The sequence below is a fragment of the Paracoccus sp. (in: a-proteobacteria) genome, assembly GCF_030604785.1.
Taxonomy (GTDB): domain Bacteria; phylum Pseudomonadota; class Alphaproteobacteria; order Rhodobacterales; family Rhodobacteraceae; genus Paracoccus.
In genome coordinates this window covers 1-56261 of sequence record NZ_JAUVVF010000013.1, presented here as the reverse complement: position 1 = coordinate 56261, position 56261 = coordinate 1, and the positions used below count along the sequence as shown (strand labels likewise).

Here is a 56261-nt window from a genome sequence, read left to right as displayed (position 1 = left end):
GTATCAGACGCAACGCGCGATGCGAAACATGCGCCGGGCCGCCCTGCAACGCGGGGTGATCGGCATTCTGGATATCGGCACGTCCAAGATCGCCTGTCTGGTCCTGCGCTTCGACGGCACCGGCACCTTCCGCGAGACGGACGGGATCGGCCCGATGGCCGGTCAGGTGAATTTCCGCGTGATCGGCGCGGCCTCGACCCGGTCGCGCGGGATGCGCCGGGGCGAGATCGAGACCATGGCCGAGACCGAGCGCGCGATCCGCACCGTGGTGGCCACCGCGCAGAAGCTGGCGGGCGTGCGGGTCGATCACGTCATCGCCTGCCTGTCTGGGGGGCGGCCCTCGTCCTATGGGCTGGCGGGCGAGATTTCGCTGCCCTCGGGCAAGGTCGGCGATCACGAGGTCGCCTCGGTCTTGGCCGCCTGCGAGACGCCCGATTTCGGGCGCGGGCGCGAAGTGCTGCATGCCCAGCCCGTGAATTTTGCGGTCGATAACCGTTCGGGCCTTGCCGATCCGCGCGACCATGTCGGCAACAAGCTGTTCTGCGACATGCATGTGCTGACGGTCGATGGCGACATGATCGGCAATCTGGTCCATTGCATCCGCCGCTGCGATCTGGAACTGGCGGGCATCGCCTCGGCGCCCTATGCCTCGGGGCGGGCCTCGCTGGTCGAGGACGAACAGGAACTGGGCGCCGCCTGCATCGATTTCGGCGGCGGCGGCACAGGCGTCACGATCTTCATCCGCAAGCACATGATCTTTTCCGATCACGTCCCTATCGGCGGCAATCTGATCACGCAGGATATCGCGCAGGGGTTGCGCGTTCCGCTGCCCGTGGCCGAACGTCTCAAGACGCTGAATGGCGGGGTCGAGGCGACGGGCCGCGACGACCGCGAGATGATCGATGTGGGCGGCGAGACCGGCGATTGGGAAACCGACCGCCGTCAGGTCAGCCGCGCCGACGTAATCGGCATCATGCGTCCCCGCGTCGAGGAGATCCTTGAAAACGTGCGCGAGGTTCTGGACGCGGCGGGCTTCGATTACATGCCGAGTCAGCAGATTGTGCTGACCGGGGGCGGCAGCCAGATCCCCGGTCTGGACGGTCTGGCGACCCGTATCCTGGGGCCGAACATCCGCTGCGGGCGGCCCCTGCGGATCGACGGTCTGGCCCATCAGCTGACCGATCCAAGCTTTTCCAGCGCCGTCGGTCTGGCGCTGTTCGCGGCCCATCCGCAGGACGAATGGTGGGATTTCGAGATGCCCTCGGACCGCTATCCGGCGCGTTCCCTGCGCCGCGCCTATCGCTGGTTTCGAAACAACTGGTGATTGTGCAGACCCTATCGCTATGGCTGGCCGCGGGCGCGGCCACCATATTCTGCGCGCTTGGCAAGATACCGCCGAGGGTTGCAGGAAACCACGCCAGATTTTGCGGCTGAACCCTGTTTTTGGGATGACGCGGGGGCTGGCAAAGGTTACGGTTACGTTTAAATCCGGGGATTCGAGCGGGCAGACCGCGCCCGTAGGCAGCAGCGAAAAAAGGCGGAAACCATGAGCCTCAATCTGATGATGAACGACGAAGAAGAGCTGAAGCCGCGCATCACCGTCTTTGGTGTGGGCGGCGCGGGCGGCAACGCGGTCAACAACATGATCCAGAAGCAGCTCGAAGGCGTCGAATTCGTGGTGGCCAACACCGACGCGCAGGCGCTGCAGCAGTCGCGCGCCACCTCGCGCATCCAGATGGGCCCGAAAGTGACCGAAGGTCTGGGCGCAGGCGCCAAACCGACCATCGGCGCCAAGGCCGCCGAGGAAACCATCGAGGACATCGTCGATCACCTGATGGGCGCGCATATGTGCTTCATCACTGCCGGGATGGGCGGCGGCACCGGCACCGGCGCCGCCCCGATCATCGCCCAAGCCGCGCGCGAGATGGGCATCCTGACCGTCGGCGTCGTGACCAAGCCCTTCCAGTTCGAGGGCTCGAAGAGGATGCGTCAGGCCGAGGAGGGCGTCGAGGCCCTGCAGAAGGTCGTGGACACGCTGATCATCATCCCCAACCAGAACCTGTTCCGGCTGGCCAACGAAAAAACCACCTTCACCGAAGCCTTCGCGATGGCCGATGACGTCCTCTATCAGGGCGTGAAGGGTGTGACCGACCTGATGGTTCGTCCGGGTCTGATCAACCTCGACTTCGCCGACGTGCGCGCGGTGATGGACGAGATGGGCAAGGCCATGATGGGCACCGGCGAGGCCTCGGGCGAGAACCGCGCCCAGGAAGCCGCCGAGCGCGCCATCGCCAACCCGCTCTTGGACGAGATCAGCCTGAACGGCGCCAAGGGCGTGCTGATCAACATCACCGGCGGCTACGACATGACCCTGTTCGAGCTGGATGAGGCTGCCAACGTCATCCGCGACAAGGTGGATCAGGACGCCAACATCATCGTCGGCTCGACGCTGGACCCGGATATGGACGGCTCGATCCGCGTGTCGGTCGTGGCGACCGGCATCGATGCGGGCGCGGCTGTGGCCGAGGTTCCGTCGCCCCGCCGCAGCATGGCCGCGCCGCTGACGCAGAACCCGTCGCTGACGCAGAAGGACGCCGAAGAGCCGGTTCCGCCGCGCCGCACCGCTCCGGCGGCCGAGGCGCCCCGCGCCCCCGTCGCCGCGCCGCAGGCCCCCGAGGCCCGCGTCGAGGACGAGATGCCCCAACCGGCCTATCAGCCCAAGGAAGCGCCCCGCGCCAACGCCGTCCGGATCGAGGATGACGCCTCGGCCTTCGTGGCGCCGCGCGCGCCCCGTCCCGGTCAACCCGCACCCGAGGTGATGGACCGCCTGCGCCGCGCCGTCGAGAATCACGGTCAGGCGGCCCGCCCTGCCGCGCCCCAGCCCCAGCCGCAACAGCAGCCCAACAGCCGCATGAGCGGCCTTGGCCGGATGCTGGAGCGGATGGCGGGACATGGCGGCGAAGGTGCCGCGAAACCGGCCGCAGCCTCGATCGCCGAGCGCGTGAGCGAGCGCGTCGCCGTGCGCGCCCGCCAGCAAGAGGCCGATTTCGACGATCTGGCCAGCCCCGACAACGCGCAGGACAATGTCGAAATCCCGGCTTTCCTGCGTCGTCAGGCCAACTGACGGCTGCTCACAACACTGCCATCGAAAATCGAACGGGCTGCCTTTCGGGCGGCCCGTTTTCAATTTGAAATCAGGCGCTTGTCGGTTCGCGCGGTCGCGGCGCGCCGAGGCATCCGACCTATGTTACACGCCGTCACAAATCGTTAATTGAACGAGTGTGCGGGTCTGCCTAGCTGATCCCTGACGAAGGGGCAGTGCCCCATCGGGTCGAATCTTTCGGAGTGCGGGCCATGCAGGCGACGCTGAAACAACAGATCTGCTTTGCCGGTGCCGGGCTTCATTCCGGCGCCCCTGTTCGGCTTGCGATCCTGCCCGCCCCGGTCGATCACGGCATCGTCTTCCGCCGGACCGATCTGGAAGGGCAGCCGCTGATCCCCGCCCTGTGGGATCATGTGACGCCCTCGAAATTGTGCACGCTGCTGGATAACGGCGCTGGCGCGACCGTCTCGACGGTCGAGCATGTGATGGCCGCTCTGGCCGGGACCGGCATCCACAACGCTCTGGTCGAGGTGGACGGGCCTGAAGTGCCGATCCTCGACGGCTCCTCCGCGCCCTTCGTGGCGGGCATCATCGAGGCCGGCATCCGGGTCCAGGCCGCGCCTCTGCGCGCGATCCGCGTTCTGCGCCCGGTCGAGCTGCGCGAGGGCGAGGCTTGGGCGCGTCTGGTTCCCGGCGACCATCTGGAAATTGACTTCGCCATCGACTTCACCGACGCCGCCATCGGGCACCAGGAACTGCATCTGGACATGGCCAACGGCGCCTTCCTGCGCGAACTGGCCGACAGCCGCACCTTCTGCCGCGCCGCCGATGTCGAGGCGATGCAGAAGGCCGGGTTGGCACTTGGCGGCACCTATCTGAACGCGGTCGTCGTGGACGGGGCGCGCGTGCTGTCGCCGGGCGGGCTGCGCCACCGTGACGAGGCCGTGCGCCACAAGATGCTGGACGCCGTGGGCGATCTGGCGCTGGCCGGCGCACCGCTTCTGGCGCGCTATCAGGCGAACCGGGCGGGTCACGCGATGACCAACCGGCTGCTGCGTGCGCTGTTTGCCGACCCCACCGCCTGGCGGTGGGAGGAATGCACCCCTTCGCTTGAGGGGCGGCTGCCGGGGGCCGGGGTCGCGGCCTACGGTCCCGACGCAGGTCTTCTGCGCGCCATGCACGTCGCCGCCGAATAAGGCATCGGCGGCTTCCTGCGCGCCCTGTCCTCGGGGCAGGGCGCGCGCCGCATCATCGCGGCCAAAGCGGGGCGGAATTCAACGGATTGCCATTTTGCGCCCCCTGATGTTCTGTGCTAGGAGGTGCCGGCATCGCCGCCGCAGGCGGGCTTTACTGGTGACATCGCAGGACAGGATCAGGATGGCGCGCTCGAAATTCTTGGCTTCGGTGGTGGCGGCCGTTCTGGCGGGCGGCATCGTCTCGGGCTGCTCTGGCAGCCGCGACGCTGCGCTGCGCCAGAACCTCGACCAGTTCACCGCCGAAGAGATCTACAAGCGCGGCGAGTTCGAGCTTGAGAATACCCGCCAGCCCGCCGACGCCGTGTTCTATTTCAGCGAGATCGAGCGGCTCTACCCCTATTCGGAATGGGCACGCCGGGCGCTGATCATGCAGGCCTATGGCCACCACAAGGCACGCAATTACGAAGAGGCCCGCGGCGCGGCGCAGCGTTTCCTGGACACCTATCCCGGCGACGAGGAAGCGGCTTACGCGCAGTATCTTCTGGCCCTGTCCTACTATGACCAGATCGACGATGTGGGCCGCGACCAGGGTCTGACCTTCCAGGCGCTGCGCAGCCTGCGCACCGTGATCGAGGAATATCCCGACAGCGAATATGCCCGCAGTGCGATCCTGAAATTCGATCTGGCCTTCGACCATCTGGCCGCCAAGGAAATGGAGATCGGCCGCTACTACCTCAAGCGCGGGCACCATACGGCGGCGATCAACCGCTTCCGCGTCGTGGTCGAGGAATTCCAGACCACCACCCAGACGCCCGAGGCGCTGATGCGGCTGGTCGAGGCCTACCTGGCGCTTGGCCTGATCGACGAGGCGCAGACGGCGGGGGCCATTCTGGGCCACAACTTCCAGTCCTCGCCCTTCTACGAGGATGCGTTCCGGCAGCTGCGCGGGCGCGGCCTCTCGGCCGAGATGCGGGGCGAAAGCTGGCTGACGAACATCTATCGCCAGACCATTCAGGGACGCTGGCTGTGACGCCACGCCCCGGCGCCTGAGGCCCCGACATGCTGCGATCGCTGGACATCCGCGACATGCTGCTGATCGACCGTCTGGAACTGGGCTTTCGCCCCGGCCTGAACGTGCTGACCGGCGAGACGGGGGCAGGCAAGTCGATCCTGCTGGATTGTCTGGGCTTTGTTCTGGGCTGGCGCGGGCGTGCCGATCTGGTCCGCAGTGGCGCGAGCCAGGGCGAGGTCACCGCCGTGTTCGACCTGCCAGCCGCCCATCCCGCCCGCACGATCCTTGCCGAGGCGGGGATCGAGCTTGACGATGACGAACTGATCCTGCGCCGCGTGAACGCACTGGACGGGCGCAAGACCGGCTGGGTCAACGACCGCCGTGTCTCGGGCGAGGTTCTTCGCGCCCTGTCCGAGGTTCTGGTGGAGCTGCACGGCCAGCACGACGACCGCGGCCTGCTGAACCCGCGCGGCCACCGGGCGATGCTGGACGCGTTCGGCGGGCTGGATCTGGGCCCCGTGCGCGCCGCATGGGCCGCGCGCCGCACCGCGATGCGCGATCTGGCCGAGGCCGAGGCCGCGCTGCAGGCTGCCCGCGCCGAAGAGGATTTTCTGCGACACGCCGTGTCGGAACTGGACGCGCTGTCGCCCCTGTCGGGGGAAGAGGCGCAGCTGGACACCGCCCGACGCGCCATGCAGGCGGCCGAGCGCATTCGCGGCGATGTCGCCCGCGCGCTGCAGATGCTGGGCGCCGAGGGGGCCGAGGGCGCGATGCTGGATGCCAACCGCTGGCTGGAAGGCGCCGCCGACCGCGCCGAGGGCCGGCTGGACGAACCCTTGGCCGCCTTGTCGCGCGCTCTGATCGAACTGGGCGAGGCGCATCGCGGTGTCGAGGATGCGCTGTCGGCGCTTGATTTCGACCCCGCCGCCCTGGAGGCGACCGAGGAGCGGCTGTTCGCCCTGCGCGCTCTGGCCCGCAAGCACGACGTGCTGGCGGACGATCTGGCGGGTCTGGCCGACCAGCTGCGCGAAAGGCTGTCGCGGATCGACGCGGGGGCCGCGCGGATCGACGCGCTGCGCCGCGCCGCGACCGAGGCCGAGGTCGCCTATGCCGCCGCCAGCGCCGATCTGACCGCCGCCCGCAACGAGGCCGCGCAGCGGCTGGATCAGGCGGTCAGCGCGGAACTGGCGCCTCTGCGGATGGAACGCGCGGTCTTTCAGACCCGCGTGACGCCGGCCGAGCCCGGCCCGGAAGGGGCCGATGCCGTGGCTTTCACCGTCGCCACCAATCCGGGCGCGCCTGCCGGGCCGCTGGACAAGATCGCCTCGGGCGGGGAATTGTCGCGCTTTCTTCTGGCGCTCAAGGTCTGCCTGGCGCGGGGCAATGACGCGCTGGTGATGATCTTCGACGAAATCGACCGGGGCGTCGGCGGCGCCACCGCCGATGCGGTGGGGCGGCGCCTGAAGGCTTTGGCCGAGGGCGCGCAGGTTCTGGTCGTGACCCATTCGCCGCAGGTCGCGGCGCTTGGGGCGGTGCATTTCCAAGTGTCGAAATCGGTCGCGGACGGGATGACGCAATCGACCGTCCGCGCCCTCTCGGAACCCGAGCGCGTGACCGAGATCGCGCGCATGCTGTCGGGCGAGACGATCACCGACGCGGCCTCGCAGGCGGCACGCGCCCTGCTGGAGGGCTAGGGCGACCCCTCTGGGCCGCCCCCGACCGGTTCAGCCGTTCCGCGCCACGAAGCGCGGCAGCATCGCGGAGAAATCGCGGCCCTTGCCGTCCTCGCGTTCCACGAAATCCTCGTAGATCTGGCGTGCCAACGCCCCCATGGGCGTTTCCGCCGCCGCCGATTCCGCCGCCTGACGCGCCAGGTTCAAGTCTTTCAGCATCAGTTCCGACGCAAAGCCCGGCCGGTAATCGTTGTCGGCGGGAGAGGTCGGGCCGACGCCGGGGGCGGGGCAATAGGCGTTCAGGCTCCAGCTGTAGCCCGAACTGGTCGAGACCACATCGAACATCTTCTGCCGGTCGAGGCCCAGCTTGTCAGCCAGCGCAAAGGCCTCGCAGGTGGCGATCATGGTGACGCCGAGGATCATGTTGTTGCAGATCTTCGCGGCTTGTCCGGCGCCCGCATCGCCGCAATGGACGGCCTTCTGGCCCATCACCTCGAACAGGGGCAGGACGCGGGCGAAATCGGCCTCTGCGCCGCCGACCATGAAGGTCAGCGTGCCGGCCTGCGCGCCGCCGATCCCGCCCGAGACGGGCGCGTCCAGCGCGCCCAGACCCGCCGCACGGGCCTGATCGGCGACGGCGCGGGCGCTGTCCACATCGACGGTCGAGCAGTCGCAGAGGATCGCGCCTGGCTTCATCGCGCCGATCACCTGATCCGCGACCGCACGCAGGATCTGGCCGTTCGGCAGCATGGTGATGACCACATCGGCATCGCGCGCGGCCTCGGCGGCGCTGATGGCGGGGGTCACGCCTTCGGGGTCGGGGGCGGCGGTGTCGAAACCCAAGACCTCGTGCCCGGCGGCGGCCAGGTTGCGGGCCATGGGCGCGCCCATATTGCCAAGCCCGATAAAGCCGATCTTCATGCGCTGTCCTTCCATGTCAGTTCGTGATCGCCAAGCGGGGCCAGCATGGCCTCGACCGCCTCGGGGGTGGCGGGGGCCTGCCAGCGGGGCTGGCGGTCCTTGTCGATGATCTGCGCCCGCACGCCTTCCAGAAAGTCGCTTTCGGCGGTGGCGCGGTAAGTGAAACGATATTCGCGCGCCAGCGAATCCTGCATCCGCGCATCGCGTCGCGCCGCGCGCACCATCGCCAGACCCGCCGCCATCGACAGGGGCGAATTGCGGTGCAGGGCCTGCAGCGATTCGTCGTCGCCCGCAGCCTCGGTCGCGGCGATGATTTGGGCGAGGTCGGCACCCCCGAAATGCGACAGGTCTCGCGTGGCCAGAGGGCTTTCTGGCGGCGTCAGGCCCTGGATCAGCGTCGCGTCGCCCGTTTCCTCGAGCCGTGCGATCAGGGCGGGCCATTCGGTCTCGGGCAGGTAGCTGTCGGCAAAGCGGGCATGGATCGCGTCGCCCGGCCCCATGCGCGCCCCGGTCAGCGCCAGATATTCGCCGATCCGGCCCGGCGCATGGGCCAGAAGCCACGTGCCGCCGACATCGGGGATCAGGCCGATGCCGCTTTCGGGCATGGCGATGCGGGTCGTGTCACCCACCACGCGATGCCCCGCATGGCCGCCCACGCCCACGCCGCCGCCCATCACGAAGCCCTGCATGAAGGCCACGATCGGCTTGGGATAATCCGCGATCGCGGCGTTCATGCGGTATTCGTCTCGGAAGAAATCGCGCCCCTCGGCATGATTGCCGGCGCGGCCCGCGTGATAGACCGCCGCGATGTCGCCGCCCGCGCAAAAGGCGCGGTCGCCCTCGGCATCGATGATGACCAGGGCCACGGCCGGATCGTCGCGCCACTGGTCCAGCGCGGCATGGATCGCCAGGGCCATCGGATGCGACAGCGCGTTCAGGGCCTTGGGGCGGGTGAAGGTGATGCGGCCCGCCCGGCCGGTAATGCGGATGCTCAGGTCATCCATCCTCAGCCCCTTTCGGCCAGAAGGGCGCGGCTGATGATCACGCGCATGATCTCGTTCGTGCCTTCCAGGATCTGGTGGACGCGCAGGTCGCGCACGATCTTCTCGATCCCGTAATCGGCCAGATAGCCGTAGCCGCCATGCAGTTGCAGGCACTGGTTGGCGACCTCGAAGGCGCGGTCGGTGACATGCAGCTTGGCCATGGCGCAGAACTTGGTCGCGTCGGTGGCGCCGTTGTCCAGCTTCCACGCGGCCTGACGCAGCAGGATGCGGGCGGATTGCAGCGCGGTCTCCATCTCGGCCAGCCGGAACTGCAAGGCCTGGAACTGGTCGAGGCTTTGGCCAAAGGCGCGACGTTCACCCATATAGGTCAGCGTCGCGTCCAGGGCTGCTTGCGCGCCGCCAAGCGCGCTGGCCGCGATGTTCAGCCGCCCGCCATCCAGACCGGCCATCGCATAGGAAAAGCCGCGCCCTTCCTCGCCCAGGAGATTGGCGGCAGGAATCACGCAATCGTCGAACTGCACCTGCGTCGTCGGTTGCGAGCGCCAGCCCATCTTGTGTTCCAGCGCGCCGAAGCTGAGGCCGGGTGTGCCGTTTTCGACGATCACCGCGCTGATGCCGCGCGGCCCTTCGCCGCCGGTGCGGGCCATGACGATGTAGGCGTCCGAATAGCTGCCGCCCGAGATGAAGGCCTTGTTGCCGTTCAGCCTCCAGCCCTGATCGTCACGGTCCGCGCGCGTCCGCAGCGCCGCCGCATCCGATCCGCTGCCCGGTTCGGTCAGGCAATAGCTGAAGATCGTCTCCATCCGGCAGAGGCGCGGCAGCCAGCGTTGGCGGGCCTCGTCATCGCCGAACTTGTCGATCATGCCGCCGCACATGTTGTGGATCGACAGGAAGGACGCGACCGAGGGGCAGGCCATCGACAGGGCTTCGAAGACCAGCGTGGCATCAAGGCGCGACAGGCCCGTGCCGCCGTGATCCTCGGAGACGTAGATGCCGCCAAGGCCCAGTTCGGCCACATCGGACCACAGATCGCGCGGGATCGTGCCGGCCTCTTCCCAGTCGCGGGCATGAGGGGCGATCCGGGCCTGCCCGAAATCGCGCGCCATGTCGAATATGGCCTGCTGTTCCTCGCTGAGCGCAAAATCCATGCGGCATCCCTCCCCAGATGAGCGCGAATTGAACGGATGTTTAATTGGCAGATATTGCCAGAATGTTGCAAGGCCCCCGGCGGCACCTAAAGGTCATGGCGGAATTCCTCGATCAGCTGGCGGGTGACGGCGCGCATCGCTTGGGCCGGATCGGCGCCGGCCTCGCGCGGCCGGGCGGCGACGGCGCGCTGCGCCTCGGCGGAACTGCCCCGTGCGACCATGTCGCGCAGGCGCGCCACGGCGGGTTGGCTGTCCAGCGCATCGGCATCCTCGGCGATCAGGGCCAGCCACTCCTCGGCCACGCGGTCAAAGGGGATGATCGCGTCGGCTCCGAAATCGATCTGGCCCTCGGTCGTGCCATAGCGCGCCGCGCGCCAGCGGTTCTCGGCCAGAAGGAAGCTGTCGTAATGCCGCCAGCGCAGGTTCCGCCGCGACAGGCGCCACAGCATCCGCAGCGTCGCTTGGATCAGCGCAGCCAGCGTGATCGCATCCTCGAAGCGCGGGCAGGCGTCGCAGATCCGCGTCTCCAGCGTCGGGAACTTGCAGGAGGGGCGCAGATCCCACCAGATCTTGCTGCTGTCCTCGATGACCCCCAGCCGCGTCAGCGCCGCGACCGAGCGGTCATATTCGTCCCAGGACCCGAAGGCGGGCGGCAGGCCCGTGCGGGGCATGTCTCCGAAGACCGTCGTGCGATAGGATGCAAGGCCGGTATCCTCGCCCTGCCAGAACGGGCTGGAGGCCGACAGTGCCAGCAGATGCGGCAGGAAATAGGTGAACTGGTTCATCAGGTCGATGCGCTGCGCCTGTTCGGGGATGCCCACATGGACATGCATCCCGCAGATCAGCATCCGCCGGGCCACGCCGCCCATGTCCCGCGACAGCTGGTTGTAGCGGTCCTTGTCGGTATGGTCCTGATCGCGCCAATCCGCGAATGGGTGGCACGAGGCCGAGATGGGCGCCAGCCCGTGCCGGGCGGCATGCCGGGCTACAGTGGCGCGCAGGTGACGCAGATGCTCGCGCGCGGTGCGGATATCGGGGGCGACGGGGGTGCCGATCTCGATCTGGCAGCGCAGGAATTCGGGGCTGACCTGATCGCCCAGATCGGCCTTGCAATCTTTCATCAGCGCGTCCGGCGCGGGCGCCAGATCGCCGGTTTCGGCATCGACGAGCAGATATTCCTCTTCGATGCCGAGGGTGAAATCGGGTTCGGTCATGGTTCAGCCCCTTTTGGGGACCGTGGCGTCCCTGCGTCCCGCGACGGCCGGGGGGCTACGCGCCCCCCGGACCCCCGCGGGGTGTTCTGGTCAGGAAGCGGATCAGTCCATCGCCTTGAAGTTGAACTCTCCGCCTTCCTTGATGCCCGAGGGCCAGCGCGACGTCACGGTCTTGGTCCGCGTATAGAAGCGGAACGCGTCCGGGCCGTGCTGGTTCAGGTCGCCGAAGCCCGATTTCTTCCAGCCGCCAAAGGTATGGTAGGCTAGCGGAACCGGAATCGGCACGTTGATGCCGACCATGCCGATATTGACGCGGCTGGCGAAATCGCGCGCCGTGTCGCCGTCGCGGGTGAAGATCGCCGTGCCGTTGCCGTATTCGTGGTCCATGGCCAGTTTCAGCGCCTCTTCGTAGCTGCCGGCGCGGACGGTGGACAGGACCGGGCCGAAGATCTCGGTCTTGTAGATGTCCATGTCCGGGGTCACGCGGTCAAAGAGGTGCGGGCCGACGAAGAAGCCGTTCTCGTAGCCCTGCAGGCTGAAGTCGCGGCCGTCCACGACCAGCTCGGCCCCTTGGTCCACGCCAGACTGGACGAGGCGCAGGATGTTCTCTTTCGCGGCCTTGGTGACGACCGGGCCGTAATCGATGTCGTTGCCGGCAGTCCAGGGGCCGACCTTCAGCTTTTCGATCCGGGGGACCAGCTTCTCGATCAGGGCGTCAGCGGTCTTCTCGCCCACCGGCACCGCGACCGAGATCGCCATGCAGCGTTCGCCCGCAGCCCCGTAGCCCGCGCCCACCAGCGCGTCGGCGGCCTGGTCCAGATCGGCATCCGGCATGATGATCATGTGGTTCTTGGCGCCGCCGAAGCACTGCGCGCGCTTGCCGGTCGCGGCGGCGCGTTCATAGATGTATTGCGCGATGGGTGTCGAGCCGACAAAGCCCACCGCCTGGATCACCGGGCTGTCGAGGATCGCATCGACCGATTCCTTGTCGCCGTTCACGACCTGCAGCACGCCATCGGGCAGCCCGGCCTCTTGCAGCAGCTTGGCCAGCATCAGCGGAACCGAGGGGTCGCGCTCGGACGGCTTCAGGATCATCGCATTGCCGCAGGCCAGCGCGGGGCCCATCTTCCACAGAGGGATCATGGCGGGGAAGTTGAAGGGCGTGATGCCCGCGACCACGCCAAGCGGCTGGCGCATCGAATACATGTCGATGCCGGGGCCGGCGCTGTCGGTGAACTCGCCCTTCAGCATATGCGGCGCGGCGACGCAGAACTCGATCACCTCGAGCCCGCGCTGGATATCGCCCTTGGCGTCAGGGAAGGTCTTGCCGTGTTCCGAGGACAGGACCTCGGCCAGCTGGTCCATGTCGCGGTTGATCAGGCGGACGAACTCCATCATCACGCGGGCGCGGCGCTGCGGGTTCGTGGCGCCCCATTTCACCTGGGCTTCGGCGGCGCGGGCGATGGCGTGGTCAAGCTCGGCCTTGGTGGCCAGCGACAGGCGGGCCTGCACCTCGCCGGTGGCGGGGTTGAACACGTCGCTGAAGCGGCCGGACGTGCCCTTGTATTCGGCGCCGTCGATCCAGTGGTGAATCTCTTTCATCGCATCCTCCTGAAAGCGTTGGGCGCAGGTTAGTCTTGCGGAATTGCCGGATAAAGGGGCAAGGTGGCAAATGGGTTTTGCGATTATGCAAAGGGCCGGGCGATGGACTGGGACGACCTGCGGATCTTTCTGGCGGTCGCGCGCACCGAAAGCCTTTCGGGTGCGGGGCGGCGGCTGGGGATGGATGCCTCGACCGTGGGGCGCCGTGTCGCACGGCTGGAGGGCGCGGTTGGCGCGTCGCTATTTCTCAAGACCCCGCAGGGCTATGCGCTGACGGCCGAGGGCGCGCGTCTTGTCGCGCCCGCCGAAGCCGCCGAGCAGGCCGCCGCCGCCGCTGCCGAGGCGATCTCGCAGGAGGCGGGGATCACCGGGCAATTGCGGATCGGTGCGCCGGATGGCTGCGCGAATTACCTGCTGCCGCAGGTGGCGCGCGATCTCTGTGCGGCCCATCCGGGGCTGGAGGTGCAGATCGTCGCCCTGCCGCGCGTCGTCAATCTGACCCGGCGCGAGGCCGACATGGCCATCGCGGTATCGCCTCCCGATACGGGGCGGCTGATGGTGCAGCGGCTGGCGGATTACCGGCTGCATCTGGCGGGGCATGTGGATTATCTGTCGCGCCACCCGCCGCTGCGTGGCCTCGAGGACCTGCGCGGCCACCGGATGATCGGCTACATCCCCGACATGATCTTTGACCGCGAGCTGGATTACCTGTCGGCCACAGGGGTCGAGGTGGCGCAGATCAGCAGCAATTCGGTCGCGGTCCAGATGCAGGCGGTGCGCGCGGGGGCGGGTCTGGGGATCGTGCACGACTTCGCCATCCCCTTCGCGCCGGGTGTGCGGCGGGTGCTGACCGACCGGATCGCGCTGCGGCGCAGCTTCTGGCTGATCCGGCATGCCGATGACCGGGCCTCGCGCCGGCTCAGCCTGCTGGCGGATGCGCTGGCCCAAGGCATCCGCGCCGAGGTCGCAAGGCTCGAGGCGCTGGTTTCCGCCTCGGGCGATGCGCAGACTTGACGCGGGGCGATTCGGCGAAAAGGATGAATGCAACCAAGCCGTGAGGAGGGCGCCATGCTGGTCAGGCAATTGCTGTCGATGAAGTCGGATAGCGCGAAACCCTGGATCGATCCGTCCCTGATCGTGACGATCCAGCCCGACACCACGATGGGCGACGCGGCCCGCCTGCTGGCCGAGAAGCGCATCGGCGCCGTCGTCGTCTCGACCGATGGCAAGCGCCCCGACGGCATCCTGTCCGAACGCGACATCGTCCGCCAGCTGGGCAAGCACGGGGCCGAGATGCTGTCCCACCCCGTCAGCGAATTCATGACACGGACCGTCCAGACCTGCACCACGGGCGACGACGCGCTGACGATCCTGGAACGCATGACCGAAGGCCGGTTCCGCCACATGCCCGTCGTGGACGAGCAGGGCGAGATGCTGGGCGTGATCTCGATCGGGGACGCCGTCAGCGGCCGCCTGAAGGAACTGGCGGCCGAGAAAGAGGCGCTGACCGGGATGATCATGGGCGCGTGACGCCGGGTCCGCCCGGGCTCCGTTGGCGATCACATTCTTGCAATCAGGGGGCAGATGCGCTTTGCCTCGGGCCGAGACCATGACCAAGGACACGCTTTCATGCGAATCGGCCTCTATCCCGGCACGTTCGACCCGATCACGCTGGGCCATATCGACATCATCCAGCGCGCCATGGCGCTGGTTGACCGGCTGGTGATCGGCGTCGCGATCAACCGCGACAAGGGGCCGCTTTTCGACCTCGAGGAGCGGGTCGCGATGGTGCAGGCCGAATGCGCCGAGATCGCCGCCCGCACCGGGGGCGAGATCCTGGTCCACCCGTTCGAGAACCTGCTGATCGACTGCGCGCGCGATGTGGGCGCGGGCGTGATCGTGCGCGGATTGCGCGCCGTGGCGGATTTCGAATACGAATTCCAGATGGTCGGGATGAACCGCGCGCTGGACAGCGGGGTCGAGACCGTCTTCCTGATGGCCGATGCCCGGCGGCAGGCCATCGCCTCGAAGCTGGTCAAGGAGATCGCGCGGCTGGGCGGCGATGTCTCGAAGTTCGTCAGCCCCGCCGTCTGCGCCGCGCTGGTCGATCGCTACGCCTGACGAAATTCGTTGCGTCAGCGCCGAATCGGGCGCTATCCTTTCCTCGAACGCGCTGAATTCGAGGTGAAGTGATGGCGCGATACGACATGCCCGGACATCTGAAAGACGAGCCCGATCTGCTGCCCGATCCGGTCAGGATCACCACGTCCGATCTTCGCTTCGCGCTGGCCGCGGGGTGGCGCGATTTCCGTCTTGCGCCCTCGTTCGGGCTGCTGTTCTCGGCCTTCTACGTTCTGGGCGGGCTGGCGCTGGTCGCGGTGGCCACGGCAGTCGGCAGCGATTGGTGGCTGATCCCCTTCATCCTGGGCTTTCCGCTGATCGCGCCCTTCGCTGCGGTCGGCCTCTACGAGGTCAGCCGCCGGATCGAGCTGGGGCAAGAGCTGGACTGGCGCAGCGTCAGCCGAATCGTGATCGCCCAGAAGGACCGGCAGATCCCTTCGATGGCGATGGTGATCCTGCTGATGTTCATGTTCTGGGTCTTCGTGGCGCACACCACCTTTGCGATCTTTCTGGGAACGGCGTCGCTGACGAACGTCACCAGCTCGGCGGCGATCCTGTTCGAGGGCAGGGGGCTGGCCATGCTGATAATCGGCACGCTGATCGGAGCGGGCTTTGCGCTGGCGCTGTTCAGCTTCACCGTGGTCGGGCTGCCGCTGCTGCTGGATTACGAGACGGATTTCATCACCGCGATCATCACCTCGATCGAGGCGGTGCGGCTGAATTTCGGGGTGCTGACGATCTGGGGCGCGATGATCGCGGCGCTGATCTTCGCCGCGATCCTGCCGATGTTCCTGGGGCTGCTGGTCGTGCTGCCCGTGCTGGGCCATGCGACATGGCATCTCTATCGCCGGCTGATGCCTGATCTGGCCGAGGACTAGCCCCGCCCGATATAGGGCATCCGCGTGGCCATCAGCGTCATGAACTGGACATTGGCCGACAGCGGCAGGCGCGCCATGTTCAGCACCGCTTCGGCCACCAGGGCGGCATCGATGACGGGCTCGGCATGCGGATTGGCGGCGCTGGCCTGCTGCTGCAGGATCGTGGCGGCATTGCCGATATCGATCTGGCCGCAGGCGATGTCGTGCTCGCGCCCGTCCAGCGACAGGCTGCGCGTCAGCCCCGTCACCGCGTGTTTCGAAACCGTATAGGCCGCCGACCCTGCACGCGGCACATGGGCCGAGATCGAGCCGTTGTTCACGATTCGGCCGCCGCGCGGCTGCTGCCGCCGCATCAGGCCAAAGGCCGCCCGCGCGCAGAGGAACATGCCGGTGACGTTCACGTCGATGACGGCGCGGAAATCCTCGGGCGCGACCTCATCGGGCAACGCGGCCTTCAGCGCCATGCCGGCATTGTTGAACAGCATGTCGAGGCGGCCCCATTCGGCCTCGGCCCGGGCAAAGGCGGCCTCGACCGCAACGGCATCGGTCACGTCGCAGGGCAGGATCAGCGCCGCCTCGTGGCCCCGGGCCGTTTCCGCCAGCGCCTCGGCCCGGCGGCCTATCAGACCGACGCGCCAGCCCTCGGCCAGAAACAGCCGTGCCGTGTCCCGCCCGATGCCGCTGCCCGCCCCGGTAACGATGATCGACGGCGCGCTCATGCCAGGACCTGCTGCGTCTGCTGGCCCAGCCCGTCGATCCCCAGCCGCATGACCTGACCGGCGCGCAGATAGACCGGCGGCTTCTGCCCCATGCCGACGCCCGGCGGCGTGCCGGTGGTGATCACGTCGCCCGGCATCAGCCGCGTGAAGCGCGAGCAATAGGCGACGATTTCCGCCGGGCCGAAGACCATCGTCGCGGTCGAGCCATGCTGGCGGCGCTGGCCGTCCACCTCGAGCCACAGTGTCAGGGCGGCGATATCGGCGATCTCGTCCGGGGTGACGAGCCAGGGGCCGATCGGTCCGAAGCCGTCATAGCCCTTGCCCTTGTCCCAAGTGCCGCCCCGGTTGATCTGCCAGTCGCGTTCGGAAATGTCGTTAACCACGCAATAGCCCGCCACATGATCCAGCGCGGTGTTCTGCGGGATGTCGCAACCGCCATCCCCGATGACGATGCCCAGCTCCACTTCCCAGTCGGTCGAGGCCGAGCCGGGCGGCAGGCGCAGATCGTCGTCGGGCCCGGCGATGCAGCTGGTCCACTTGGTGAAGAGGACGGGCTCTGACGGGACGGGCATCCCGGCCTCGGCCGCATGGTCGGCATAGTTCAGCCCGACCGCGATGAACTTGCCCACCCCGCCCACGCAGGGGCCCAGCCGCAGATCCTGTTGCGGCTGCCCCGGCACCACGGGCAGCGTGGCCGGGTCCAGCGCCGCCAGTCGCGCCAGCCCGGCGCGCGTCAGAACCTCGCCCGACAGGTCGGCAACATGGCCTGACAGGTCGCGCACGCGGCCCTCCGCATCCAGCAAGCCCGGCTTTTCGCGGCCCTTCGGCCCGTGTCGCAGCAGCTTCATCGCGTCCTCCCTTGCACTCCGCGCCGGAGGGAAGACCGCCGCGCGGCCGCCGTCAAGACCGGCGCAAGCAAAAGGCCCGCCAAAGCGGGCCAGATGCAGCAGGTCTTGACGGGATCACTCGCTGCTGGGCGGGGCCAGCTTCTTGGTGATGCCGTTGCTGAGCGGGTCGTCTTGGCGCTGGACCGAGCCCTCGAAATGGGCGCCCGATTCGATGGCGATGGTCTTGTGGATAATGTCGCCTTCGACTCGTGCCGAGGCGGTCAGGCGGACCTTGAGGCCGCGCAGGCGGCCCACGACGCGGCCATGGACCACCACGTCATCAGCGACGATCTCGCCCTTGATGGTGGCCGATTCGCCGATGGTCAGCTGGTGGGCGCGGATGTCGCCCTCGACGATGCCCTCGATCTGGACATCGCCCTGGGTCTTCAGGTTGCCGGTCACATGCAGGTCGGCCGACAGGATCGAGGGCGCGCTGCGCGGCTTGGGGGCCGCGGCGGGGGTGGCGGCCGCCTCGGGGGTGGGGCGCTCGGGCAGGGGCTGGTCGGGCGCGGCGCTGGCGCCGGCCGGTGCCGGGCTGTTCGAGGGGCGGGTTTCGGTCACGCGTGTCTTACTGAACATTTTCTGCTGCCTTGATGAAGCTCATCGGGTCAACGGCCCGGCCGTTCACACGCACCTCATAGTGCAGATGTGGCCCGGTCGAGCGTCCGGTGTTCCCCATATCACCGATCCGCTCTCCTTGCGACACCCTTTGGCCGACGCGGACCGAGATGCGGTTCAGGTGGGCATAGCGCGTCTCGGTGCCCAGCTCGTGGCGGATCTTGATCAGGTTTCCATAGGCGCCAAGACGCCCGGCAAAGGTCACGACCCCGTCGCCCGTGGCGTAGATCGGCGTGCCGACGGGACCGGCCATGTCGATCCCCTCATGCATGCGCCCCCAACGGCGGCCAAAGCCCGAGGTATAGCGGAAATTCTGGCGCACGGGCATGGCCAGCGGCAGCTTCTCCATCGCGATGCGGTAGGTGTTCATCTGGTCCAGCGTCACGATGATCTGGCGCGCCTTGACCTCCCCCTCGCTCAGCGCGGCGTTGCCCCGCGTCGAGACCGAGATCGGCGTCAGCGGGCCGCCCTGGCCGGAATAGCCGCGGCGGATCGTGCGCAGCACCTCGTCCGGGTTCATCCCGACCGAGCGGAACACGTCGTCCAGCGGCTTGACCGACACCGTCACGGCGTTCTCAAGCTGGGTCAGGATCTCGTCGTTGCGGGCCAGGATCTGGTCGCGTTCGACCACCAGTTCCTCGGCGGCGATCCGGGCCTCTTCCGCCTGCTGGACGGCGGCGGCGCGCTGGTCGGCGGCCTGGCGCAACTCGCCCGACAGGATGTCCAGCGCGATCGAGAATTCTTCGGTCCGGTCGGCCTCGGCGATGTCGCCATCGCCCATGATGCGCTGGATCGTCTCGCGTTCGGCCAAGGATTCCGACAGGCTGGCCTGGATGCTGTGCAGCCCGGCCTCGAGCTCGCGGCGCTGTTCCTCGGAATGCAGCAGCTGCGACTGCATCTGCGACACCTTCTCCAGCGCGACGGCAAAGCGGTTCTGGGCCGCCAGCGCCTCGGCCGCGCGGGCATCGCGTTCGGCCGAAAGCTCCATCAGGCGCTGTTCAAACGAGGCCTGGGCGTGCTGGCCGTGATCGCGGGACGAGCCGGCGCTGACCGCATCGATGACCAGCAGCGAGCTTGAGATCAGCGTCCAGCCTAACAGCAGCGTCAGGCCGCCAAGCCCGGTCAGCTGTGTCAGGGGGCGCAGGCGCAGGAAACGCGTGCCGTCATCGGACCGAATGAAAATGCGCTGTTCGGGCAACCATCTGCCAAGTGACGCGTTCAGTCGGTCATAGACTTTCATAGGCGTTCCCTGTCCCCGGACGGCACGCCATCGTTCAGGCAGCGGCGCGGTCGTTCCATTTGGGGTTGGGTAAACAGGACCTGTGCCTTCGTGGCAACAGGCCATCAGCCGGGCACGCCCGAGATGGGCGGATACCTGCCTTTCTGCGCGGCTTTCCGCCGAAATCGGTTGGTATTTGTCGAAATTGTCACGCAATTTCATATGGCAGATATCCGCTGCGATCATTCGGAATTCTCAGTGGCCGATCGATCGGAGGGACCGACCTCTGGTGGCAATCGGGTCGCGGGCAGATTCGGCACGAGATCCCGATCGGCTCGAAGGCGCGGGGCCGCATCAGGTCCAGCCCGTCCGCATAGACCAGCGCCGAAGCATGCGTCACCTCGCAGCCCAGCCCGATGGCAAAGCGGCGGACCGGTGCGTTGAAGGCGCCCGCATGTTTGGACACGTCGCGCGACAGAAGCAGATAGCGCACGCCGTCCGGCGTCTCGGCCAGTTGGCGCAGGAACCGGCCGGGCTGCTCGAAAGCCTGATGCACGTTCCAGAGCGGGCAGGCCCCGCCAAAGCGCGCGAATTGCAGGCGCGTGGCGGAATGACGCTTGGTGATGGTGCCGGCCTGATCGACGCGAACGAAAAAGAACGGCACCCCTTTCGCGCCGGGCCGCTGCAAGGTCGAGAGGCGGTGTGCCACTTGTTCCAGAGAGGCGCCGAACAGATGCGCCAATCGTTCGAGATCGTGCCGCTCGGCCTGGGCGGCGGCAAGGAAGCTGCGATAGGGCATCAGCGCCGCGCCCGCGAAGTAATTGGCCAGCCCCAGCCGGGCGATCTCGCGCGCGGTGGAACTGCGAAACCGCGCAAGGTCCAGCGTCGCCTCCAGCAGGTCGGATTGGCGTTCCAGCGCGACCAGATGCAGGAGCTGGAACAGTCGTGTCGGCGCCTCGGCCGCGGCATTCACGCGCAACTCGCGCCCGTCGCGCTGAAAGACGGCATTGGCGGGCAATTCGACCAGAGACACGCGGATGTCGCGGCTGGCCAGGGCCTCGACCGCGCGGGTCCAGGGATCGGCGCGCTGACCGTCTGGGCAGGCGAAATGCTCGGCCGCGCGGTCCACCGCGTCGATGTAATTGTCGCAATAGTGGAAGAAGTCGCGCACCTCCTCCCACGGGGTCGTCAGGGTGCTTTGGCTGGCCGCGCCGATGGCCTCGTCCAAGGCGGCAAGGCGTTCCTGCCCCTCGCGATAGGCGCGGTGCAGGTCCAGGAAGGCGCGCGCCAGAACCGGCGCATTGGTCGCCGCAAGCCGCAGATCGGCCAGGGGCGGGGTGGCGTCGAAAAGGGGGTCGGCCAGCGCCTCCTGCATGTCGATGACCATGCGTTCGGCGTCGCCCGCCGCAAGGGTCGTCAGATCGACGCCGAATTCCTGTGCCAGACGCAGCAGGACCCCGGCGCTGATCGGGCGATGGTTGTTCTCCATCTGCGAGAGGTAGGGCAGAGAGACGCCAAGCGTCTCGGCAAAGCGCCTTTGCGTCAGCCCCGTCCGCGCCCGCGTTTCGCGCAGCGCGCTGCCGGCATAGATCTTTTGCACCGCCATCCCTGCCTCCTCCCTTTGCAAAGCAAGCGATAGCTTTTGCAAAGGCATTGCCGCAAGAGGCAGCGTGCCCTGCCAGAGCAGGGTCAGGATCAGCAGCAGGGCAAGGGCGGGGCGTTGGCGCATGCCCTGATCCTGCCGCAAAAGGTTTAAGATCCGGTTGTCACGCGCCGAGCCCGATCCGTCTTTCGCGCATCAGCACCCAGAAGACCGCCACCAGGGAGCCAAGCGCCGAGCCGCACATGATCACCAGAAGCGGACCCGCGCCGCTGCCCGGCTGCAAGAGCGCGCCCGCCAAGGCCGAGAGCGCCGCGCCCCCCGCCACTGCCAGCGCCCCGCCCAGGCCCGAGGCCGTGCCCGCCAGTTCGGGGCGCACGCTCATCATCCCGGCATTGGCATTGGGCAGGACCATGCCGTTGCCCAGGCCCATGAAGGCGATGGCACCGAAGAAGACGAGGGGCCGCAGAAGGCCCACCAGATCGGCCAGAAGCGCCAGCATCAGCGCGACAAAGCACAGTGCGGCGCCGATCAGGATCATCCGGTTCAGCCCCAGCCGCGCCGAATAGCGGCCCGACAGGAAATTGCCCAGCACATAGCCGATCGAGGGCGCCGCGAACCAGTAGCCGACCTGCGCGGGTGTCAGGCCAAAGACCTGATCGCCGACGAAGGGCGCGCCGCCGAGATAGGCGAAGAACGCGCCCGAGGACAGCGTGGCCGCGAGGCAGTATCCCCAGAACCGCTGCGAGCGGGCCAGGGCCGGGTAGTTCTGCATCTGCTGGCGCATGGGCAGGCCTCCGCCGCGGACGGTCTCGCCCATGTCGCGCCAGGTGACGACCAGCACGGCGATGCCCAGAAGGCCCATCACAGCGAAATTCGCCTGCCAGCCGAAAAGCTCGTCGAGGACGCCGCCGAAGACCGGGGCCATCATCGGCACCACGGCCATGCCCATCGTGACATAGCCCAGCATCGAGGCCGCCCGGTCGCCGTCATAGAGGTCGCGGATCACGGCGCGGGGGACCAGCATGCAGACGGTGATGACCGATTGCAGCAGGCGGAAGATCAGGAAGACCGTCGCGGTGGTCGCCAGAAGCGTGCCGATCGTGGCGAGAAGAAAGCCGATCAGACCCCAGATCACCACCGGGCGGCGACCGTAGCGGTCGCTGATCGGGCCGCCCAGCAGCTGCAGCACCGCGCTTGCCCCGATATAGGCCGAGACGGAGAGCTGCATCACGCCGTAATCCACGTCGAAATCGCGCGCCATGCCGGGAAGCGAGGGCAGGAAGACGTTCATCGACAGCGCGGATACCCCTGACAGGGCGACCAGCGTCTAGAGATGCGGGGGGGTGCGAATGGCGGGCATGGGGTTCTCCTGATGCAAGGATTTGAATCTTGTGCAGAATGCTGCAAGCCCGCGCGTCCTGATCCCCGCTAGATGGGGCGGGCGGGGGGGCGCCGCCCCCCGGTCCCCCCGCCGGCGGGGGCGGCGCCCCCTCCGGGCCTCCCCCGAGGTGCGGGATCAGCCGAAATCGTGAAAGATGAACCAGGCGCCGAGGCAGATCAGCGAGAAGCCCACGCCGTGCTGCCAGCCCAGCCTTTCGCCCAGATAGAGCCACGAGAAGATGGCGAAGACCGAAAGGCTGATCACCTCCTGGATGGTCTTGAGCTGGGCTGCGCTGAAATGGCCGTGGCCGATGCGGTTGGCGGGCACCTGCATCACGTATTCGAAGAAGGCGATGCCCCAGCTGATGAAGATGACCGTGACAAGCGGCGCGGTCTTGAACTTGAGGTGGCCATACCAGGCCACCGTCATGAAGATGTTCGACAGAAGCAGCAGCCCGATCGTCACGACCGGGACGGGAAGGTTCAGTCCCATTGGCTCTGACGGTCCTTGGCGAGGTTGCCGAAGCGGGTGAACTGCCCCTCGAAGGCCAGTTCGACCGTGCCGATCGGGCCGTGGCGCTGCTTGCCCAGGATCACCTCGGCCTTGCCATGGACCTGTTCCATGACCTGCTGCCACTTGGCCATCGCGTCCAGATCGCTGTCGGAAGGTTTTTCCCGTTCCTTGTAATACTCCTCGCGGAAGACGAACATCACGATATCGGCGTCCTGTTCGATCGAGCCGGATTCGCGCAGGTCCGACAGCTGCGGGCGCTTGTCCTCGCGGTTCTCGACCTGACGCGACAGCTGCGACAGGGCGATCACGGGGATGTTCAGTTCCTTGGCGATGGCCTTGAGGCCCTGCGTGATCTCGCTGACCTCGTTGACGCGGCTGTCCTTGGCCGTGGCGGCCTTCAGCAGCTGGAGATAGTCCACCATCAGCACATCAAGCCCCTGCGTGCGCTTGAGCTTGCGTGCGCGGGCGGCCAGCTGGTTGATCGGCAAAGCGGGCGTGTCGTCGATGTAGAGCGGGCAGTTCTGCAAGGCATGTGCGGCTTCGACGAAGCGGCGGAACTCGGCCTCGTCCATGTTGCCCGAGCGGATGCGTTCCGAGGGCACCTCGGCGGCCTCGGAGAGAATCCGGGCGGCAAGCTGCTCGGCCGACATCTCGAGGCTGAAGAAGCCGACGATGCCGCCCTCGACCGTGCCATGGGTGCCGTCGGGACGTTCGCCCATCTTGTGCGCCTTGGCGATGTTGAAGGCGATGTTCGTCGCCAGCGAGGTCTTGCCCATCGAGGGGCGCCCGGCCAGGATGATGAGGTCGGAATTGTTCAGCCCGCCCATCTTGGCATCGAGGTCGATCAGCCCGGTCGAGATCCCCGACAGCTTGCCGTCGCGCTGATAGGCGGCATTCGCGGCCTGCACGGCGCCGGTCACGGCCTTGAGGAAGGACTGGAAGCCGCGTTCGGCCACGCCGGCCTCGCCCAGCTTGTAGAGCGTCTGTTCGGCGGCCTTGATCTGTTCCTCGGCCTCGTCCCCGACCTCGACCGTGGCGGCGCGGGCCGCGATGTCCTGACCCAGCTGGATCAGTTCGCGGCGCAGCGCGAATTCGCGTATCATCTGGGCATAGTCGCGCGCGGCATAGGCGCTGATCGCCGCCGCCGCCATGCGCGCCAGATAGGCCGGGCCGCCCAGATCCCTGAGCCCCTCGTCATGTTCCAGAAACGCTTTGATCGTCACCGGGCTGGCCAGCGCGTTGCGGCGGATGCGTTCGGCGCAGATCTCGAAGATGCGCGCATGGACCGGGTGATAGAAATGCTCGGGGCGGATGATCTGGCTGACCCGGTCGAACACGTCGTTGTTGGTCAGAAGCGCGCCCAGAAGCTGTTGTTCGGCTTCCAGCGAAAAGGGGACTGCCTGCTGGGCTTCGTCCTCGGTCTGGCCGGGGATGATCGCGCGGATGCTGCTCATGGCTGATCCTGTCCTTGTTCTGGTTGCACGCAGTGTAAAGCAAAGCGGCGGGCCGCGAAATCGGCCCGCCGCATTTTCCGGTGCGCGCTTCTGTGGAGAAGCTGTGGATAAGTCAGGCGTTGGCGGCCTGCCAGGCCCGCGGATCGTTCAGGAATGTCTCGACTTCGGCCAGCGTGGCCTCGTCAAAGGCGCCCTGCGCGCGGGCCTCGGCCAGAACGTCCCACCACGTGCAGAGATGATGCAGCGTGACGCCGTGATCGGCCAGTCGCTGCACGGTTTCCGGGAAGATGCCGTAATAGAAGACAACCGCCGTATGCGCGCAGGTCGCGCCGGTCTCGCGGATCGCGTCGACGAAGGACAGCTTGCTGCCGCCATCGGTGGTCAGATCCTCGACCAAGAGGACGCGCTGACCCTCGGTCATCACGCCCTCGATCCGGGCATTGCGACCATAGCCCTTGGGCTTCTTGCGGACATAGGTCATCGGCAGGCCGAGACGCTCGGCCACCAGCGCGCCGAAGGGAATGCCCGCCGTCTCGCCGCCTGCCACGTTGTCGAAGGCCTCGAAACCCGCATCGCGCAGCACGGTCGCGGCCAGAAAGTCCATCAGCGTGGCGCGGACGCGCGGAAAGCTGATGATGCGGCGGCAATCCACATAGGTTGGCCCCTTGAGACCCGACGCATAGGTGAAGGGCTGGGCGGCGTTGAAGTCGACGGCCTTGATCTCCAGCAGCATCCGGGCGGTCAGGCGGGCGATTTCCTCGCGCGCGGGGAAGGTCAGGCTCATTTGTCCTCCAGGTGCCAGTAGAGCGGGAAGCCGGGGTCGAAGACGGTGACCGTCTCGCCGCCCGCCTCGATCCGGGCGGGGTATTCGGCGGGGCTGTCACGGCGGGTCAGGGTGATCCGGTCCTCGTTCGGGGGCAGGCGGTAGAAGGCCGCGCCGTTGAGGCTGGTGAAGGCCTCCAGCCGGTCCAGCGCGCCCTCGTCCTCGAAGACCTGCGCCAGAGTCGACATCGTGTTCGGCGCGGTGAAGCAGCCCGCGCAGCCGCAGGGTTGCAGCTTGGCGCTGTCGGCATGGGGGGCGCTGTCGGTGCCGAGGAAGAAGCGCCCCTCGCCCGAGGTCGCGGCCTCTCGCAGGGCCAGCCGGTGTTCCTCGCGCTTGGCGACGGGCAGGCAGTAGTAGTGCGGCCGGATGCCGCCCGCGAGGATCGCGTTGCGGTTGATGACCAGATGATGCGTGGTGATCGTCGCGGCCAGATCATCGCCGCCCGAACGGGCATAGGCGACGCCCTCGCGGGTGGTGATATGTTCCATGACCACGCGCAGGCCGGGGGTGCGGCGGCGCAGCGGATCGAGGATCGTGTCGATGAAGACGGCCTCGCGGTCGAAAATGTCGACCTCGTGCGCAGTGACCTCGCCATGCACGCAGAGCGTGACGCCCGCCTCGGCCATCGCCTCCAGCACCGGCTGGACGCGGGCGAAATCGGTCACGCCCGAGGCGCTGTTCGTCGTGGCCCCCGCGGGATAGAGCTTGACCGCGCGGATGATCCCGGCACGGAAGGCCGCGACCACATCGGCCGGGTCGGTCGTGTCGGTCAGATACAGCGTCATCTGCGGCTCCAGCGCCGCGTCTTCGGGCAGGGCGGCGCGGATGCGGTCGCGATAGGCGGCGGCCTGGGCGCCGGTCACGACCGGCGGCACCAGATTGGGCATGATGATCGCGCGGCCGAAGCCTGCGGAATGGCGCGCGACCGCCGCCAGCATCGCGCCGTCGCGCAGATGCAGGTGCCAGTCGTCCGGGCGTCGGAGGGTCAGGGTCTGTGTCATGAGCCTGCCTCTAACCACGCCATGCCCCTTTTGCCAAGCGGGCCCGTCCAGAATTCGGGAACCCTGTACGGAAGTGGCAGTTGTGTGAAGGCGCTTTCAAATGCAAGATCGCGTGGGCCGGCGGTCATCGTCCGGCAAAACAAGGACTTTTGCTCATGACCCCGATTCTTCCGCTGATCCTGCCTGCTGCCCAGATGCGCCTTGTCACGCAATTCGCCCGCATGGCGATCGAGGCCAACACGGTCATCGGCCTGCGCATGGCGGGGATGATGGGCATCATGGCGCAATCGCCCGGCGAGCCTTTCCGGATGGTGGCCGAAAAGCAGGCCGCCGCCAGCGAGTCGCTTTACGCCATGGCCAGCGCCGGGATGCGGGGGCACAGCGCCGAACGTGTCCTGTCGGCCGCCCTGCGCCCCTACGGGCGGCGCACCCGCGCCAATTCGCGCCGCCTGACGACCTCGAAGCCGCGCTGAAGCCAGCCTCCGCGCATGAAAAAGGCCCCCGAAGCGGGGGCCTTTCTGCATTTCCGAGCGGGGTCAGATCAGCTTGCCCATCGCGACCGCCGTATCGGACATGCGGTTCGAGAAGCCCCATTCGTTGTCGTACCAGGTCAGGATGCGGCACAGGCGGCCTTCCATCACCTTGGTCTGGTCCATGTGGAAGACCGAGGAATGCGGATCGTGATTGAAATCCGACGAGACCAGGGGCTCGGTCGTGTAGCCCAGAACGCCCTTCATCGGGCCGTCCGCCGCGGCCTTGATGGCGGCGTTGATCTCTTCGACCGTCGTGTCGCGGGCGGCCTCGAAGGTCAGGTCCACGACCGAGACGTTCGGGGTCGGCACGCGGATCGCGACACCGTCCAGCTTGCCCTTGAGTTCGGGCAGGACCAGACCCACGGCCTTGGCGGCGCCGGTAGAGGTCGGGATCATCGACAGCGCGGCGGCGCGGGCGCGATACAGGTCCTTGTGCATCGTGTCCAGCGTCGGCTGGTCGCCGGTATAGCTGTGGATCGTCGTCATGAAGCCGCGCGTGATGCCGATGGCGTCGTTCAGCGCCTTGGCGACGGGCGACAGGCAGTTCGTCGTGCAGCTGGCATTCGAGACGACCAGATCGTCGGCGGTCAGGCTGTCATGGTTGACGCCATAGACGATGGTCTTGTCGGCATTGTCGCCGGGCGCCGAGATCAGAACGCGCTTGGCGCCCGTCGCCAGATGCGGCTGCACCTTGTCCTTCGAGGTGAAGATGCCGGTGCATTCCATGATGACGTCGACATGGCCCCAGGGCAGTTCGGCAGGGTTGCGGATCGCCGTGACCTCGATCGGGCCGCGGCCCACATCGATGGTCGAGCCGCTGACCGTGACGGTCGCCGGGAAACGGCCATGCACGCTGTCGTAACGCAGCAGATGGGCGTTGGTCTCGACCGGGCCCAGATCGTTGATGGCGACGACCTCGATGTCGGTGCGGCCCGATTCGACGATGGCGCGCAGCACGTTGCGTCCGATGCGACCGAAGCCGTTGATGGCGACCTTGACTGCCATGGGTACCCCTCCTGAGCAGATGACGGTTGCCACCCTCTAGCCAACAAGCAGGCGCGATGCAAATGCGGATCGCGCTAACACGGGGCGTGCCGGGCCTAGCGCCAGAACGACAGATATTCGATGAACTGGTCCAGCTGGCGGGCCAGGAACATGGGCATGTCCATCTGCAGCCAGAAGTGATCCGCCAGCAGAAGCGCGGCAAACAGCAGCAGCAGGGCAATCGCGATCTGGTTCGTCATCCGGGCCTCCGACTAGCGCCGTTATCGCGCCGGACGGTGGGGCTGGCAAGCGGATCGATGATGTCATCCCTCATCCGTCTGGGGCAGGGCCAGAACGATCTCTCCGGCCGCTTCCAGCCGGCGGATCGCCGAGACCATTTCGGTCATCGCATCCTCGATATCCTTGGGGCGCTGCTTGCCGAGTGCCTCGATCTCTTCGCGCAGACCGTCGGCCATGCGCTGCGAGATGTTCTCGAGAAGGAACGACACGGCTGCCGCCTCGGCCCCCTCGGTCGCCGAGAGCGCGCGCAGCAGGACCTGCTGTTCGACCTCGCGCAGGATGCGCGGCACGTCGCGGGGCGAGACGCGGGCGGGGATATGGGCGAAGAGGAAGATCGACTTGCGCACCTCGTCGGCAAAGCCGGGATCGGCGCCTTCCAGTGTTTCCAGCACCTGATCGCGCAGATCGGCCGACGCGAAGTTCAGGATCGCGCCCATGCGGCTGGTCGCGGGGGTGGCGATGGCGGGGCGGGGCAGGGCATCGGCGGCCTGCAGCAGCACCCGCCCCATCCGGTGCAGCGAGGCCGCGCTGACGCCTGCCGTCATCGGCATGGCCTGCGCCACGGCCCGCGCCCGTTCGCGCGGCAGCGCCACGAAGACCTCGGAGGCGCGCTCGACCGGCAGTTTCGACAGAAGCAGCGCCACGAGTTCCGCAGCCTCGCCCTTGGCCAGCGCGATCAGGATGTCGGCGGGCAGGGCGGCGATGCGCAGCCAGGGATCGGCGCGACCCTCGACCGCGGCGGCCTTGCGCAGCCGGTCGGTGCTGTCATCCGAGATGCTGGCGCCCAGCATGGCCAGCGTTCCGTCCAAGTCGCCCGGAAAGGTCACGCCCACCGATTCAAGATGTTCGCAGAATTCGTCGATCACCGCATCGCGGGTCTGGCGGTCGATCATGTCCATCGCCGCCATTTCCTGCGCCAGCAGGGTCTGACAGTCGCCCGACAGGCGTTCGAGGCTGATGCCTTCCTCCTCCTCCAGCAGAAGGCGCACGATCACCGCTGCCTTCTGCCGCTGGTTCAACATCATGGCTGCGCCCATGCAAAGGCCCCCTGTCACAATCCCGATCAGCGGCAGGATGCGACAGAGGGCCTAAGATTCGGTTAGCGCCGCCCGATGATCAGACCGGATCGGCCTCGAAGACGCGGCGGAAGATCGTGTCCACATGCTTGGTGTGGTAGCCGAGATCGAACTTCTCCTCGATCTCGGCGGGCGACAGGGCGGCGGTCACTTCGGGATCGGCCAGCAATTCCTCGCGGAAATCTGCGCCCTTTTCCCAGACCTTCATCGCGTTGCGCTGGACCAGACGATAGGCGTCCTCGCGGCTGACCCCGGCCTGGGTCAGCGCCAGAAGCACCCGCTGCGACATGACCAGACCGCGGAACTTGTTCATGTTCGCCAGCATGTTGTCGGGGTAGATCACCAGCTTCTCGATCACGCCTGCCAGCCGGTTCAGCGCGAAATCCAGCGTAATCGTCGCGTCGGGCGCGATGCCGCGCTCGACCGAGGAATGGCTGATGTCGCGCTCGTGCCAGAGCGCGACGTTCTCCATCGCCGGGATCACGGCCATGCGGACAAGACGGGCAAGGCCGGTCAGGTTCTCGGTCAGGACCGGGTTGCGCTTGTGCGGCATGGCCGAGCTGCCCTTCTGGCCGGGGCTGAAGAACTCCTCGGCCTCCAGCACCTCGGTGCGCTGCATGTGGCGGATCTCGATGGCGATGTTCTCGATGCTGCTGGCGATGACGCCGAGGACCGCGAAGAACATCGCATGCCGGTCGCGCGGGATGACCTGGGTGCTGATCGGCTCGGGGCGCAGGCCGAGCTTGGCGCAGACATGTTCCTCGACCGCCGGATCGATGTTGGCGAAGGTGCCGACCGCGCCGCTGATCGCGCCGGTGGCCACCTCGGCCCGCGCGGCCTGAAGGCGCGCACGGCCGCGCGCCATTTCGGCGTAGAAGCGCGCGAAGGTCAGGCCCATCGTGGTGGGCTCGGCATGGATGCCGTGGCTTCGGCCGATGCGGACCGTGTCCTTATGCTCGTAGGCGCGGGTCTTCAGAGCGGCCAGAACGCGGTCCATGTCGGCCAGCAGGATGTCGGCGGCGCGCACCAGCTGGATGTTCAGCGTCGTGTCCAGAACGTCCGACGAGGTCATGCCCTGATGGACGAACCGCGCCTCGTCGCTGCCGACATGCTCGGCCAGATGGGTCAGGAAGGCGATCACGTCATGCTTGGTGACGGCCTCGATCTCGTCGATGCGGGCCACGTCGAACTGGACATCCTTGGCGCGCCAGACGGCTTCGGCATTCTCGCGCGGGATCACACCCAGATCGGCCTGCGCGTCGCAGGCATGGGCCTCGATCTCGTACCAGATCTTGAACTTCGTCTCGGGCGACCAGATGGCGACCATTTCGGGGCGGGCATAGCGAGGGATCATGGCGGGCTCCTTGTCGATGGGCGCGGCATAGCCTTGGCGGGGCCGGGGGGCAAGTTTTCATGCGGGCGGGAGAGGGATCGCGGAACATTCCCCTGTCCAAGCGGGTTTGAATGGCGACAAGATGCCAGCCGGAGACCGCTCATGCGCCCCCAAGACCCCCATCCGCACCTGACCGAGGCCGACCGCGACAGCCAGACGCGGTTTGGCACCCGCCGCGTCCCCCCGGGGCATCGCACCGCAAGCCCCTATCCGCATCGCAAGATGGTGTCCTCGCGGATTCCGCCCTCGGGGCCGGTCTCGCCGGACGGGCGGCATGTCTGGCCGCGACCGTCGCTGGCCGCGCGGATCATCGTCTGGGGCGGGGTCGCGGCCGGTGTGGCGGGCCTGACGGCGGCGGGCGTCGCTGCGGGTCGCATGATCGCGGGCGATGACCGCCCGGCGCCGCGCGCCCATGTCGCGCCGCGCTTCGCCCAGATCGACGAGGACGAGCGCGAGGCCATGCGCCGCCGCGTCCGCGCCCAGGCCCGCGCCGATGCCGAGGCCGCCGCACGCCTGCGCGCCCAGGCCTCGCGCCGCAGGGGAACGTCGGCGCAGCGGCTGAGCGACACGGCCAACGAGGTCTCGACCGGGTTGAACAGCGTCGTCGCCTCGGTCCTCTCGGCCTTCGAGGCGTTCAACGCCGTTGCCGGTCGGGCGCGGGGCATCGTGCAGCAATTCACCGAGGCCGCCGACCAGATCCGTGACATGACCGTTCGCCGCGGCACTGCCGCGCCGCGACCCGGCCATGCGGCTACCCCGGTGCGGCCGGACCAGGACCGCTGATGAGCGGCCGCCAGAGGTCGGGGCCGGGCGTTCTGGACGCGCTGTTCGGTTCGGTCGATCCCCGCACAGGGCGGCCCTTTGGCCAAGGCGCGCCCGAGCGGGCCAGTCCCCGGACAATTACAGGGCGCGAGCCCGGCTTGCGCGACCTGCGCCTGCCCGATCTGGTCGCGGTGGGGAAATCCACCATCGAGCAGATCGGCGAGGATCGCGTGACCTATGTGTCGGGCGGCGTCACGTTCTTCGGGTTGCTGTCGCTGTTTCCGGCGATCACGGCCTTTGTCTCGCTCTACGGGCTGATGGCCGATCCGGCGACGATCGACGGCCATCTCGCCCTGCTGTCGGACCTTTTGCCCGAGGGCGGGCTGGACATCATCAGCACTCAGGTCAATGCAATAGCCGCCAGCCCCGCAGGCGTGCTGTCGGTCGCCGGTCTCGTTGCGCTGCTGATCGCCCTCTGGTCTGCTAATGGCGGGATGAAGGCGCTGCTGTCGGCGTTGAACGTCGCCTTCTACCAGCGCGAGACGCGCAGCTTTCTCAAATTCAACCTGATCTCGATGGGGTTCACGCTTGGCGGGCTGGTGCTGATCGCGATGATGCTGACGGTGGTCGCCGTGATCCCGGCCCTGCTGCGATGGGTGCCGATGGCGCCGACGAACGAGACGATGCTGAACCTGATCCGCTGGCCGATCATGTTCGCCGTTCTGGTTCTGGCGCTGGCGGCGGTCTATCGCTGGGGTCCGTCCCGGCCCAGCTCGCGCTGGCACTGGGTCTCGCCGGGGGCGGTGTTTGCGGGGGTCGCGCTGGTCATCACCTCGATCCTCTTCTCGTGGTATGCCGCCAATTTCGGCAGCTACAACGAGACCTACGGATCCCTTGGCGCGGTGATCGCGCTGATGACCTGGCTGTGGCTGAACGCGACCATCGTTCTGGTCGGCGCCGAGCTGAATTCCGAACTGGAGCGTCACCTGCGCCGCATGGCGGGCCTGCCCGATCCCAAGGCCGAGGCCCTGGAGGCCGAGGTCGCGCGGCTCTGACCGCGCGGCCCCTTACCTCTCGGTCAGCTTCAGCTCGATCCGGCGATTGAGGGCACGGCCTTCGGCACTGTCCTCGGTTGAGATCGGGCGCGTATCGGCAAAGCCGGTCGGCGCCAGCCGCGAGGCCGGAAAGCCCAGTTCGTCGGTGAGAAAGCGCACCACCGCCAGCGCGCGGGCCTGCGACAATTCCCAATTGTCGCGGAACCGGCCCGTTCCCGACAACGGGATGTTGTCGGTATGGCCGTCGACGCGGATGATCCAGTCGATCTCGGGGGGGATCTCGTCGGCGATGTCGACCAGCAGGCGGGCCAGCCCCGCGACCTGATCGCGGCCCGCATCCGACAGGGCTGCCTCGCCCGGCGCGAACAGAACCTCGGACTGAAAGACGAAGCGGTCGCCCACGACCTGCACACCCTCGCGCCCCGATAGGATCTGCGACAGCCGGCCGAAGAATTCCGACCGGTAGCGCGCCAGATCCTGCGCCTCGGCCTCGGCGCGCAGGCGGGCCTGTTCCTCCAGCGCAAGCCGGCGCTGCGTTTCCTCGGCGCTGCGCAGCAGCGCGGCGTTGAGCTGCTGGCCCAGTTCGGCCACGCGCAATTCCGCCTCGGCCTGCTCTTCGCCCGCGACCTCCAGCAGCGCCTGAAGAGAGCCGAGTTGAGCGGTCAGTTCCGCGACCTGCTGGTTCAACAGCGCGACGCGGCGCTGGCTGCCCTCGGACAGGTTTTCCTGACGGGCCAGTTCGGCGCGGGCGGCGGCCAGAAGCCCCGCCTGACGCTGCGCCTCGGTCGTCTGCGCGGCCAGTTCCTCCGACAGCCCGTCGCGCGCAGCCTCGGCGGCGGCCAGCAGGGTCAGCGTCTCTTCGGCCTCGCGGCGACGTTCCTCCAAGGCAAGCGTCATGGCTGTCAGTTCGGTATCGGCGGCTTCCAAGCGGCGGCGCAAGAGGGCAGCGGCCTCGGCCTCGGCCAGCCGCGCGGCCTCGGCCTCGGTCACGGCGGCTTCGCCCTCGGCCAGTTCGGCGCGAAGCTCGGCCGTCAGCGCCTCCAGCGCCTCGCGGCGGGCGGCGTCAAGGCGGGCGGCCTCGGCCTGTGCGTCGATCTCGCGGCGGGCGGCGGCTATGGCCAGTTCGGCGGCCGAGGCGCGTTCCTCGGTCTGGGCGAGGCTTGCGCCCAGTTCCTCGATCTGCGCCTGATCCTGCAGGCGCGAGGCCAGAAGGGTGGCGACTTCGGCCTCGAAATCAGTCAGGCGGCTGCGTGTCTCGGCCAGTTCGGCCTCTCGCGTTTCAAGCTGGGTGCCCAGCCGGGTGATCTGCGCCGCGCGTGCCCGGGCCTCGGCCTCCAGATCGGCGGTGCGGGCCTCTTCGGCGGCCAGATCGCGCGCCAGCCCGGCCTCGCGTTCCTCCGATGCGGACAGGGCCTGGCCAAGCGCCGCGACCTGTCGGCCCAGATCCTGCAATTGCCGCTCCTGGCGCGAGATGACCTGTCCCTGATCGCTGATCGTGTCGTCCTGTTCGGTGATCTGCTCGCGCAGCACCGATTGCACAACCATGAAGATCGTCAGCACGAACATCAGCACCATCAGCAGCGCCGTCATCGCGTCGACGAAGCCGGGCCAGATCGTGGCCGAGAAGCGTTGCCCCGAATTCGCGCGCAGGGCCATGATCACTCGTCCCGGCGGCGGGGCTGGGCCAGCAGGTCGTCGCGGAACGGGTCGCCGAAGCGCGCCGCCCGGACCGCCCGCGTCAGCACCAGCAGATCCGAACGCAGATCGGCCAGCATCTCGTCGCGTCCGCTGGCAAGCTCGGTCCCCAGCCGCGCCAAGGCGGTCTCGATCCGCGTCAGGTCGGGTGCGGCGCCCTGGTCGACCGCCTCGATCAGCCGTTCCTGCCCCCGCGCGATCTGTTCCAGCGCGCGTGTCGTCGCCTCGGCGCGGGCGGTGGCTGCGGCCTGATCCGCCTCGGTCCGCAGGACCAGCGCCTCGATGGCCTGCGCCATCACCACGACCCGCTCGTCGGCCAGCATCGAAGCGTCATCGCGGGCCGCGTCGCGGGTGGCGTGAATCTCGTGCAGGCGGTCCATCTGCAGGCCCATCTGCTCGATGAAGCCTGCCATCGCCGCCTGGTCGATGGCCTCGCCCTCCTGCCCGGCCAGACCGACGCGGGTGAAGCCCGACATCCATTCCTCGAGCTCGCGGTAGAAGCGGTTCTGCCCATGCGTCACGAACAGTTCCAGAAGCCCCACGACCAGCGACCCCGCCAGACCCAGAAGCGACGAGGAGAACGCCACCGCCATGCCGCCCAGCTGGGCCTCGAGCCCGGTCATCAGCTGGTCGAACAATTCGATCCCTGTCTGGCCCTCTTGCGGGGCAAGGGCACGGATCGTGTCCACCACCGCCGGAACGGTTGTCGCAAGTCCGTAGAACGTGCCGAGAAGACCCAGAAAGATCAGCAGGTTGGCTAGATAGCGGGTGATGTCGCGGATCTCGTCGATGCGGGTCGCGACCGATTCCAGGATCGAGCGCGCCGACGAGGTCGAGATCGCGCCCCCGGCTGCGCCCCGCGCGCCCAGCATCGCGGCCAAGGGCGCCAGCAGGCGCGGGGCATGATCGTCCCGCATGACCGAGGCGCCCCGCTCGACCGCGGTGCGGCGGCGCGCGGCGAAACGCTCGATCCAGCTGACCGAGCGGACCAGCTGCGCGACCTGCCAGAAACAGGCGAGAACGCCAAGCGCGAACACCCCGAGGATCAGGCCGTTCAGCCAGAGGTTCGACACGAAGATCGGCAGGATGCGGCCATAGGTGAACCAGGCGCCCACCAGCACCAGCGTCAGCGCGGTCAGCATCAGCAGGATCTGGCGCACCGGCTGGGAAAAGCGCGGGGTGGCCGCGCCCAACAGCGCCTCGGCCCGGTTCGCGGTGACGCGGTTCTTGCCAAGCGTCAGTCGTGGAGGCGGCGTCTTGTCGTCCGGCGTCTTGTCACTGATCCCCTCGCTCACGCTGTCACCCGTCCCTGTCTGGTTTTGGCCGAGTGTAGGGGCGCCATGCCCCGTTGCCAAGCGCGTCCACTCGGGGGGTCACGGCTTCGATGCGCGGTTTTCCAACAGCTTGCGGACCCTGTCGGCCAGATGGTCCAGCTGCGGATCGCCCAGCCCGATCCGCGCCAGATGCTCTGCGGTGTTGAACAGGTAATCCGCGTTCGGCCCGCGCCCGCCCACCGCGCCCGCGATGGTGCGGGCCTGTTCCTCGGGCGGAAGGCTGCCCGCATATTGCCAGTGATCACGGCGCATCACGTAGGTCAGCGCCTCGACATGGCGGCCATCCTCCAGCGTCAGCGGCAGGACGGCTTCGCGATAGGCATCGGTGACCAGTTCGCGGGCACGCAGATAGGCCAGCACCTCGTCATGATCGGCAGGCGCGATTCGCATTGCAAGCCCGGTGCAGCACGCGCCCTCGTCCTGATCCAGCCCCAGGACCAGACCGGGCCGGGCGGCGGTGCCGCGATGCTGGATCGAACGCAGGCAGAAGCTGCGCCGATACCCGTTCAGGCTGGCCCGCACGGCTTCGACCGGCCGGAAGCCCGGGTCCCAGATCAACGATCCGTAGCCGAAAATCCAATCTATCTTGTGCATTGCCGCCTTTGCCTCAATCTAGCAGCATAAGAGGCCCAAGGGGGCGGCGAAAGGCCCCCTCCGCCGATCCGGCAGGCCCGAACGTGGAAGGACAGGTTTTGCGATGCGTCGTGCCATCATCGTCGTGACGGTCTTGCTGGCCCTGCTGCTGGGCGCGCTCTGGTTCGGGGGCGAGATCATGGCCGCCAATCGCCTGCAGGCCGAGATCGAGGCCCGGCCGGACCTGACCGCGGCCTCCGTCCAGCCCCTGCGCGCGCCGCCGGCGCTTGGCGTGACGGTCGAGGCGCCGCGGATCGGATCTGGCGCGCAGGGCATCGGCGCCGAGCGCGCGCAGGTTCTGGTCAATCCGCTGTCGCCGCTGACCTTGCGGCTGGACCTGCCAGAGGCGCTGACCCTGACGCTTGGCGGACGCGACCATGCCCTGACGGGGCAGGATATCGACGGGGTTCTGGCCTTTTCGCCGCTGCATGGCCGCACCGTGAAACGGGCCGAGATGCGCGGCAGCGACCTGGCGCTGGACGGACAGCCCTTGGCCCGCGCCGCCGACCTGCGGGTGGAGCTGAACCGGCTGGGCTTTGGCGCGCCGCGCGCCGCGCGGGCGGCTTATCGCGTCTCCGCCAATCTGGACGAGGTGACGCCGCAGGCTCTGTCGCCTCTGGCGCCGACGCTGGCCGGGCTGGGTGGCGCAATCTCGGTTCAGGGCGGGGCGGTTCTGTGGCTGGACGCGCCGTTTCGACCGGACAGCGCCCGCATGCCGATGGTGATCGGCGCGCAGACCGAGGGGATCGACCTGCTTCTGGGCGGTCAGGCCCTGCGCGTCATCGGCCGGATCGCACCCGACGCGGCGGGCCTGGCCGAGGGGCAGGTGGCGCTTTACGCGCGCGATGCGGGGGCGGTGCTGGACGTGCTGGCGGCAGCCGGGCTGCTGCCGACCGGGGCGCGGCCCCTCGTCGAGGCCGGGCTGAGCAGGCTTGCCCAAGCCGATATCGAGGCTCCGTCGGATCAGGGCCCCGCGATGCCCCCGCCGGCCGAGGGCGAATTGCGCCTGCTGCTGACGATGGCGGATGGCCGCATGTCGATCGGCCCGGTGCCGATCGGCCCGGCCCCGATGCTGATGCCGGCAGGGCAGGCCGCGCCCGTCCTGCCGGTGACGGCCCCCTCGCCCTAGGAGGCCGCGCTTGCCCCGGCGATCCGGCCGAAATCGGGCGCCTCGGTGTCCTGACCGGCCTCGATGATGCCCCGGCGGATGGCGCGGGTCCGGGTGAAGTAATCGTGCAGATGCTGGCCGTCGCCCATCCGGATCGCCCGCTGCAGGACGAACAGCTCCTCGGTGAAGCGGCCGAGGATGTCCAGCGTCGCCTCCTTGTTGTGCAGGAACACGTCGCGCCACATCGTCGGATCGCTGGCCGCGATCCGGGTGAAGTCGCGGAAGCCCGCCGCCGAATACTGGATCACTTCCTCGCCCGAGACGCGGCGCAGGTGATCGGCCACGCCCACCATCGTGTAGGCGATCAGATGCGGCGCATGGCTGGTGACGGCCAGAACCAGATCGTGATGGCCGGCCTCCATCATGTCGGTCTTGGCGCCCATGCCGCGGACCAGCCGTCCCAGACGATCAAGCGCCGCCGGATCCGTCTCGGGCAGGGGGGTCAGCAGCCACCAGCGGTTGCGAAAGAGGCTGGCAAAGCCGGAACGCGGGCCCGAATGCTCGGTCCCCGCCAGCGGGTGGCCGGGGATGAAATGCACCCCTTCAGGGATGTGGGGCGCGACGGCGTCGATCACCGATTGCTTGACCGAACCGACATCCGTGACCGTGGCGCCGGGCGCCAGATGCGGCGCGATCTCGGCCATGACCGGCCCCATGGCGCCCACCGGCACCGCCAGCACGATCAGGTCCGCGTCCGCCACGGCCTCGGCCATGCTGTCGCAGACCTCGCAGAGGCCGATCTCGCGCGCCACGTCGCGGGTGTCCTGGCTGCGGGCATAGCCGGTGATGCGACCCGCAAGCCCGCCCTCGCGCATCGCATGGGCCATCGAACCCGCGATCAGGCCCAGCCCGATCAGCGCAACCTTCTGGTAGATCATGCCCCTGCCCGCCCTGCCATGAAGCGCTTCAGGCAGGCCAGCACGCGCGCGACCCCTGCCTCGTCTCCGACCGTGATCCGCAGCGCCTCGGGCAGGCCGTAGCCCGCCACCCGGCGCACCAGGATGCCGTCCTCGCGCAGCGCCCGGTCGGCGGCCTCGGCCGTGGCCGGGCTGTCGAAACGGGCCAGCACGAAGTTCGCAAAGCTCTCGTCGCAGCCGATCCCCATGGCGGTCAGCGCCTCGCGCATCTCGGCGCGCAGGCGGGCGTTCAGTTCCGCACAGCGGCGGGTGAAGGCACGATCGCGGATCGCGGCCTCGGCCGCATCCATCTGGGCATTGGACAGGTTGAAGGGCTGGCGCACGCGGTTCAGCACGTCGATCACCGACCGCGCCGCATAGCCCCAGCCGATCCGCAGCCCGCCCAGCCCGTGGATCTTCGAGAAGGTGCGCGTCATCACCACATTCGGGAAGCGGTCCACCAGCGAGGCGCCGCCATCGAAACCCTCGGCGAATTCCGTATAGGCGCCGTCATGCACGAACAGGACCGAGGCCGGCAACCCCTCGGCCAGACGCAGCAATTCGGCCTCGGTCAGCATCGTGCCGGTCGGATTGGCCGGATTCGCCACAAAGACGACCCGCGTGCGGTCCGTGACGGCGGCAAGGATCGCATCCACATCGACGCGGCGCGCGGCTTCCGGCACGGTGACGGGCATGGCGCCGACCATCCGCGCCAGGATCGGATACATGGAAAAGCCGTGCTCGGTGGTGATCACCTCGTCGCCCGGACCGGCATAGGCCTGCACCACGAATTGCAGAACCTCGTCCGAGCCGACGCCGCAGATGATGCGGTCGGGGTCCAGCCCGTGAACCTCGCCGATGGCGCGGCGCAGGCTGGCATGATCGGTGCCCGGATAGCGGTGCAGATCGCCCGAAGCCGCCCGGAACGCCTCGGCCGCGGCCGGGCTGCATCCCAGAGGGTTCTCGTTCGAGGACAGTTTCAGCACGTCATCGCGCCCCGCCAGCGCGCTTTCGCCGCTGACATAAAGCGCGATGTCCATGATGCCGGGCTGCACTGGTGTCTGGGTCATGGCCTTATCCTTTGTCCGGCTTCCGTTTATGCCCAGCAGGGCGGTTAGGAAAGCCCCCATCAGGGTCCGCCTTGTCGGGATGGCGGAACCGGCGGGGGGGCGGGGGGCGGCAGCCCCCCGCCCGTCGCGGGACGCAAAAGGGCCGCATCGACAGATGCGGCCCCCGAAGCATTGCGGTGCGGCGAAGATCAGTTCTTCGCGTAGAATTCGACGACCAGGTTCGGTTCCATCTGCACGGCGTAGGGAATGTCGCCCAGGGACGGCGTGCGCACGAAGGTCGCGGTCATCTTGTTGTGGTCGACGTCCAGGTAATCCGGCACGTCACGCTCGGTCAGGCCGACCGATTCCAGCACGATGGCCAGCTGACGCGAACGCTCGCGGATCGAGACGACGTCGCCTTCCTTCACGCGGTAGGAGGCGATGTTCACGCGCTTGCCGTTCACCTCGACATGGCCATGGTTCACGAACTGGCGGGCGGCGAAGATCGTCGGGACGAACTTGGCGCGGTAGACGATGGCGTCCAGGCGACGCTCCAGCAGGCCGACCAGCATCTCGCCGGTATCGCCGCGCAGACGCTCGGCCTCGGCATAGATGCGGCGGAACTGCTTCTCGGTCAGGTCGCCATAATAGCCTTTCAGCTTCTGCTTGGCGCGCAGCTGGGTGCCGAAATCCGACAGCTTGTTCTTGCGGCGCTGGCCGTGCTGGCCGGGGCCGTATTCGCGGCGGTTGACGGGCGACTTGGCGCGGCCCCAGATGTTCTCGCCCATGCGGCGGTCGATCTTGTACTTGGCAGACGTGCGTTTGGTCACGGCTGATCTCCTTCTTGCATTGTCGAAGGGCGTTGTCCTTTGGCCGCGATCCTGGGATCTTGGCCCGACAGGCTTCCCCGTGCGGGGTCCACCAACACCAATGAAGTCCGCGCTTATAGAGCCGCGCGCCGCCAAGTCAAGCGGCAATCCCCGGTCACGGCGCGGCGCTGTCGGGCTGGAAGAAATGCGCCAGAGGCAGGCCCGCCGCGCCAAGGATGCGTCCTGCCCGGCCCAGCCCGCCCTGCACGACGCGGGGCCGGTCGATCCCTGCTGCGGGCATGCGTTCCAGCGCCGCGCGCGTGGCCTCGGCCAGCCGGGCGCGGGTCGCGGGCGGCACGGCACCGTCGATCACGACCAGCGGCAGATCGACCAGCGCCACCGCCGACAGCGCGACGAAGGCCAGGGCCTCGCCCGCCTGCGCCGCCCAGGCGGCCTCGTCCGCCTCGGGGACGTCCCAGGCCGAATCATCGGGCGGCAGGGCGCGGCCGATCTGACGCTCCAGCGCCGAGACCGAGGCCTGATCCAGAAGCTGCCCGCCCCCCGGCACCGGCATCGAGCCGAGCGCGCCCGCATTCCGCGTGGGCCCGTGGCGCAGCACTCCGTCCAGGACGATCCCGCCCCCCGCGAAATGCGCGACATAGATATGGATGAAGTCGGGCGGCAATTCCTGCGCGCCAAAGATCAGCTCGGCCCCGCAGGCGGTGGTCGCGTCGTTCTCGAGAAAGACGGGGCAGGGCAGGTCAGGCGCCAGTTCGGCGGCCAGGTCCAGCCCTTCCCAATCGGCCATTTCGGCGCCCCAATCCCACAGCCGGTAGGGTGTGGCGATGCCCAGTCCCGCGACGCGGCCGCGCAGTGCGCGCGGCAGGCTCTCCAGAAAGGTCGCGACCCCGTGGCGGGCAAAGCTGAGAATGCGGCGCGGTTCGGGAAAGGCGTGCATTTCCTGCCGGTGCAGCCGGATCTGGCCGGTGAAATCCACCAGCGCCAGTTCGGCCAGCCTGCGCCCGATCTTCAGCCCCAGAAACAGCGCCCCGTCCGGCGCCAGCGATAAGGGCGTCGAAGGCTGGCCGACCTTGCCCCGCACCACTTCGCCCGCATCCAGCAGCCCGGCCGCCATCAGCTTGCGCGTCAGATTGGTGATGGCCTGCGCCGACAGGCCCGTGCGCAGCGCCAGGGCCGCGCGGGGCAGGGGGCCGTGCCGGCGGATCAGCGACAGGATCAGCCGCTCGTTGCGGCTGAGGCCAGGGCCGGCGCTCAGGTCGTTTGGCATCATGCGGTCCTCCCTCGCATCATTAAATAAACGTAATTGATTTATTGACAAGCGGCTTGTTGTGATGCTTTTTGAGTGCAGGGCGGGATGAGGGCCCGCCGTTCTGGAGGAGTTATCAGAATGACGAAGAAAACGATTCTGGCCGCGTCCGCGGCCCTGTCCGCGCTTGCCCTGTCGATGGGTGGGGCTGCCGCGCAGGAAACGACCCGCGCCTGCCTGATCACCAAGACCGACATCAACCCGTTCTTCGTCAAGATGCGCGAAGGCGCCACCGCCAAGGCGCAGGAACTGGGCATCGAACTGCTGACCTTCGCGGGCAAGATCGACGGCGATCACGAGACGCAGCAGCAGGCCGTCGAAAGCTGCATCGCGGCGGGCGCCAAGGGCATCCTGATCACCGCTTCGGACACCAAGGCCATCGTGGACCCGCTGGCGCAGGCCCGCGCGGCCGGCATCCTTGTCATCGCGCTGGACACGCCGCTTGACCCGATCGACGCCGCCGACGCCACCTTTGCCACCGACAACCGCGAGGCCGGCCGCCTGATCGGCGCCTGGGCCGCCGCGACGATGGGCGATGCCGCCGCCGATGCCCGCATCGCGCTGCTGGACCTGTCGCCGAGCGCGCCCTCGGTCGATGTGCTGCGCAACCAGGGTTTCCTTGAAGGCTTCGGCGTCGACGTGAACAATCCCGACGTGATCGGCGACGAGAACGATCCGCGCATCGTCGGCAACGAAGTGACCTCGGGCAACGAGGAAGGCGGCCGTCAGGCGATGGAGGCGCTGATGCAGCGCGATCCGAACATCAACCTCGTCTACACGATCAACGAGCCCGCCGCCGCTGGCGCCTATGAGGCACTGCGCTCGTTCGGCAAGGAAAACGACGTGCTGATCGTGTCGGTCGATGGCGGGTGCCCCGGCGTGCAGAACATCCGCGACGGCGTGATCGGCGCGACGGCCCAGCAATATCCGCTGCTGATGGCGTCTATGGGGATCGAGGCGATCGCCGCCTTCGCCGCCGACGGCACCAAGCCCTCGACCAGCGACGGGCTGGATTTCACCAATACCGGCGTGAACCTCGTGACCGGCGAGCCTGTCGAGGGCGTGGAATCCATCGATGTCGAGGAAGGTCTCGCCCGCTGCTGGGGCTGATCCTGTCCTGAAATCCGTCGGCGGCCGTCATGGCCGCCGGCGCTGCTGCCAGTTCCACGGAGTGCGCGATGTCTGACACCCCCGATCCCGTGGTCGAACGCAACAGCCGCGAAACGGTCGCCCAGTTCGATACCCGTTCGCGCAGCGCGTTGGACCGGATGCAGCATTTCCTGCATCAATATCCCACCATGGTTCCGGTCATCGTGCTGGTGCTGTCGGTGATCGTCTTCGGGCTTGTCTCGCCCAACTTCTTTTCCGCCTTCAACCTGTCGCTGATCCTGCAGCAAGTCGCGGTGGTCGGCACGCTGGCGGCGGCGCAGTCGCTGGTGATCCTGACGGCGGGGATCGACCTGTCGGTCGGGGCGGTGATGGTGCTGATCTCGGTCGTGATGGGCCACCTGGCCGTCAACATGGGCATCCCGGTGCCCATCGCCATCCTGATCGGCCTGGCCTGCGGCGCCGCGACGGGGGCCTTGAACGGCTTTCTGGTCACGCGGCTGAAGCTGCCGCCCTTCATCACGACCCTTGGCACCTGGAATATCTTCCTTGCGTTGAATTATTACCTGTCCGGGCGCGAGACGATCCGCAGCCAGACCATTGATGCCGAAGCGCCTCTGCTTAAATTCTTCGGCACGAGGTTCGAGATCGGCGGGGCTGTCCTGACCTATGGCGTCGTGCTGATGCTGGTGGTGTTCGCGGTGCTCTATTACGCGCTCTACAAGACCGCTTGGGGACGTCGGGTCTATGCCGTCGGCGACGACCCCGAGGCTGCGGCGCTGGCCGGCATCCAGACCAAGCGCGTGCTGATGTCGGTCTATGTCGTGGCGGGCGTGATCTGCGCGCTGGCGGCGTGGTCCTCGATCGGTCGCGTCGGCTCGGTCAGCCCGACCTCGTTCTTCGAGGCGAACCTCGAATCCATCACCGCCGTGGTGATCGGGGGCATCTCGCTCTTTGGCGGGCGCGGCTCGATCCTGGGGCCGCTGATCGGGGCGCTGATCGTGGGCGTCTTCAATTCGGGGCTGCGGCTGGCCGGCGTGGACGTGCTGTGGCAGCTATTCGCGACCGGCTGGCTGATCATCCTGGCTGTCGCCATCGACCAATGGATCCGGAAGGTGTCGTCATGACCGAGCCCATTCTGACCGCCCGCAACCTAGTCAAGCGTTATGGCCGCGTGACTGCGATGGACGGCGCCGATTTCGACCTCTACCCGGGCGAGATCCTGGCCGTGATCGGCGATAACGGCGCCGGCAAGTCCAGCCTGATCAAGGCGCTTTCGGGCGCCGTCCAGCCCGACGAGGGCGAGATCCGGCTGGCAGGCCAGCCCGTCAGTTTCGCCAGCCCGCTGGATGCGCGCAATGCCGGGATTGAGACCGTCTATCAGACGCTGGCCCTGTCGCCCGCCCTGTCGATTGCCGACAACATGTTCATGGGGCGCGAATTGCGCCGCAAGGATGTGCTGGGCCGCTGGTTCGGCATGCTGGACACGCCCGCCATGCACGCCTTCGCGCGCCAGAAGCTGTCCGAGCTGGGCCTGATGACGATCCAGAATATCGGCCAGCCGGTCGAGACCCTGTCGGGCGGCCAGCGTCAGGGCGTCGCCGTAGCGCGAGCTGCGGCCTTCGGCAGCCGCGTCATCATCCTGGACGAGCCCACGGCGGCCCTCGGCGTCAAGGAAAGCCGCCGCGTTCTGGAGCTGATCCAGGACGTGCGCTCGCGCGGCATTCCCATCGTGCTGATCAGCCACAATATGCCGCATGTCTTCGAAGTGGCCGACCGCATCCATATTCATCGGCTGGGTCGGCGACTCTGCGTCATCGACCCAAAGCAGCATTCGATGTCGGATGCAGTGGCCTACATGACCGGCGCCAAGGTCCCCGAGGGGATCGCTGCCTGAAACAGCAATGCCCAGCAGGGCAAGGCCGCCGCGGGTTCCCCTCGCGGCGGCTTTCTTATCCCTGCAGGCGGCGCATCAGCAGCACGGCGATCCCCGAACAGGTCAGCGTCGAGATGACCACCGGCAGCGCCGTCCCGTCATAGAGCAGGCCGATTGGCGCCGCGATCAGCACAGCCGCCAGCGTCGAGATCGCCGCGACGACTGAGGCCGCCATGCCCGCGATATGGCCCATCCGTTGCAGCGCCAGCGCGTTCAGGTTGCCGAAGGTCACGCCCGCCATGAAGAAGACGCTGGTCGCCCAGAAGAAGAAGGCCGGGAATTGCAGCGAAGGGGGCAGGGCGTCCGTCAACAGCAGAATCAGCATGATGGCCGAGACGACGGTCTGCATCTGATAGGCCCAGCCCGCGATGCGCCGCATCCCGAAGCGCATGACGAAGCGCGCGTTCAGGATCGTGGCCGTCCCCGACAGCAGCGCCATCGCGGCAAACCACAGCGGGAAATTGTCGCCCCTGCCATAGGTCTCGCCGAACAATTGCTGCGCCGAGGACAGCAGCGCGAACATCTGCCCGAAGCCGAGCGTCAGGATGACCGTCGCCAGCATCACCTGCCGGTCCGACAGCACTTCGCGCGCCGAGGCGGCAAGGACGGACAGCTTCAGCGGGCGGCGCCGTTCGGCCGGCAGCGTCTCGGGCTGGCGGATGTTCAGCCACAGTGCGCCGACGATGGCGAATGCCGCAAAGGCCAGGAACACGCCGTGCCAGTGGCTGACCGCGATGATCCCCGCCCCAAGCGACGGGGCCAAGGCCGGAACGATGATGAAGATCATCATCACGAAACTGGTGATCCGCGCCATTTCGCGCCCCTCGTAGAGGTCGCGGACCAGCGCCACGCCGACGATCCGGGGCGCCGCCGCGCCGATGCCCTGGATGAAGCGCGCGAGCAGCAGCATCTCCAGCGATTGGGCCGCAATCGCCGCCAGCGCGGCCAAAGTGTAAAGGCCAAAGCCCAAGGTGATCGTCAGCTTGCGCCCGATCGCGTCCGAGATCGGCCCCGCGAACAGCGTGCCGAGCCCCATGCCCGCGACGAAGCTGGTCAGGATCAGCTGCGCGCGATTGATGTTGTCGGGCGTCAGCTCGGCCCCGATCTCGGGCAGGGCGGGCAGCATCGCGTCGATGGAAAAGGCGATGGTGGCGAACAGGAACGCCAGCATCGCGATGAATTCGGGCAAGGGCAGGCGGCGCGGCGCTTGGCTGGCCGGGTGGGCGATATCGGTCATGGGAATACCTGTCGGTTCTGATCCGCAGATAGGCGCGATTTGCACGATCTGCAAGTCTTGCCCGTCAGGCGGCGCCGATCTCGTCGATCACTTGCTGCCACAGGGCGGCGGGCTGTGCGCCCGGCACGACATGGGAATTGGCGACGATGAAGGTCGGGACCGACCGGACGCCGCGCTGCCGGGCATGGGCCTCGCGGCGCAGAACCTCGTCCCGGTCGGCATCCGAGGCCAGAAGCCGGGCGGTCACGTCCTGATCCATCCCCGCCGCCGCCGCGATCCGGGACAGGGTGGCGTGATCGGCGATGTCGCCCGCCTCTTGCCAATGGGCGCGCAAGAGGCCCGCCATCACACGGCTCTGCGCGCCTTCAAGCCCCGCCCAATGCAGCAGACGATGCGCATCCAACGTGTTCGGCTCACGCGGTGCCGGGTTCAGATTCAGCCCAAGAGATGCCGCCTCGCGCGCGATCTGCTCGCCTGCCTCGGTCGCGCGGGCGCCCAGCTTGGCCTGCAGATGGGCGATGCGGTCGGCGCCTTCGGGCGGCAGGTCGAGATTCAGGCGGAACGGGTGCCAGGTGATCGCAAAGGGATGGTCGGGGCGGCTTTCCAGCGCCCGGTCCAGTTGCAGCTTGCCGATCAGGCACCAAGGGCAGACCGGATCGGCAAAGATATCAAGCGTGACCATCGTGGGACCTGTCGCGGAAAAAAGGAAAACGGCCCGCGCGAACGGGCCGTCGCAGCACGCCAGGGCGTGAGATCAGAGCAGTTTCAGATCGCTGGCCGAGGCGCGGCCGTCACGGCCCGACTGCAGCTCGTAGCCGATCTTCTGGTTGTCCTGCAGGCCGGTGAGGCCTGCACGCTCCACTGCCGAGATGTGGACGAACACGTCCTTGCCGCCGTCATCGGGCGCGATGAAGCCGTAGCCTTTGGTGGCGTTGAACCACTTTACCGTTCCGGTCGCCATAACCGTCTCTCCTTCAAGTCATCCCGGCGCAGGATTGCGCCAGGCCGTGCAGCCCGCTTTCGGAATTCCGGCTGCCCGTAAGGGAGGCGGTAGAAAGTCCTTGCTCACGCGAGGGTGAGGATGCCCGAATCGCAGCGAAAGGCAAGCGGGAATAACGGGCAGCTTGCCGCTGCCCGGTGACGGCCGTGTGACATCGGCGCCAATCAGCGCAGATCGGGCGGGGTCGCCTCGGCTTTCAGCATCTCGACCGCTTCGGCCAAGGTCAGGCTGCGGCTGCCCTGTGCGTCCAGACGGCGCAGCGACACGCTGCGGGTCTCGACCTCCTTCATGCCGATGGCCATGATGGCGGGCACCTTGGCGACCGAATGCTCGCGGACCTTGTAGTTGATCTTCTCGTTGCGGGTATCGGCCTCGGCCCGGATGCCCGCCGCGCGCAGTTCGGCCACGACCTCGTGCACGAAATCATCGGCATCCGAGACGATCGAGGCGACCACGACCTGACGCGGGGCCAGCCAGAAGGGCAGCTTGCCCGCGCTGTTCTCGATCAGGATGCCGATGAAACGCTCGAAGCTGCCAAGCACCGCGCGGTGCAGCATGATCGGGCGGTGCTTGTGGCCGTCCGCGCCGACATACTCGGCATCCAGCCGCTCGGGCAGGTTGGGGTCCACCTGCAGCGTGCCGCATTGCCAGTCGCGGCCGATGGCGTCGGTCAGCACGAACTCGAGCTTGGGCCCGTAGAAGGCGCCTTCGCCCGGGAAGATCGTGAAGTCGTGCCCGGCGGCCTTGCAGGCATTGCCAAGCGCGGCCTCGGTGCGATCCCAGCTTTCCTCGGACCCGATGCGCTTTTCCGGCCGCGTCGATAGCTTGATGCGCCATTTCTCGAAGCCGAGATCGGCATAAACCGAGGACAGAAGGTCGATGAACTTCTTCGTCTCTGCCTCGATCTGGTCCTCGGTGCAGAAGATGTGCGCGTCGTCCTGGGTGAAGCCGCGCACGCGCATCATCCCGTGCAGCGCGCCCGAGGGCTCGTAGCGGTTGCAGGACCCGAATTCGGCCATGCGCAGCGGCAGGTCGCGATAGGATTTGAGGCCGTGGTTGAAGACCTGCACGTGGCAGGGGCAGTTCATCGGCTTCAAGGCGTTGATGGTCTTGGTCTTGGCGTGCTCCTCGTCGACCTCGACGATGAACATGTTCTCCTGGTAGTTTTCCCAGTGGCCCGATTCTTCCCACAGCTTGCGGCTGACCACCTGGGGCGTGTTCACCTCGACATAGCCATCCGCGCGCTGGCGGCGGCGCATGTAGTCTTGCAGCGCGACATAGATGTTCCAGCCGTTCGGGTGCCAGAAGATCTGGCCCGGCGCCTCTTCCTGCATGTGAAAGAGGTCCATCTCGCGGCCCAGCTTGCGGTGGTCGCGCTTGGCGGCCTCTTCCAGCATGGTCATGTGGGCCTTCAGCTCGTCGCGCGTGCGGAAGGCGACCCCATAGATGCGCTGAAGCATCGGGCGCGAGGCGTCTCCCAGCCAGTAGGCGCCCGCAATATGGGTCAGCTTGAAGGCGTCGGCGGGCAGTTGCGCCATGGATTGCAGATGCGGGCCGCGGCACAGGTCCTGCCATTCGCCGTGCCAGTACATGCGGATGTCCTGACCCTCGGGGATGCGGTCCAGGAGCTCCAGCTTGAAGGGTTCGTTCGCGGCCTCGTAATGGGCGCGGGCGCGGGCGCGGTCCCAGACCTCGGTGCGGATCGGCTCGCGCGCATTGACGATCTCGCGCATTTTCGCCTCGATCCGGGCCAGATCCTCGGGGACGAAAGGTTCGGCGCGGTCGAAATCGTAGAACCAGCCGTGATCGCGGACCGGGCCGATTGTCACCTTCACGTCGGGCCAGATCTCTTGCACGGCGCGGGCCATGACATGGGCGAAATCGTGACGGATCAGTTCCAGCGCCTGCGCGTCGTCCTTCATCGTGTGGATGGCAATGGCGCCGCTTTCGGTGATCGGCCAGGCCAGATCGACATGGCGCCCGTCAAGGCTGGCCGAGATCGCGCGCTTGGCGAGGCTGGGCGCGATGCTGGCCGCGACCTCGGCCGCCGTCACGCCGGCGGGATAGTCGCGCGCATTGCCGTCGGGAAAGGAGAGGGTGATCTGGGACATTGCGTCCTCCTCGTCGGTTTGGCGCCCACGGAACGCCCGGTTGCGGGTATGTCGGGCAGGCATGGACGCGGGCGGCGGCGCTGTCAAGTCGGCGGCGTCACCTCGGCGGGGCGGTTCAGTTCCGCCCGCGCCTCGCGTATCAACGGGGCAAAGGCATGGCCACAGCAGGAGATTGCGGATGAGCACTTATCTCGACACCCCGACCGGGCGGCGCATCGCCTATTCCCGCCAGCCGGGCAGCGGCCCGGGAATCGTCTTTCTGGGCGGGTTCAAATCCGACATGACAGGGACCAAGGCGCTGCATCTGCAGGATTGGGCTGCGCGGCGGGGGCGGGCCTTCCTGCGTTTCGACTATTCGGGCCACGGCGACAGCAGCGGCCTGTTCGAGGAGGGCGCGATCGGGGATTGGGCCGAAGATGCCCGCCACGCCATCGAGACCCTGACCGAAGGGCCGCAGATCCTGGTCGGCTCGTCCATGGGCGGCTGGATCGCGCTGTTGATGACGCGGTCGATGCCGCATCGCGTGGCGGGGCTGGTGACGATCGCCGCCGCGCCCGATTTCACGGAACGCGGCTTCTGGGCGGGCTTCTCCGAGGATCAGCGCCAGACCGTCCAGCGCGACGGCCGGATCGAATTGCCAAGCGATTATGCCGACAGCCCCTATGTCATCACCCGCCGCCTGATCGAGGATGGCCGCGACCATCTGGTCCTGAACCAGCCCCTGCGCCTGGACATGCCCGTCCGGATGCTGCAGGGCACGGCGGATGCGGATGTGCCGATGTCGTGGGCGCTGGACCTGCTGGACCATGCCGATGGCCGGGATATCCGGCTGCTGCTGGTCAAGGGCGCGGATCACCGCTTTTCCACGCCGGAATGCCTGCGCGCCATCGAGAGGCAGATCGAACAGATCGACGAGATCGACTGACGGACAGGCCAGACGCGAAGGGCCCCGCGCGACCGGGGCCCTGTCGTTCAGACCGGCATATGGGCGTTGCTGTCCTTGCCAGGCTCCGCCGCGACCTTGCGGCGGCGGCGGCGCGGCTTGACCGAATCGGGCAGGATCGAATGCTCGTCGATGAAATCCAGCACCAGCGGGCGGATGTTCAGCCGCCAGGACTTGCCCGCGAAGATGCCGTAATGCCCGGCCCCTTCCTCGAGATGCTGCGCCTTCTTGCTGTCCGGCAGCCCTGTGCACAGCTTCAGCGCGGCGACGCATTGACCCGGCGCCGAGATGTCGTCATTCGCCCCCTCGACGGTCATCACCGCGACATTGGTGATCTTGCCGATATCGACCGGCTTGCCATCGACGCTGAAGCGGTTCTGCGCGATTTCCAGACCCTTGAAGATGCGCTCGACGGTCGACAGGTAGAATTCCGCCGTCATGTCCATCACGGCCAGATATTCGTCGTAGAACTTGTTGTGCTTGTCGCCCTCATAGGCCAGCCCGCGCGCCTCGGCGAAGATCTGGTTGATGAAGGCGTTGGTATGCGTCTCGGCATTCATCGCGATGAAGGAGGACAGCTGCGCCAGACCCGGATAGACCATCCGGCCCGCGCCACGGTATTTGAAGCCGACGGACTGGATGACCAGATGCTCCAGCTCGCCCATGGTGACGCGGTTTCCGAAATCGGTCACTTCGGTCGCGGCGGCGTCGGGATCGACCGGCCCGCCGATCAGCGTCAGCGTACGCGGCTGTGCGGCGGGGTCTTCCTCGGCCAGGATCGCGGTCGCGGCCAGGGCCAGCGGCGCGGGCTGGCAGACCGCGATCACGTTCGTGTCCGGCCCCAGATGGCGGATGAAATCGACCAGATAGCGGGTGTAATCCTCGATGTCGAACTTGCCCTCGGAAACCGGGATGTCGCGGGCATTGTGCCAGTCGGTGACATAAAGCTCGCAATCGGGCAGCAGAGAGGTCACGGTCGAGCGCATCAGCGTCGCGTAATGGCCCGACATGGGCGCGACCAGCAGCACCTTGCGGGGGCGCGCTTCGCGCCGCGCGACGCGGAAATGCACCAGATCGCCGAAGGGACGGCGGATGACCGGCTCGGGATAGACGTTGTGATCCTGCCCGTCATCGCCCGGAATGGCGGGGATCTGCCAGCCCGGCTTGATGACCATGCGGGCAAAGCTGCGTTCGGTCACGCGGCCCCATGCGCCCATCAGCTTGATGCCGGGATGCGGGATCAGCGCGAAGGCCGGATAGGACGCAAGCGCCCGCGCCGAGGCGCCCAGCCACTCGTTCGTGTTCCGGATCGCTTCCATCGCGTCGTATGAAACGATTCCCCTCAGACCCTTTGTCGGCATGTCGCTCACCATCAGATGCCTTCGCAGGGGCTGTGTGGGTCCGGGAAATGCCGGGTTTACGCTGTCCGCGCCCTGCGCCTATCATGGGTCAAGTTCTAGGGGGGGAACCGGCTCATGGCAAGCAAATCGACCCGTTCGCGGAAAGATCCGTCCGGTCCTGCCGACAGGAAGGCAACAGCCCGCAAGCCGCGCAGCGGGACGGCAAAGGCCACCAAGGCCGAGACTGCGGCCGAGACTGCGGCGGAGGCCAAGGCCGCCGCGCCGGTGCCGACGCCCGTGACGAAGTCCGCGCCCCGCGCCCGCGCCAGGGCCGCCGCGGCGAAGAAGCCATCCGCCGCTGCGACCCCTGAAACCGCGCCCGCCGTCGCGCCCGAGGCACCTGTCGCGCCCGAGGCACCGGCCGAGGCCCCGAAACGCGCCTCCGCCACACCGGCCCATGAAGCCGCGCGCGAGATGCTGCGCGGGCTGGCGCAGACCGGATCCGCGCCCACCGCGCAGAAGCTGGCCGAGAACATCGAGCGGATCGAGCTGCTCAGCCACCGGCTGATGGCGGCGCTGGCCGACCGTCAGCCGCTCAATCCCGGCGTCGAGGGGCCGGGCCCCGATCTCTACGTCACCGCCGCCGGGGCGCTGATGAAGACTCTGACCGAACAGCCCTCTCGGATGATCGAGAATCAGGTGAATTACTGGGCCGAGACGCTTAAGAACTACGCCCGCGCCCAAGAGGCCCTGGTCAAGGGCAAGCTGACCGCCCCCGAGGACGAAGCCCCCCGCGACCGCCGCTTTGCGAACCCGCTGTGGCAGACGCATCCCTATTTCAACCTGGTCAAGCGCCAGTATCAGACCAATGCCGAGGCCCTGCGCTCGGCCGCTGCCGCGCTTGAGCTGCCCGACCAGATCGCCCGGCGCAGGCTGGACTGGCTGACCGCGCAGATCATCGACATGATGGCGCCGACCAATTTTCTGGCGACCAATCCCGACGCGCTGGAAAAGGCCATCGAGACCGAGGGCGAAAGCCTTGTGCGCGGGCTGGAAAATCTGGTCCGCGATGTCGAGACCCATGGCGGCGAGGTGATCGTGTCGCTGGCCGACAGCAAGGCCTTCAGCGTCGGCCAGAACATCGGCACCGCGCCCGGCACCGTCGTGCACCGCACGCCCCTGTTCGAGCTGATCCAGTATGCGCCCACGACCCCGCAGGTCCATGCGACGCCCCTGCTGATCTTTCCGCCCTGGATCAACAAGTTCTACATCCTCGACCTCAAGCCCGAGAACAGCCTGATCCGCTGGCTGGTCGATCAGGGCCACACGCTGTTCGTTGTCAGCTGGAAGAATCCCGATGCCAGCATGGCCGAGACCGGGATCGAGGATTACATCGCCGCCTATCTGGACGCGATGGACAAGGTCCGCGACCTGACCGACCAGAAAAAGCTGAACGTGGTCGGCTATTGCATCGCCGGGACCACGCTGTCGCTGACGCTGGCGCTGCTCAAGGCGCGGGGCGATGACCGGGTGAACTGCGCGAGCTTCTTCACGACGCTGACCGATTTCTCGGACCAGGGCGAATTTACGACCTTTCTGCAGCAGGATTTCGTCGAGGGCATCGCCGAAGAGGTCGCGCGCCACGGGCTGATGCGGGCGCGCCTGATGTCGCGCACGATGAGCTTTCTGCGCGCCAACGACCTGGTCTGGGGCCCGGCGATTCGCAGCTACATGATGGGCGAGGCGCCGCCTGCCTTTGACCTGCTGTTCTGGAACGGCGACAGCACCAACCTGCCGGGCAGGATGGCGATGCAATATCTGCGCGGGCTCTGCCAGCAGAACGCCTTTGCGGGCGAAGGCTTCGATCTGATGGGTCATCGGCTGCACCTGTCCGACGTGTCGGTGCCTCTTTGCGCCATCGCCTGCGAGACGGACCATATCGCGCCGTGGAAGGATTGCTGGCGCGGCGTCGCGCAGATGGGGTCCAAGGACAAGACCTTCATCCTGTCGGAATCGGGCCATATCGCCGGGATCGTGAACCCGCCCGCCAAGAAGAAATACGGCCATTATCTCGGCTCGGCCGATTTCACCGGCGACCACGAGACCTGGCGCAAGGACGCCACCTTCACCCAGGGCAGCTGGTGGCCGCATTGGGGCGGCTGGCTGGCCGAGCGGTCGGGCCGGATGGTCGATGCCCGCGATCCGGGAGAGGGGCTGGAGCCCGCGCCAGGCCGCTATGTCCACGAGCGCGCGAGCTGAACAGCACCGTTAGCGCTGCAGCAAAATTTCTGCTGCGGCGCAGAAAAAAATCTTGAAATGCTGCAGCGCAGCATTCATATTGATCTCACGACATGACCGGCAGCGCCGCGAGGTTCAGGACCTCGGCCCTGCAACACAGGAGTGAGCAAGATGGCCAAGACCCCCGATTTCGCCAAGACCATGCAGGAAATGATGGCGAACTTTCCGATCGACACCAGCTCGATGCAAGAAGCGATGAAATCGCAGGGCATGCTGGGTGAGAAGCTGGCGAAGGTTGCCCTGGGCGCCGCCGAGCGCTCGACCGAGATTTCGGCCCGCTGGGCCAAGGACACCATCGCCCGCGCCGGCGAACTGGCCGCCGTCCGTGACGAGCCGTCGGAATATGCCAAGGCGATGAGCGATTTCGCCTCGGCCTCGGCCGAGATGGCCGCCGAGCACATGGCCGCCTATGCCGAGCTGGCCAAGAAGGTCCAGATGGACACCGTCGACCTGATGCTGACCGCCGGCAAGGACATCGCCGCCGACGCCCAGAAGGTCGCCGAGAAGGCCACCCGCGAGACGCAGGCCGCCGTGAAGAAAGCCACCACGGCTGCCGCTGCCGCCGCGAAGTGATCGCTGCGCCGGCAAGAGGTTCTTAACGAGTGACCTGTTGATCGCAGACGACAAAGGAGCAGGGGCGGGTCATTGACCCGCCCCTGTTTCGTTCCGGATGACCTGCCGCCCGCGCGCCCTTGCGGCGCGGGCGGGACCGGGGCTCATTCGGGCTGCATCGCCTCGACCGAGATGCGGATCTCGACCTCGTCCGACACGGCCGGCGCGAACATGCCCATGTTGAAGTCGCTGCGCAGGACGGTCGCGGTCGCGTCGAAACCGATCCAGGGGCGGTTCATCATCGGGTGGTCGCCCTGACCGTTCAGCACGGTATCCAGCACGACCTCGCGCGTCACGCCGTTCAGCGTCAGATCGCCCGAGATCAGCGCCGTGTTCTCGCCCGTCACCTCGATCGAGGTCGAGGTGAAGGTGACTTCCGGCGCGGCGGCCTCGCTGCCGAAGAAATCGGCCGACAGGAAATGCTCGTCACGGTCGGCATAGCCGGTCATCAGCGAGGCCACCGGGAAGCTGGCCTCGACCGAGGATGCGGCCGGGTCTTCGGCGTCGAAGACGATCGTGCCGGTGATGTCACCGAACATGCCCATCGTCGTCGAGAAGCCCAGGTGATCATAGCTGAACATGATCTGGCTGTGGCTGGTGTCGAACTGGTAGGTTTGCGGCTCGGCCAGTGCTGCGGTGGCGGCGAGGGCGATCCCGGCAGTCATGGTGCTGATCTTCAGCATGGCTGTCTCCTTCATAAGATGCCGCACCATCACCCGGCTGCGGCCTGTGCACAATTCACGATGGGCGAACACCGGCTGTCTGTCAGCGCACAACCGCGTCAGTCGCGCGCAGCGGTCAGGCTGACCTCCAGCGCGACCTCGAAGCCGACCGTGCCGTCATCGGGATAGGCCGCGCCCATCCCCCAGTCGCGGCGGTCCAGCACGGTGGCGCCCTGCATCCGCGCGATGCCGTCCTCGATCACCAGATCGAAGGGCAGGGCGACGGGCAGGGTTTCGCCGCGCAGGCTCAGGCTGCCCTCGGCGATGTAGCCCTCGCCCTCGGGGCGGATATCGGCCTCGAACAGGGCCACGGGCGTCGCCTCGGCATCCAGGAAATCGGGGCCGCGCAGCTGGTCGGTGACGGTGCCGAGCGTCGCGCTTTGCAGGTTGATCGAGACGCTGACCGCGCCCGTGCCGCTGTCGGGATCAAAGCTGATCGAGGCCGTCCAGTCGCTGAACCCCCCGCGCACCGGGGCGCCCATCTGGCGCACGGAAAAGGCCAGATCGCCCTCCTGCACCTGCCATTCCGAGGCCTGCGCCTGAAGGCTGGCCACCGGATTCTGCGGCTGCGGCACGTTCAGCGCCCAGCCCGCCCCCGCGCCCAGCACCGCCAGCGCGATCAGCACGGGCAGGGCATGGCCGCCGCCGGGCGCGTCCCGGCCTGCCGCACGGCCCGTCACCATGCGCGCCAGAACGTGGTCGCGGTCGATCAGCGCGTGTTTCAGCGCCCCCGCCACATGCAGCGCGACCGCGCCCATCAGCACCCAGGCCAGCGTCTTGTGCAGTGCCGCCATGGTCAGCGCCAGTTCGGGCGATTTTGGCACCATCGGCAGGCCCTGCCCAAGCGGCCAGAGGATCGGGGCATAGCCCTCGGTCGCGGCATGCTCGATCCAGCCGGTCAGCGGCACCAGCATCAGCGAGGCATAGAGGACCCAGTGCACGGCCTCGGCCAGGGCGGTTTCCGCCCGGCGTTCGGGGTGCAGGGGCACCGGGCGCGGCTGGCTCAGCGCCCAGACGATCCGCGCCGCGCCAAGCGCGAAGGCCGCGACGCCAAGCGTCTTGTGCAGCGAGAACAGCGTGAATTTCAGCGCCAGCTGGTCCATCGGCAACCGGTGCGCAAGCAGGCCCAGCCCGATATTGCCTAGGATCACCAGCGCCGTGGCCCAGTGAAAGGCGCGCGCGACCGCGCCATAGCTGCGAGGGGTGTTGCGATACATGGCCCGGCTCTTGTTGCGTGGCTCAGATCTAACCCAGTTTCCCGAAAGATGGGACGGGCGGCGCCGCACAGGCATTGTGCGCCCATGCGGCCCCGCCCTGCCGCGAGATCAGTTCAGGAAGCTTTCCGGGTTCAGGCTTTCAAAGCCGCGGCGCACCTCGAAATGCACCACGCCGCTCTGACCCGCGCTGCCGAGGGACTGACCCGCCGACAGGCTGTCCCCGCGCGCGACGCTGACATCGCCAAGGCCGGCATAGACCGTCATCAGGTCGCCCTCGTGCCGGACCACGACGATGGGGGTGCCGGATGTATCGCGGGTAATCGCGGCGACGGTGCCTGCCCCGGCCGCGTTGACGGGGCTGCCTGCGGGCGCGGCGATGCCGATGCCGTCATTGCGGCCCTTTTCGTAAAGCCGCACGATCGACCCCGAGACCGGCATCTGGAAGCGGCTCGCCGTGGCGGCCGTGCGCGTGGCGCCCAGATCGGTGGCGGGCGTGGCGGGGGCGGGGCTGGCGGCGGGGGCCGTCTGCTCGTCGGGCAGCGGCGCCGAGGCCGAGGGCGGCGGCGGCGTCTGGCTGCCCTGGCCGGGGCGCGTGGTCGCTGCCGTGGCGGGGCGCTGCTGGCCCGGCTGCGGG

Annotated in this window: 53 protein-coding genes (1 of these 53 running past the window's edge); 19 read left to right on the top strand and 34 right to left on the bottom strand. The window is 67.6% G+C overall.

The window, feature by feature from the left end; genetic code table 11:
* From ftsA to recN, 5 genes are all read left to right on the top strand, one after another.
* Positions 1-1324, top strand: partial view of a cell division protein FtsA gene (ftsA, locus tag QAR72_RS06370; protein WP_304616526.1) — the 3' portion only. The gene continues 11 nt to the left of window position 1, outside the view; 1324 of the gene's 1335 nt are visible here — the last part of the coding sequence; its start codon lies beyond the left edge, outside the window; it ends in the stop codon at positions 1322-1324.
* Positions 1325-1546: 222 nt separating this feature from the next.
* A complete protein-coding gene (gene ftsZ, locus QAR72_RS06365; RefSeq protein WP_304616525.1) occupies positions 1547-3124 on the top strand; it encodes a cell division protein FtsZ in 1578 nt (525 codons plus the stop codon).
* Positions 3125-3354: 230 nt separating this feature from the next.
* Complete coding sequence (gene lpxC / locus QAR72_RS06360) at positions 3355-4299, top strand: UDP-3-O-acyl-N-acetylglucosamine deacetylase (RefSeq protein ID WP_304616524.1); 945 nt, start codon at positions 3355-3357, stop codon at positions 4297-4299.
* Positions 4300-4480: 181 nt separating this feature from the next.
* A complete protein-coding gene (locus QAR72_RS06355) occupies positions 4481-5329 on the top strand; it encodes an outer membrane protein assembly factor BamD (RefSeq protein ID WP_304616523.1) in 849 nt (282 codons plus the stop codon).
* 29 nt (positions 5330-5358) lie between these two features.
* A complete protein-coding gene (recN, locus tag QAR72_RS06350) occupies positions 5359-7005 on the top strand; it encodes a DNA repair protein RecN (RefSeq protein ID WP_304616522.1) in 1647 nt (548 codons plus the stop codon).
* A gap of 30 nt (positions 7006-7035) precedes the next feature.
* Here the strand turns inward: recN and mmsB are convergent, their stop codons facing one another.
* From mmsB to QAR72_RS06325, 5 genes are all read right to left on the bottom strand, one after another.
* Positions 7036-7905, bottom strand: coding sequence for a 3-hydroxyisobutyrate dehydrogenase (mmsB, locus tag QAR72_RS06345; protein ID WP_304616521.1), 870 nt, complete (start codon positions 7903-7905; stop codon positions 7036-7038).
* On the bottom strand, positions 7902-8909 hold the full coding sequence (locus QAR72_RS06340; protein ID WP_304616520.1) for an enoyl-CoA hydratase/isomerase family protein: 1008 nt from the start codon (positions 8907-8909) through the stop codon (positions 7902-7904). Before QAR72_RS06340 ends, mmsB begins: the two co-directional genes overlap by 4 nt.
* Positions 8910-8911: 2 nt before the next feature.
* Entirely contained in the window at positions 8912-10057 is a 1146-nt protein-coding gene (locus QAR72_RS06335) for an acyl-CoA dehydrogenase family protein (RefSeq protein ID WP_304616519.1), read from the bottom strand.
* Between the two features lie 86 nt (positions 10058-10143).
* The gene (locus QAR72_RS06330; protein WP_304616518.1) at positions 10144-11271 is read right to left on the bottom strand and encodes a carboxylate-amine ligase; all 1128 of its coding nucleotides are present in this window, start codon (positions 11269-11271) and stop codon (positions 10144-10146) included.
* Positions 11272-11373: 102 nt separating this feature from the next.
* Entirely contained in the window at positions 11374-12873 is a 1500-nt protein-coding gene (locus QAR72_RS06325; RefSeq protein WP_304616517.1) for a CoA-acylating methylmalonate-semialdehyde dehydrogenase, read from the bottom strand.
* 102 nt (positions 12874-12975) lie between these two features.
* Here QAR72_RS06325 and QAR72_RS06320 point away from each other — a divergent pair, with 102 nt between their 5' ends.
* From QAR72_RS06320 to QAR72_RS06305, 4 genes are all read left to right on the top strand, one after another.
* Positions 12976-13887 (top strand): LysR family transcriptional regulator, encoded by a 912-nt coding sequence (locus QAR72_RS06320; RefSeq protein WP_304616516.1) that lies wholly within the window; start codon positions 12976-12978, stop codon positions 13885-13887.
* A gap of 54 nt (positions 13888-13941) precedes the next feature.
* Positions 13942-14403: a CBS domain-containing protein gene (locus QAR72_RS06315; protein ID WP_304616539.1), complete on the top strand. Its 462-nt coding sequence runs from the start codon at positions 13942-13944 to the stop codon at positions 14401-14403.
* A 99-nt stretch (positions 14404-14502) separates the two neighbouring features.
* Positions 14503-14994, top strand: coding sequence for a pantetheine-phosphate adenylyltransferase (gene coaD, locus QAR72_RS06310; protein ID WP_304616515.1), 492 nt, complete (start codon positions 14503-14505; stop codon positions 14992-14994).
* A 71-nt stretch (positions 14995-15065) separates the two neighbouring features.
* The gene (locus QAR72_RS06305) at positions 15066-15872 is read left to right on the top strand and encodes a DUF2189 domain-containing protein (RefSeq protein WP_304616514.1); all 807 of its coding nucleotides are present in this window, start codon (positions 15066-15068) and stop codon (positions 15870-15872) included.
* Here the strand turns inward: QAR72_RS06305 and QAR72_RS06300 are convergent.
* The 10 genes from QAR72_RS06300 to pyrC all read right to left on the bottom strand — a co-directional run bounded on the left by QAR72_RS06300 (position 15869) and on the right by pyrC (position 26090).
* Positions 15869-16591 carry an SDR family oxidoreductase gene (locus QAR72_RS06300; protein WP_304616513.1) on the bottom strand — a complete coding sequence of 241 codons (723 nt, stop codon included), beginning with the start codon at positions 16589-16591 and terminating at the stop codon, positions 15869-15871. The two genes, QAR72_RS06305 and QAR72_RS06300, sit on opposite strands and share 4 nt — an antisense overlap.
* Positions 16588-17439, bottom strand: coding sequence for a fumarylacetoacetate hydrolase family protein (locus QAR72_RS06295; protein ID WP_304616512.1), 852 nt, complete (start codon positions 17437-17439; stop codon positions 16588-16590). Before QAR72_RS06295 ends, QAR72_RS06300 begins: the two co-directional genes overlap by 4 nt.
* Positions 17440-17553: 114 nt before the next feature.
* Positions 17554-18057, bottom strand: a complete 504-nt coding sequence (locus QAR72_RS06290) for a bactofilin family protein (RefSeq protein ID WP_304616511.1) — start codon at positions 18055-18057, stop codon at positions 17554-17556.
* On the bottom strand, positions 18047-19336 hold the full coding sequence (locus QAR72_RS06285; protein ID WP_304616510.1) for a DUF5930 domain-containing protein: 1290 nt from the start codon (positions 19334-19336) through the stop codon (positions 18047-18049). Before QAR72_RS06285 ends, QAR72_RS06290 begins: the two co-directional genes overlap by 11 nt.
* Before the next feature lie 187 nt (positions 19337-19523).
* Positions 19524-20921, bottom strand: a complete 1398-nt coding sequence (locus QAR72_RS06280; protein WP_304616538.1) for a helix-turn-helix domain-containing protein — start codon at positions 20919-20921, stop codon at positions 19524-19526.
* 160 nt (positions 20922-21081) lie between these two features.
* Positions 21082-22233, bottom strand: coding sequence for a multidrug effflux MFS transporter (locus tag QAR72_RS06275; protein ID WP_331497644.1), 1152 nt, complete (start codon positions 22231-22233; stop codon positions 21082-21084).
* 201 nt (positions 22234-22434) lie between these two features.
* Positions 22435-22791 (bottom strand): DMT family protein, encoded by a 357-nt coding sequence (locus QAR72_RS06270; RefSeq protein ID WP_219831127.1) that lies wholly within the window; start codon positions 22789-22791, stop codon positions 22435-22437.
* A complete protein-coding gene (locus QAR72_RS06265; protein WP_304616509.1) occupies positions 22782-24266 on the bottom strand; it encodes a replicative DNA helicase in 1485 nt (494 codons plus the stop codon). The genes QAR72_RS06270 and QAR72_RS06265 overlap by 10 nt, the downstream gene beginning before the upstream one ends.
* A gap of 112 nt (positions 24267-24378) precedes the next feature.
* Positions 24379-25050: an orotate phosphoribosyltransferase gene (locus QAR72_RS06260; protein ID WP_304616508.1), complete on the bottom strand. Its 672-nt coding sequence runs from the start codon at positions 25048-25050 to the stop codon at positions 24379-24381.
* Entirely contained in the window at positions 25047-26090 is a 1044-nt protein-coding gene (gene pyrC / locus QAR72_RS06255; protein WP_304616507.1) for a dihydroorotase, read from the bottom strand. The genes QAR72_RS06260 and pyrC overlap by 4 nt, the downstream gene beginning before the upstream one ends.
* Positions 26091-26245: 155 nt before the next feature.
* Here pyrC and QAR72_RS06250 point away from each other — a divergent pair, with 155 nt between their 5' ends.
* Positions 26246-26563, top strand: coding sequence for an antibiotic ABC transporter (locus QAR72_RS06250; RefSeq protein WP_304616506.1), 318 nt, complete (start codon positions 26246-26248; stop codon positions 26561-26563).
* Positions 26564-26626: 63 nt separating this feature from the next.
* Here the strand turns inward: QAR72_RS06250 and gap are convergent, their stop codons facing one another.
* The 4 genes from gap to purB form a co-directional block, all read right to left on the bottom strand.
* Positions 26627-27628: a type I glyceraldehyde-3-phosphate dehydrogenase gene (gene gap, locus QAR72_RS06245; RefSeq protein ID WP_304616505.1), complete on the bottom strand. Its 1002-nt coding sequence runs from the start codon at positions 27626-27628 to the stop codon at positions 26627-26629.
* 95 nt (positions 27629-27723) lie between these two features.
* Complete coding sequence (locus QAR72_RS06240; RefSeq protein ID WP_304616504.1) at positions 27724-27867, bottom strand: hypothetical protein; 144 nt, start codon at positions 27865-27867, stop codon at positions 27724-27726.
* 63 nt (positions 27868-27930) lie between these two features.
* A complete protein-coding gene (locus QAR72_RS06235; RefSeq protein WP_304616503.1) occupies positions 27931-28932 on the bottom strand; it encodes a FliG C-terminal domain-containing protein in 1002 nt (333 codons plus the stop codon).
* A gap of 91 nt (positions 28933-29023) precedes the next feature.
* Positions 29024-30337 carry an adenylosuccinate lyase gene (gene purB / locus QAR72_RS06230; RefSeq protein ID WP_304616502.1) on the bottom strand — a complete coding sequence of 438 codons (1314 nt, stop codon included), beginning with the start codon at positions 30335-30337 and terminating at the stop codon, positions 29024-29026.
* 141 nt (positions 30338-30478) lie between these two features.
* On the opposite strand from purB, the gene QAR72_RS06225 reads away from it, so the two are divergent.
* Positions 30479-31159: a hypothetical protein gene (locus QAR72_RS06225; RefSeq protein WP_304616501.1), complete on the top strand. Its 681-nt coding sequence runs from the start codon at positions 30479-30481 to the stop codon at positions 31157-31159.
* Positions 31159-32193, top strand: coding sequence for a YihY/virulence factor BrkB family protein (locus QAR72_RS06220; protein ID WP_304616500.1), 1035 nt, complete (start codon positions 31159-31161; stop codon positions 32191-32193). The genes QAR72_RS06225 and QAR72_RS06220 overlap by 1 nt, the downstream gene beginning before the upstream one ends.
* 12 nt (positions 32194-32205) lie before the next feature.
* Here QAR72_RS06220 and QAR72_RS06215 read toward each other — a convergent pair whose 3' ends face one another.
* From QAR72_RS06215 to QAR72_RS06205, 3 genes are all read right to left on the bottom strand, one after another.
* Positions 32206-33849 (bottom strand): peptidoglycan -binding protein, encoded by a 1644-nt coding sequence (locus QAR72_RS06215; protein WP_304616499.1) that lies wholly within the window; start codon positions 33847-33849, stop codon positions 32206-32208.
* 2 nt (positions 33850-33851) lie between these two features.
* A complete protein-coding gene (locus tag QAR72_RS06210) occupies positions 33852-35084 on the bottom strand; it encodes a biopolymer transporter ExbB (RefSeq protein WP_304616536.1) in 1233 nt (410 codons plus the stop codon).
* Between the two features lie 177 nt (positions 35085-35261).
* A complete protein-coding gene (locus tag QAR72_RS06205; protein WP_304616498.1) occupies positions 35262-35816 on the bottom strand; it encodes a gamma-glutamylcyclotransferase in 555 nt (184 codons plus the stop codon).
* A gap of 103 nt (positions 35817-35919) precedes the next feature.
* On the opposite strand from QAR72_RS06205, the gene QAR72_RS06200 reads away from it, so the two are divergent.
* Complete coding sequence (locus QAR72_RS06200; protein WP_304616497.1) at positions 35920-36984, top strand: DUF2125 domain-containing protein; 1065 nt, start codon at positions 35920-35922, stop codon at positions 36982-36984.
* Here QAR72_RS06200 and QAR72_RS06195 read toward each other — a convergent pair.
* The 4 genes from QAR72_RS06195 to QAR72_RS06180 form a co-directional block, all read right to left on the bottom strand.
* Complete coding sequence (locus tag QAR72_RS06195; RefSeq protein WP_304616496.1) at positions 36981-37901, bottom strand: prephenate/arogenate dehydrogenase family protein; 921 nt, start codon at positions 37899-37901, stop codon at positions 36981-36983. The two genes, QAR72_RS06200 and QAR72_RS06195, sit on opposite strands and share 4 nt — an antisense overlap.
* Positions 37898-38989 carry a histidinol-phosphate transaminase gene (hisC, locus tag QAR72_RS06190; RefSeq protein ID WP_304616495.1) on the bottom strand — a complete coding sequence of 364 codons (1092 nt, stop codon included), beginning with the start codon at positions 38987-38989 and terminating at the stop codon, positions 37898-37900. Before hisC ends, QAR72_RS06195 begins: the two co-directional genes overlap by 4 nt.
* A 188-nt stretch (positions 38990-39177) precedes the next feature.
* Entirely contained in the window at positions 39178-39798 is a 621-nt protein-coding gene (gene rpsD, locus QAR72_RS06185; RefSeq protein ID WP_304616494.1) for a 30S ribosomal protein S4, read from the bottom strand.
* A 154-nt stretch (positions 39799-39952) separates the two neighbouring features.
* On the bottom strand, positions 39953-41065 hold the full coding sequence (locus QAR72_RS06180) for an ROK family transcriptional regulator (RefSeq protein WP_304616493.1): 1113 nt from the start codon (positions 41063-41065) through the stop codon (positions 39953-39955).
* A gap of 120 nt (positions 41066-41185) precedes the next feature.
* Between QAR72_RS06180 and QAR72_RS06175 the strand changes: the two genes are divergently transcribed.
* From QAR72_RS06175 to QAR72_RS06165, 3 genes are all read left to right on the top strand, one after another.
* Positions 41186-42214 carry a sugar ABC transporter substrate-binding protein gene (locus QAR72_RS06175; RefSeq protein ID WP_304616492.1) on the top strand — a complete coding sequence of 343 codons (1029 nt, stop codon included), beginning with the start codon at positions 41186-41188 and terminating at the stop codon, positions 42212-42214.
* 68 nt (positions 42215-42282) lie between these two features.
* Positions 42283-43338 carry an ABC transporter permease gene (locus tag QAR72_RS06170; RefSeq protein WP_304616491.1) on the top strand — a complete coding sequence of 352 codons (1056 nt, stop codon included), beginning with the start codon at positions 42283-42285 and terminating at the stop codon, positions 43336-43338.
* Positions 43335-44108, top strand: a complete 774-nt coding sequence (locus QAR72_RS06165; protein WP_304616490.1) for an ATP-binding cassette domain-containing protein — start codon at positions 43335-43337, stop codon at positions 44106-44108. The genes QAR72_RS06170 and QAR72_RS06165 overlap by 4 nt, the downstream gene beginning before the upstream one ends.
* A 55-nt stretch (positions 44109-44163) precedes the next feature.
* Here QAR72_RS06165 and QAR72_RS06160 read toward each other — a convergent pair whose 3' ends face one another.
* From QAR72_RS06160 to thrS, 4 genes are all read right to left on the bottom strand, one after another.
* The gene (locus tag QAR72_RS06160; protein WP_304616489.1) at positions 44164-45384 is read right to left on the bottom strand and encodes a multidrug effflux MFS transporter; all 1221 of its coding nucleotides are present in this window, start codon (positions 45382-45384) and stop codon (positions 44164-44166) included.
* 64 nt (positions 45385-45448) lie between these two features.
* Positions 45449-46066 (bottom strand): DsbA family oxidoreductase, encoded by a 618-nt coding sequence (locus QAR72_RS06155; protein ID WP_304616488.1) that lies wholly within the window; start codon positions 46064-46066, stop codon positions 45449-45451.
* A gap of 72 nt (positions 46067-46138) precedes the next feature.
* Positions 46139-46345, bottom strand: coding sequence for a cold-shock protein (locus tag QAR72_RS06150; protein ID WP_304616487.1), 207 nt, complete (start codon positions 46343-46345; stop codon positions 46139-46141).
* A gap of 203 nt (positions 46346-46548) precedes the next feature.
* Positions 46549-48495, bottom strand: a complete 1947-nt coding sequence (gene thrS, locus QAR72_RS06145; protein WP_304616486.1) for a threonine--tRNA ligase — start codon at positions 48493-48495, stop codon at positions 46549-46551.
* A gap of 178 nt (positions 48496-48673) precedes the next feature.
* On the opposite strand from thrS, the gene QAR72_RS06140 reads away from it, so the two are divergent.
* Entirely contained in the window at positions 48674-49420 is a 747-nt protein-coding gene (locus tag QAR72_RS06140; RefSeq protein ID WP_304616485.1) for an alpha/beta hydrolase, read from the top strand.
* Between the two features lie 47 nt (positions 49421-49467).
* Here the strand turns inward: QAR72_RS06140 and phaZ are convergent, their stop codons facing one another.
* A complete protein-coding gene (gene phaZ / locus QAR72_RS06135; protein ID WP_442953558.1) occupies positions 49468-50757 on the bottom strand; it encodes a polyhydroxyalkanoate depolymerase in 1290 nt (429 codons plus the stop codon).
* A gap of 156 nt (positions 50758-50913) precedes the next feature.
* Here phaZ and phaC point away from each other — a divergent pair, with 156 nt between their 5' ends.
* Together phaC and QAR72_RS06125 are read left to right on the top strand one after the other, a co-directional pair.
* The gene (gene phaC / locus QAR72_RS06130; protein WP_442953557.1) at positions 50914-53037 is read left to right on the top strand and encodes a class I poly(R)-hydroxyalkanoic acid synthase; all 2124 of its coding nucleotides are present in this window, start codon (positions 50914-50916) and stop codon (positions 53035-53037) included.
* 150 nt (positions 53038-53187) lie between these two features.
* Positions 53188-53649: a Phasin gene (locus QAR72_RS06125; RefSeq protein ID WP_304616484.1), complete on the top strand. Its 462-nt coding sequence runs from the start codon at positions 53188-53190 to the stop codon at positions 53647-53649.
* 143 nt (positions 53650-53792) lie between these two features.
* Here the strand turns inward: QAR72_RS06125 and QAR72_RS06120 are convergent, their stop codons facing one another.
* The 3 genes from QAR72_RS06120 to QAR72_RS06110 all read right to left on the bottom strand — a co-directional run.
* On the bottom strand, positions 53793-54371 hold the full coding sequence (locus QAR72_RS06120) for a YceI family protein (protein ID WP_304616483.1): 579 nt from the start codon (positions 54369-54371) through the stop codon (positions 53793-53795).
* Between the two features lie 98 nt (positions 54372-54469).
* On the bottom strand, positions 54470-55627 hold the full coding sequence (locus tag QAR72_RS06115) for a cytochrome b/b6 domain-containing protein (RefSeq protein WP_304616482.1): 1158 nt from the start codon (positions 55625-55627) through the stop codon (positions 54470-54472).
* A 108-nt stretch (positions 55628-55735) separates the two neighbouring features.
* Positions 55736-56261, bottom strand: a 526-nt coding sequence (locus QAR72_RS06110; protein WP_304616481.1) for a murein hydrolase activator EnvC family protein, incomplete at its 5' end; no start/stop codon positions are given.

Coding starts and splice junctions, on each gene's coding strand:
- ftsZ (WP_304616525.1), top strand. CDS start 1,547: ATGAGCCTCAATCTGATGATGAACGACGAAGAAGAGCTGAAGCCGCGC.
- lpxC (WP_304616524.1), top strand. CDS start 3,355: ATGCAGGCGACGCTGAAACAACAGATCTGCTTTGCCGGTGCCGGGCTT.
- QAR72_RS06355 (WP_304616523.1), top strand. CDS start 4,481: ATGGCGCGCTCGAAATTCTTGGCTTCGGTGGTGGCGGCCGTTCTGGCG.
- recN (WP_304616522.1), top strand. CDS start 5,359: ATGCTGCGATCGCTGGACATCCGCGACATGCTGCTGATCGACCGTCTG.
- mmsB (WP_304616521.1), bottom strand. CDS start 7,905: ATGAAGATCGGCTTTATCGGGCTTGGCAATATGGGCGCGCCCATGGCC.
- QAR72_RS06340 (WP_304616520.1), bottom strand. CDS start 8,909: ATGGATGACCTGAGCATCCGCATTACCGGCCGGGCGGGCCGCATCACC.
- QAR72_RS06335 (WP_304616519.1), bottom strand. CDS start 10,057: ATGGATTTTGCGCTCAGCGAGGAACAGCAGGCCATATTCGACATGGCG.
- QAR72_RS06330 (WP_304616518.1), bottom strand. CDS start 11,271: ATGACCGAACCCGATTTCACCCTCGGCATCGAAGAGGAATATCTGCTC.
- QAR72_RS06325 (WP_304616517.1), bottom strand. CDS start 12,873: ATGAAAGAGATTCACCACTGGATCGACGGCGCCGAATACAAGGGCACG.
- QAR72_RS06320 (WP_304616516.1), top strand. CDS start 12,976: ATGGACTGGGACGACCTGCGGATCTTTCTGGCGGTCGCGCGCACCGAA.
- QAR72_RS06315 (WP_304616539.1), top strand. CDS start 13,942: ATGCTGGTCAGGCAATTGCTGTCGATGAAGTCGGATAGCGCGAAACCC.
- coaD (WP_304616515.1), top strand. CDS start 14,503: ATGCGAATCGGCCTCTATCCCGGCACGTTCGACCCGATCACGCTGGGC.
- QAR72_RS06305 (WP_304616514.1), top strand. CDS start 15,066: ATGGCGCGATACGACATGCCCGGACATCTGAAAGACGAGCCCGATCTG.
- QAR72_RS06300 (WP_304616513.1), bottom strand. CDS start 16,591: ATGAGCGCGCCGTCGATCATCGTTACCGGGGCGGGCAGCGGCATCGGG.
- QAR72_RS06295 (WP_304616512.1), bottom strand. CDS start 17,439: ATGAAGCTGCTGCGACACGGGCCGAAGGGCCGCGAAAAGCCGGGCTTG.
- QAR72_RS06290 (WP_304616511.1), bottom strand. CDS start 18,057: ATGTTCAGTAAGACACGCGTGACCGAAACCCGCCCCTCGAACAGCCCG.
- QAR72_RS06285 (WP_304616510.1), bottom strand. CDS start 19,336: ATGAAAGTCTATGACCGACTGAACGCGTCACTTGGCAGATGGTTGCCC.
- QAR72_RS06280 (WP_304616538.1), bottom strand. CDS start 20,921: ATGGCGGTGCAAAAGATCTATGCCGGCAGCGCGCTGCGCGAAACGCGG.
- QAR72_RS06270 (WP_219831127.1), bottom strand. CDS start 22,791: ATGGGACTGAACCTTCCCGTCCCGGTCGTGACGATCGGGCTGCTGCTT.
- QAR72_RS06265 (WP_304616509.1), bottom strand. CDS start 24,266: ATGAGCAGCATCCGCGCGATCATCCCCGGCCAGACCGAGGACGAAGCC.
- QAR72_RS06260 (WP_304616508.1), bottom strand. CDS start 25,050: ATGAGCCTGACCTTCCCCGCGCGCGAGGAAATCGCCCGCCTGACCGCC.
- pyrC (WP_304616507.1), bottom strand. CDS start 26,090: ATGACACAGACCCTGACCCTCCGACGCCCGGACGACTGGCACCTGCAT.
- QAR72_RS06250 (WP_304616506.1), top strand. CDS start 26,246: ATGACCCCGATTCTTCCGCTGATCCTGCCTGCTGCCCAGATGCGCCTT.
- gap (WP_304616505.1), bottom strand. CDS start 27,628: ATGGCAGTCAAGGTCGCCATCAACGGCTTCGGTCGCATCGGACGCAAC.
- QAR72_RS06240 (WP_304616504.1), bottom strand. CDS start 27,867: ATGACGAACCAGATCGCGATTGCCCTGCTGCTGCTGTTTGCCGCGCTT.
- QAR72_RS06235 (WP_304616503.1), bottom strand. CDS start 28,932: ATGATGTTGAACCAGCGGCAGAAGGCAGCGGTGATCGTGCGCCTTCTG.
- purB (WP_304616502.1), bottom strand. CDS start 30,337: ATGATCCCTCGCTATGCCCGCCCCGAAATGGTCGCCATCTGGTCGCCC.
- QAR72_RS06225 (WP_304616501.1), top strand. CDS start 30,479: ATGCGCCCCCAAGACCCCCATCCGCACCTGACCGAGGCCGACCGCGAC.
- QAR72_RS06220 (WP_304616500.1), top strand. CDS start 31,159: ATGAGCGGCCGCCAGAGGTCGGGGCCGGGCGTTCTGGACGCGCTGTTC.
- QAR72_RS06215 (WP_304616499.1), bottom strand. CDS start 33,849: ATGGCCCTGCGCGCGAATTCGGGGCAACGCTTCTCGGCCACGATCTGG.
- QAR72_RS06205 (WP_304616498.1), bottom strand. CDS start 35,816: ATGCACAAGATAGATTGGATTTTCGGCTACGGATCGTTGATCTGGGAC.
- QAR72_RS06200 (WP_304616497.1), top strand. CDS start 35,920: ATGCGTCGTGCCATCATCGTCGTGACGGTCTTGCTGGCCCTGCTGCTG.
- QAR72_RS06195 (WP_304616496.1), bottom strand. CDS start 37,901: ATGATCTACCAGAAGGTTGCGCTGATCGGGCTGGGCCTGATCGCGGGT.
- hisC (WP_304616495.1), bottom strand. CDS start 38,989: ATGACCCAGACACCAGTGCAGCCCGGCATCATGGACATCGCGCTTTAT.
- QAR72_RS06180 (WP_304616493.1), bottom strand. CDS start 41,065: ATGCCAAACGACCTGAGCGCCGGCCCTGGCCTCAGCCGCAACGAGCGG.
- QAR72_RS06175 (WP_304616492.1), top strand. CDS start 41,186: ATGACGAAGAAAACGATTCTGGCCGCGTCCGCGGCCCTGTCCGCGCTT.
- QAR72_RS06170 (WP_304616491.1), top strand. CDS start 42,283: ATGTCTGACACCCCCGATCCCGTGGTCGAACGCAACAGCCGCGAAACG.
- QAR72_RS06165 (WP_304616490.1), top strand. CDS start 43,335: ATGACCGAGCCCATTCTGACCGCCCGCAACCTAGTCAAGCGTTATGGC.
- QAR72_RS06160 (WP_304616489.1), bottom strand. CDS start 45,384: ATGACCGATATCGCCCACCCGGCCAGCCAAGCGCCGCGCCGCCTGCCC.
- QAR72_RS06155 (WP_304616488.1), bottom strand. CDS start 46,066: ATGGTCACGCTTGATATCTTTGCCGATCCGGTCTGCCCTTGGTGCCTG.
- QAR72_RS06150 (WP_304616487.1), bottom strand. CDS start 46,345: ATGGCGACCGGAACGGTAAAGTGGTTCAACGCCACCAAAGGCTACGGC.
- thrS (WP_304616486.1), bottom strand. CDS start 48,495: ATGTCCCAGATCACCCTCTCCTTTCCCGACGGCAATGCGCGCGACTAT.
- QAR72_RS06140 (WP_304616485.1), top strand. CDS start 48,674: ATGAGCACTTATCTCGACACCCCGACCGGGCGGCGCATCGCCTATTCC.
- phaZ (WP_442953558.1), bottom strand. CDS start 50,757: ATGGAAGCGATCCGGAACACGAACGAGTGGCTGGGCGCCTCGGCGCGG.
- phaC (WP_442953557.1), top strand. CDS start 50,914: ATGGCAAGCAAATCGACCCGTTCGCGGAAAGATCCGTCCGGTCCTGCC.
- QAR72_RS06125 (WP_304616484.1), top strand. CDS start 53,188: ATGGCCAAGACCCCCGATTTCGCCAAGACCATGCAGGAAATGATGGCG.
- QAR72_RS06120 (WP_304616483.1), bottom strand. CDS start 54,371: ATGCTGAAGATCAGCACCATGACTGCCGGGATCGCCCTCGCCGCCACC.
- QAR72_RS06115 (WP_304616482.1), bottom strand. CDS start 55,627: ATGTATCGCAACACCCCTCGCAGCTATGGCGCGGTCGCGCGCGCCTTT.